Source organism: Kribbella lupini, from assembly GCF_039529595.1.
Lineage (GTDB): Bacteria > Actinomycetota > Actinomycetes > Propionibacteriales > Kribbellaceae > Kribbella > Kribbella lupini.
In genome coordinates this window covers 585,052-641,019 of the sequence record NZ_BAAANC010000003.1, presented here as the reverse complement: position 1 = coordinate 641,019, position 55,968 = coordinate 585,052, and the positions used below count along the sequence as shown (strand labels likewise).

Annotated in this window: 57 protein-coding genes (2 of these 57 cut by a window edge); 24 read left to right on the top strand and 33 right to left on the bottom strand. The window is 69.7% G+C overall.

Translation table 11 applies throughout. The features are described 5' to 3' along the window. Window positions 1–1,844, top strand: the 3' portion of a protein-coding gene (locus ABD235_RS29195; protein WP_344179917.1) for an AfsR/SARP family transcriptional regulator. It extends 901 nt beyond the left edge of the window; 1,844 of the gene's 2,745 nt are visible here — the last part of the coding sequence; its start codon lies off the left edge, out of view; its stop codon occupies window positions 1,842–1,844. A gap of 3 nt (window positions 1,845–1,847) precedes the next feature. On the opposite strand, the gene ABD235_RS29190 is transcribed toward ABD235_RS29195, so the two are convergent. Beyond that, window positions 1,848–2,867: an ArsR/SmtB family transcription factor gene (locus tag ABD235_RS29190; protein ID WP_344179916.1), complete on the bottom strand. Its 1,020-nt coding sequence runs from the start codon at window positions 2,865–2,867 to the stop codon at window positions 1,848–1,850. A 164-nt stretch (window positions 2,868–3,031) separates the two neighbouring features. Here ABD235_RS29190 and ABD235_RS29185 point away from each other — a divergent pair, with 164 nt between their 5' ends. After that, window positions 3,032–3,481: a GrpB family protein gene (locus ABD235_RS29185; RefSeq protein ID WP_344179913.1), complete on the top strand. Its 450-nt coding sequence runs from the start codon at window positions 3,032–3,034 to the stop codon at window positions 3,479–3,481. Between the two features lies 1 nt (window position 3,482). Here ABD235_RS29185 and ABD235_RS29180 read toward each other — a convergent pair whose 3' ends face one another. Beyond that, complete coding sequence (locus tag ABD235_RS29180) at window positions 3,483–4,592, bottom strand: magnesium and cobalt transport protein CorA (RefSeq protein WP_344179911.1); 1,110 nt, start codon at window positions 4,590–4,592, stop codon at window positions 3,483–3,485. A gap of 99 nt (window positions 4,593–4,691) precedes the next feature. Here ABD235_RS29180 and ABD235_RS29175 point away from each other — a divergent pair, with 99 nt between their 5' ends. Continuing rightward, complete coding sequence (locus ABD235_RS29175) at window positions 4,692–5,207, top strand: YflT domain-containing protein (protein WP_344179908.1); 516 nt, start codon at window positions 4,692–4,694, stop codon at window positions 5,205–5,207. Window positions 5,208–5,337: 130 nt separating this feature from the next. Continuing rightward, a complete protein-coding gene (locus ABD235_RS29170; protein ID WP_344179906.1) occupies window positions 5,338–5,841 on the top strand; it encodes a MaoC family dehydratase in 504 nt (167 codons plus the stop codon). Here ABD235_RS29170 and ABD235_RS29165 read toward each other — a convergent pair. From ABD235_RS29165 to ABD235_RS29140, 6 genes are all read right to left on the bottom strand, one after another. Then, window positions 5,838–7,649 (bottom strand): GH39 family glycosyl hydrolase, encoded by a 1,812-nt coding sequence (locus ABD235_RS29165; RefSeq protein ID WP_344179904.1) that lies wholly within the window; start codon window positions 7,647–7,649, stop codon window positions 5,838–5,840. The genes ABD235_RS29170 and ABD235_RS29165 overlap by 4 nt on opposite strands. A gap of 95 nt (window positions 7,650–7,744) precedes the next feature. Further along, a complete protein-coding gene (locus ABD235_RS29160; RefSeq protein ID WP_344179902.1) occupies window positions 7,745–9,328 on the bottom strand; it encodes a glucoamylase family protein in 1,584 nt (527 codons plus the stop codon). 13 nt (window positions 9,329–9,341) lie between these two features. Next, a complete protein-coding gene (locus ABD235_RS29155; protein WP_344179900.1) occupies window positions 9,342–10,154 on the bottom strand; it encodes a carbohydrate ABC transporter permease in 813 nt (270 codons plus the stop codon). Further along, on the bottom strand, window positions 10,154–11,032 hold the full coding sequence (locus ABD235_RS29150; protein ID WP_344179897.1) for a carbohydrate ABC transporter permease: 879 nt from the start codon (window positions 11,030–11,032) through the stop codon (window positions 10,154–10,156). Before ABD235_RS29150 ends, ABD235_RS29155 begins: the two co-directional genes overlap by 1 nt. 3 nt (window positions 11,033–11,035) lie before the next feature. Further along, complete coding sequence (locus ABD235_RS29145) at window positions 11,036–12,328, bottom strand: sugar ABC transporter substrate-binding protein (protein ID WP_344179894.1); 1,293 nt, start codon at window positions 12,326–12,328, stop codon at window positions 11,036–11,038. Window positions 12,329–12,338: 10 nt separating this feature from the next. After that, window positions 12,339–13,430 (bottom strand): LacI family DNA-binding transcriptional regulator, encoded by a 1,092-nt coding sequence (locus ABD235_RS29140; protein ID WP_344179891.1) that lies wholly within the window; start codon window positions 13,428–13,430, stop codon window positions 12,339–12,341. A gap of 117 nt (window positions 13,431–13,547) precedes the next feature. On the opposite strand from ABD235_RS29140, the gene ABD235_RS29135 reads away from it, so the two are divergent. Continuing rightward, entirely contained in the window at window positions 13,548–14,135 is a 588-nt protein-coding gene (locus tag ABD235_RS29135; protein ID WP_344179889.1) for a histidine phosphatase family protein, read from the top strand. Here ABD235_RS29135 and ABD235_RS29130 read toward each other — a convergent pair. Next, window positions 14,117–14,941, bottom strand: a complete 825-nt coding sequence (locus ABD235_RS29130; protein ID WP_344179888.1) for a GNAT family N-acetyltransferase — start codon at window positions 14,939–14,941, stop codon at window positions 14,117–14,119. The two genes, ABD235_RS29135 and ABD235_RS29130, sit on opposite strands and share 19 nt — an antisense overlap. Before the next feature lie 43 nt (window positions 14,942–14,984). Beyond that, complete coding sequence (locus ABD235_RS29125) at window positions 14,985–15,389, bottom strand: NUDIX hydrolase (protein WP_344179887.1); 405 nt, start codon at window positions 15,387–15,389, stop codon at window positions 14,985–14,987. Window positions 15,390–15,489: 100 nt separating this feature from the next. Here ABD235_RS29125 and ABD235_RS29120 point away from each other — a divergent pair, with 100 nt between their 5' ends. The 8 genes from ABD235_RS29120 (at window position 15,490) to ABD235_RS29085 (ending at window position 23,479) form a co-directional block, all read left to right on the top strand. Further along, window positions 15,490–16,371: a PHP domain-containing protein gene (locus ABD235_RS29120; protein ID WP_344179885.1), complete on the top strand. Its 882-nt coding sequence runs from the start codon at window positions 15,490–15,492 to the stop codon at window positions 16,369–16,371. Then, entirely contained in the window at window positions 16,368–16,985 is a 618-nt protein-coding gene (locus ABD235_RS29115; protein WP_344179882.1) for a MarC family protein, read from the top strand. Before ABD235_RS29120 ends, ABD235_RS29115 begins: the two co-directional genes overlap by 4 nt. A 314-nt stretch (window positions 16,986–17,299) precedes the next feature. Continuing rightward, a complete protein-coding gene (locus tag ABD235_RS29110) occupies window positions 17,300–17,926 on the top strand; it encodes a hypothetical protein (RefSeq protein ID WP_344179880.1) in 627 nt (208 codons plus the stop codon). Then, window positions 17,923–18,996 (top strand): 7-cyano-7-deazaguanine synthase, encoded by a 1,074-nt coding sequence (locus tag ABD235_RS29105; RefSeq protein WP_344179878.1) that lies wholly within the window; start codon window positions 17,923–17,925, stop codon window positions 18,994–18,996. Before ABD235_RS29110 ends, ABD235_RS29105 begins: the two co-directional genes overlap by 4 nt. A 283-nt stretch (window positions 18,997–19,279) precedes the next feature. After that, window positions 19,280–20,287: an alpha/beta hydrolase gene (locus tag ABD235_RS29100; protein ID WP_344179875.1), complete on the top strand. Its 1,008-nt coding sequence runs from the start codon at window positions 19,280–19,282 to the stop codon at window positions 20,285–20,287. Window positions 20,288–20,904: 617 nt separating this feature from the next. Then, a complete protein-coding gene (locus ABD235_RS29095; RefSeq protein ID WP_344179873.1) occupies window positions 20,905–21,696 on the top strand; it encodes an ABC transporter permease in 792 nt (263 codons plus the stop codon). Next, complete coding sequence (locus ABD235_RS29090) at window positions 21,689–22,525, top strand: ABC transporter permease (protein ID WP_344179871.1); 837 nt, start codon at window positions 21,689–21,691, stop codon at window positions 22,523–22,525. Before ABD235_RS29095 ends, ABD235_RS29090 begins: the two co-directional genes overlap by 8 nt. 6 nt (window positions 22,526–22,531) lie before the next feature. Further along, window positions 22,532–23,479, top strand: a complete 948-nt coding sequence (locus tag ABD235_RS29085; RefSeq protein WP_344179868.1) for an ABC transporter ATP-binding protein — start codon at window positions 22,532–22,534, stop codon at window positions 23,477–23,479. 46 nt (window positions 23,480–23,525) lie between these two features. Here ABD235_RS29085 and ABD235_RS29080 read toward each other — a convergent pair whose 3' ends face one another. From ABD235_RS29080 to ABD235_RS29050, 7 genes are all read right to left on the bottom strand, one after another. Then, window positions 23,526–23,843 (bottom strand): hypothetical protein, encoded by a 318-nt coding sequence (locus ABD235_RS29080; protein WP_344179865.1) that lies wholly within the window; start codon window positions 23,841–23,843, stop codon window positions 23,526–23,528. An 8-nt stretch (window positions 23,844–23,851) separates the two neighbouring features. After that, entirely contained in the window at window positions 23,852–24,166 is a 315-nt protein-coding gene (locus tag ABD235_RS29075; RefSeq protein ID WP_344179864.1) for a hypothetical protein, read from the bottom strand. A gap of 9 nt (window positions 24,167–24,175) precedes the next feature. Then, window positions 24,176–24,493 carry a hypothetical protein gene (locus tag ABD235_RS29070; RefSeq protein ID WP_344179863.1) on the bottom strand — a complete coding sequence of 106 codons (318 nt, stop codon included), beginning with the start codon at window positions 24,491–24,493 and terminating at the stop codon, window positions 24,176–24,178. After that, window positions 24,490–25,311 carry a hypothetical protein gene (locus ABD235_RS29065; RefSeq protein WP_344179862.1) on the bottom strand — a complete coding sequence of 274 codons (822 nt, stop codon included), beginning with the start codon at window positions 25,309–25,311 and terminating at the stop codon, window positions 24,490–24,492. The genes ABD235_RS29070 and ABD235_RS29065 overlap by 4 nt, the downstream gene beginning before the upstream one ends. A 722-nt stretch (window positions 25,312–26,033) precedes the next feature. After that, entirely contained in the window at window positions 26,034–27,584 is a 1,551-nt protein-coding gene (locus ABD235_RS29060; protein WP_344179860.1) for an HNH endonuclease signature motif containing protein, read from the bottom strand. 130 nt (window positions 27,585–27,714) lie between these two features. Further along, window positions 27,715–28,032, bottom strand: coding sequence for a hypothetical protein (locus ABD235_RS29055; RefSeq protein ID WP_344179858.1), 318 nt, complete (start codon window positions 28,030–28,032; stop codon window positions 27,715–27,717). After that, window positions 28,029–28,868 carry a hypothetical protein gene (locus ABD235_RS29050; RefSeq protein ID WP_344179856.1) on the bottom strand — a complete coding sequence of 280 codons (840 nt, stop codon included), beginning with the start codon at window positions 28,866–28,868 and terminating at the stop codon, window positions 28,029–28,031. Before ABD235_RS29050 ends, ABD235_RS29055 begins: the two co-directional genes overlap by 4 nt. A gap of 181 nt (window positions 28,869–29,049) precedes the next feature. Here ABD235_RS29050 and ABD235_RS29045 point away from each other — a divergent pair, with 181 nt between their 5' ends. Together ABD235_RS29045 and ABD235_RS29040 are read left to right on the top strand one after the other, a co-directional pair. Then, entirely contained in the window at window positions 29,050–29,565 is a 516-nt protein-coding gene (locus ABD235_RS29045) for an RNA polymerase sigma factor (RefSeq protein WP_344179855.1), read from the top strand. Beyond that, the gene (locus tag ABD235_RS29040) at window positions 29,562–30,650 is read left to right on the top strand and encodes a hypothetical protein (RefSeq protein ID WP_344179852.1); all 1,089 of its coding nucleotides are present in this window, start codon (window positions 29,562–29,564) and stop codon (window positions 30,648–30,650) included. Before ABD235_RS29045 ends, ABD235_RS29040 begins: the two co-directional genes overlap by 4 nt. Window positions 30,651–30,670: 20 nt before the next feature. On the opposite strand, the gene ABD235_RS29035 is transcribed toward ABD235_RS29040, so the two are convergent. Genes ABD235_RS29035 through ABD235_RS29025 form a run of 3 tightly spaced genes read right to left on the bottom strand, consistent with a single transcriptional unit; the run spans window position 30,671 to window position 34,028 of the window. Continuing rightward, entirely contained in the window at window positions 30,671–31,606 is a 936-nt protein-coding gene (locus ABD235_RS29035) for an acetoacetate decarboxylase family protein (protein WP_344179850.1), read from the bottom strand. Window positions 31,607–31,656: 50 nt separating this feature from the next. Beyond that, window positions 31,657–32,517 (bottom strand): alpha/beta fold hydrolase, encoded by an 861-nt coding sequence (locus tag ABD235_RS29030; RefSeq protein ID WP_344179848.1) that lies wholly within the window; start codon window positions 32,515–32,517, stop codon window positions 31,657–31,659. Continuing rightward, entirely contained in the window at window positions 32,514–34,028 is a 1,515-nt protein-coding gene (locus ABD235_RS29025) for an MFS transporter (protein ID WP_344179846.1), read from the bottom strand. The genes ABD235_RS29030 and ABD235_RS29025 overlap by 4 nt, the downstream gene beginning before the upstream one ends. 78 nt (window positions 34,029–34,106) lie before the next feature. Between ABD235_RS29025 and ABD235_RS29020 the strand changes: the two genes are divergently transcribed. Then, window positions 34,107–34,865: a ParA family protein gene (locus ABD235_RS29020; protein ID WP_344179844.1), complete on the top strand. Its 759-nt coding sequence runs from the start codon at window positions 34,107–34,109 to the stop codon at window positions 34,863–34,865. Here ABD235_RS29020 and ABD235_RS29015 read toward each other — a convergent pair. Together ABD235_RS29015 and ABD235_RS29010 are read right to left on the bottom strand one after the other, a co-directional pair. Further along, window positions 34,862–35,770, bottom strand: coding sequence for a DUF4349 domain-containing protein (locus tag ABD235_RS29015; protein ID WP_344179842.1), 909 nt, complete (start codon window positions 35,768–35,770; stop codon window positions 34,862–34,864). The genes ABD235_RS29020 and ABD235_RS29015 overlap by 4 nt on opposite strands. Before the next feature lie 139 nt (window positions 35,771–35,909). After that, window positions 35,910–38,087 carry a DEAD/DEAH box helicase gene (locus ABD235_RS29010; RefSeq protein WP_344179840.1) on the bottom strand — a complete coding sequence of 726 codons (2,178 nt, stop codon included), beginning with the start codon at window positions 38,085–38,087 and terminating at the stop codon, window positions 35,910–35,912. Window positions 38,088–38,423: 336 nt separating this feature from the next. Between ABD235_RS29010 and ABD235_RS29005 the strand changes: the two genes are divergently transcribed. Next, window positions 38,424–39,107, top strand: coding sequence for a ferritin-like fold-containing protein (locus ABD235_RS29005; protein WP_344179838.1), 684 nt, complete (start codon window positions 38,424–38,426; stop codon window positions 39,105–39,107). 109 nt (window positions 39,108–39,216) lie between these two features. Here ABD235_RS29005 and ABD235_RS29000 read toward each other — a convergent pair whose 3' ends face one another. The 5 genes from ABD235_RS29000 to ligD form a co-directional block, all read right to left on the bottom strand. Beyond that, window positions 39,217–39,495 carry a GlsB/YeaQ/YmgE family stress response membrane protein gene (locus ABD235_RS29000; RefSeq protein ID WP_344179836.1) on the bottom strand — a complete coding sequence of 93 codons (279 nt, stop codon included), beginning with the start codon at window positions 39,493–39,495 and terminating at the stop codon, window positions 39,217–39,219. Between the two features lie 185 nt (window positions 39,496–39,680). Further along, entirely contained in the window at window positions 39,681–39,908 is a 228-nt protein-coding gene (locus ABD235_RS28995) for a DUF3107 domain-containing protein (RefSeq protein ID WP_344179834.1), read from the bottom strand. Window positions 39,909–40,192: 284 nt separating this feature from the next. Then, window positions 40,193–40,822, bottom strand: a complete 630-nt coding sequence (locus ABD235_RS28990) for a TetR family transcriptional regulator (RefSeq protein ID WP_184797122.1) — start codon at window positions 40,820–40,822, stop codon at window positions 40,193–40,195. A gap of 69 nt (window positions 40,823–40,891) precedes the next feature. Beyond that, on the bottom strand, window positions 40,892–41,074 hold the full coding sequence (locus ABD235_RS28985; protein ID WP_344179830.1) for a hypothetical protein: 183 nt from the start codon (window positions 41,072–41,074) through the stop codon (window positions 40,892–40,894). A gap of 24 nt (window positions 41,075–41,098) precedes the next feature. Continuing rightward, entirely contained in the window at window positions 41,099–42,025 is a 927-nt protein-coding gene (gene ligD / locus ABD235_RS28980) for a non-homologous end-joining DNA ligase (protein ID WP_344179828.1), read from the bottom strand. Between the two features lie 42 nt (window positions 42,026–42,067). On the opposite strand from ligD, the gene ABD235_RS28975 reads away from it, so the two are divergent. From ABD235_RS28975 to moeZ, 4 genes are all read left to right on the top strand, one after another. Continuing rightward, window positions 42,068–42,988 (top strand): alpha/beta fold hydrolase, encoded by a 921-nt coding sequence (locus ABD235_RS28975; RefSeq protein ID WP_344179826.1) that lies wholly within the window; start codon window positions 42,068–42,070, stop codon window positions 42,986–42,988. A gap of 88 nt (window positions 42,989–43,076) precedes the next feature. Further along, entirely contained in the window at window positions 43,077–45,833 is a 2,757-nt protein-coding gene (locus tag ABD235_RS28970; RefSeq protein WP_344179824.1) for a Calx-beta domain-containing protein, read from the top strand. 183 nt (window positions 45,834–46,016) lie between these two features. Further along, window positions 46,017–48,689, top strand: coding sequence for a Calx-beta domain-containing protein (locus ABD235_RS28965; RefSeq protein ID WP_344179821.1), 2,673 nt, complete (start codon window positions 46,017–46,019; stop codon window positions 48,687–48,689). 162 nt (window positions 48,690–48,851) lie between these two features. Beyond that, the gene (moeZ, locus tag ABD235_RS28960) at window positions 48,852–50,042 is read left to right on the top strand and encodes an adenylyltransferase/sulfurtransferase MoeZ (protein WP_344179819.1); all 1,191 of its coding nucleotides are present in this window, start codon (window positions 48,852–48,854) and stop codon (window positions 50,040–50,042) included. Between the two features lie 54 nt (window positions 50,043–50,096). On the opposite strand, the gene ABD235_RS28955 is transcribed toward moeZ, so the two are convergent. Genes ABD235_RS28955 through ABD235_RS28935 form a run of 5 tightly spaced genes read right to left on the bottom strand, consistent with a single transcriptional unit; the run spans window position 50,097 to window position 53,176 of the window. Continuing rightward, complete coding sequence (locus ABD235_RS28955) at window positions 50,097–50,897, bottom strand: maleylpyruvate isomerase family mycothiol-dependent enzyme (protein ID WP_344179817.1); 801 nt, start codon at window positions 50,895–50,897, stop codon at window positions 50,097–50,099. Window positions 50,898–50,899: 2 nt separating this feature from the next. Continuing rightward, window positions 50,900–51,538 (bottom strand): TetR/AcrR family transcriptional regulator, encoded by a 639-nt coding sequence (locus ABD235_RS28950; RefSeq protein ID WP_344179815.1) that lies wholly within the window; start codon window positions 51,536–51,538, stop codon window positions 50,900–50,902. Between the two features lie 23 nt (window positions 51,539–51,561). Next, window positions 51,562–52,047, bottom strand: coding sequence for a GNAT family N-acetyltransferase (locus tag ABD235_RS28945; RefSeq protein ID WP_344179813.1), 486 nt, complete (start codon window positions 52,045–52,047; stop codon window positions 51,562–51,564). A gap of 41 nt (window positions 52,048–52,088) precedes the next feature. After that, window positions 52,089–52,454 (bottom strand): hypothetical protein, encoded by a 366-nt coding sequence (locus tag ABD235_RS28940; protein ID WP_344179811.1) that lies wholly within the window; start codon window positions 52,452–52,454, stop codon window positions 52,089–52,091. Window positions 52,455–52,480: 26 nt separating this feature from the next. Beyond that, entirely contained in the window at window positions 52,481–53,176 is a 696-nt protein-coding gene (locus ABD235_RS28935) for a hypothetical protein (protein WP_344179809.1), read from the bottom strand. 57 nt (window positions 53,177–53,233) lie between these two features. Between ABD235_RS28935 and ABD235_RS28930 the strand changes: the two genes are divergently transcribed. The 3 genes from ABD235_RS28930 (at window position 53,234) to ABD235_RS28920 (ending at window position 54,742) form a co-directional block, all read left to right on the top strand. Continuing rightward, the gene (locus ABD235_RS28930; RefSeq protein WP_344179806.1) at window positions 53,234–53,500 is read left to right on the top strand and encodes a DUF2277 domain-containing protein; all 267 of its coding nucleotides are present in this window, start codon (window positions 53,234–53,236) and stop codon (window positions 53,498–53,500) included. A 72-nt stretch (window positions 53,501–53,572) separates the two neighbouring features. Continuing rightward, entirely contained in the window at window positions 53,573–54,412 is an 840-nt protein-coding gene (locus ABD235_RS28925; protein WP_344179804.1) for a TIGR03560 family F420-dependent LLM class oxidoreductase, read from the top strand. 33 nt (window positions 54,413–54,445) lie between these two features. Continuing rightward, window positions 54,446–54,742, top strand: coding sequence for an MGMT family protein (locus ABD235_RS28920; RefSeq protein ID WP_344179801.1), 297 nt, complete (start codon window positions 54,446–54,448; stop codon window positions 54,740–54,742). A gap of 872 nt (window positions 54,743–55,614) precedes the next feature. On the opposite strand, the gene dpdD is transcribed toward ABD235_RS28920, so the two are convergent. Then, window positions 55,615–55,968, bottom strand: partial view of a protein DpdD gene (gene dpdD, locus ABD235_RS28915; RefSeq protein ID WP_344179798.1) — the end only. It continues 1,806 nt past the right edge of the window; the window shows 354 of its 2,160 coding nt (coding positions 1,807–2,160); its start codon lies off the right edge, out of view — the gene reads right to left on this strand; its stop codon occupies window positions 55,615–55,617.

Below are 55,968 nucleotides of genomic sequence, written 5' to 3'. Positions count from 1 at the left end.
TGGCGGTGCACTGGAGTCATCTGGTCGCTGAGCAGTTCCCGGACGGGCAGCTGTTCGTGGACCTGGGCGGGTACGGGCCGGGCGCACCCGTGGATCCCTCGGTGGCGCTGGGCTATCTGCTGCACGCTCTCGGCGTACCGGCTTCGCAGATTCCGGCGGAGGTCGGCGGGCGGAGTGCGTTGCTGCGGTCGACGCTCGCCGGCCAGCGCGTCTTGCTGGTGCTCGACAACGCGCTCAACGCCGAGCAGGTCAGGCCGCTGCTGCCAGGCATGGGTGCAGTCGTGCTGATCACCAGTCGGAGCAGGCTGCGTGGCCTGGTCGCGCGGGAAGGCGCTCGGCAGGTTGCGATCGACCAGCTGTCGACGGCGGATGCCAGGAGCCTACTGACCGGTCGGATCGGGCTGCCTGACTCTGGGAGCGTGCAACTGCTCGACCAGCTGGCGGATCGCTGCAACCACCTGCCGCTGGCGCTGGTGATCGCGGCCGAGCAGATCGCCAGGCGGTCGGGCTCGGCACTGGCCGAGCTGGTCGGTGAGCTGACCGAGCACCAGCTGGACGCGTTCGATGCGAGCGACGATCCGGCGACCGACCTGCGGGCGGTGTTCTCCTGGTCGTACCGGACGCTCGACCCGGAGGCGGCGCGGTTCTTCCGGATGCTGAGCATCTACCCGGGCCGGCGTTTCGCACCGCAGGCAGCGGCAGCGCTGACCGGGCACGACGCCAGGACGGCCGGCAAGCTCCTGCGACGGCTAGCCGATCTGCACCTCGCCGTGGAGACCAGCGCCAACAGGTTCCAGCTGCACGACCTGCTGCGCGCCTACGGCGCAGAGGAACTGGCGAAGGCGACCGACGACGTCGACGCGGCCTGGGAGCGGCTGCTGGACTGGGCGGTGCAGTCCGCCGTCGCTGCGAGGGTGGTGCTCGGAGAGCCGCGCAAGCTGCGGTACGTCGACGAGCCGCTGCCCGACACGGTCCCGCTGACGTTCGCCGACCAGCCGGCTGCTCGGGCGTGGTTCGACCTCGAGCTGCGTGGGCTGATGGCCATGGTGGTCGGTGGAGCCGCGCGCGGGATGCACGCCCAGGCCGCACGGCTCGGACTGCTGCTGTGGAACGCGTTGGCGCGGCTGGTGAGCCCCGACGAGGCGCTGGCGATCCAGCAGGTCGCAGCGGAGTCAGCACGCCAGGTCGGCCACCCGATGCTGGCAGCCCTGGCGACGAACCAGCTGGCCACCAGCCACGGCGCCCGTGGTGACCTGGTGCAGGCCGAGGCGGAGCTGTTCCGCGCGCTGGACATGTTCACCGAGATCGGCAACCCCGCGGGCATCGCGCTGGTGCGCGGCAACCTCGGCTTCCTGAGGCAGCTCGAAGGCAAGTACGACGAAGCCGTCGAGCACCAGCGGGCAGCCCTGGACATCACCCGGGCCCAGGGCGACGACCACGCGACGGCCGGCCTGCTGAACAACCTGGCGATGACCTACAACGAGTCCGGCCGGTACGCCGAGGCGCGGCTGACCGCGCTGGAGTGTGTGCGGATCTGTGAGGACCTCACCGATCTGCGGCCGCTGTGCTTCGTCAACGACACCCTCGGCCAGGCGTACGTCGGGCTCGGCGAGGTCGAGCTGGCGACCGAGCGCTTCGCGGCCGCGGTGACTCTGAACCTGCGGATCGGCAGCCCGGCCGCCGCGGTCGGTGCGCAGGTCCGGCTCGGCCGCGCGTGGCAGGGTACCGACGACGCCGCGGCCAAGCAGGCGTGGATCTCCGCGCTCGAGCTGATCGACGACCACGGCCACGGCCTGCTGGACAACCTGCGCGCCGAGGTCGAGCGGCTGCTGGGTGACCTGTAGGAGCTACGACGTGACCGCCGGGCGCTTGTCGTGCCGCAGACCGCCGGAGCCGTAGCCGGACAGCAGCCAGATGCCCAGCTGGGTGACCTCGTGCTTGACCGACGCACCCGCCCGGCGGGTGGTGATCAGTCCGGCCTCGCGCAGCACGGTCGCCTGGTGGCTGGCCGCCGCCGGGGAGATGTTGCAGCGCTTGGCCAGCTCGGTCGTCGTACAGCCTTCGACTGAGGCCTCCAGCGCTGCCGCGCGAGTGGAGCCGAGCAGGGAGCCGAGCGCGTCCGACGGCCGGTGGGAGTCGGAGGACTGTCGCAGGATGCCGGGCGCGTGCTGGATCGGGTAGACCAGGATGGGCTTCAGCCCCGGGTCACGTAGCTTGGTCGGCACCTGCCAGCAGAACGCGGACGGCTGCAGCTCGATGCCGCGACCGTCCAGGTAGAAGTCGCGGTCGTTCATGTCGAGCACCTGCAGCACCGGCGCCACCCAGCGGACCCGTGGGTGCAGCGAGGACAGCAGCCGGTCCACACCGTGCCGGGCGAGCGCGTCACCGCGGTGCGCCTGGTCCGCCGCCACGTGCGTCCCGATCGACTTCCAGTACGGCGCGATGGCGGCGTCGTGGTAGGTCCGGATCGCGTGGCCCAGCTTGCGCATCGCCGAGCGGTCACCCTGGGCCAGCTCCCGGGTCCACGGCGACACCGGCCGGTACTTGCTGAGCAGGTCGAGCTCGGACCGGACCTGCTGCTGCGGAGTCGACAGGGCCTTCTCCAGCGCGCTGTCGAAGTCCGCCGGGCAGTCGGCCGGGGTCAGGAAGTCGGGGGAGTAGCCGCGGGCCGGCGTCAGCTCGAGCAGCAGCCGCATCTGGTCCGGCGCGACCTTGGTGCGGACGTGCTTGCGCCAGTCGTCGAACACCAGCCGCCCGTCGGAGTGCTGCAGCATGTGCAGGCTGAGCAGGATCTCCCACAGCGGCGCGGGCTGGGTCGAGATCGTCACCCGGGCCAGGTCGCGCGGGGTGAAGTGGATGCGGAGCACGGGCCCTCCCGGCAGCCGGTGGTAGCAGATCGTGGCGGACTGCTGACCGAACGCAATGGTGGCATTGAAGCAGGTGCTCGCGAACGCCCACAACCGCTTGGGTCACCCCAGCGCGGCCAGTGGTGGCCATTGGCACCAGGTTGCCAAGCTGCTTGGCTGAGCAGATGATCTGGTCCGACGAGATCACCGCCCAGGCGTCCGCGATCCACGCGCTCGTACGCCGTACGCTCGAAGCCGCCGGCGTGCCCGGTGACCTGGAGTGGACGGGAGCGGCGAGCGTGCCCGGCACGCTCACGAAGGGCGACGTCGATCTGCACCTGCGTGTCGCTCCGGAGCTCTTCGCGCCCGCGGTCGCGCTGCTGAAGGAACTCCTCCCGGTCGCCGTCCCGTCCGCCTGGGCGCCGACGCTGGCAGTGTTCGACGTACCGGACCAGGAACTGCCGACCGGGCTGGCGGTGACACCGGTCGGGTCCGAGCACGACGTCCGCTTCACGCAGGCCTGGCGGCGGATCGCCGCGGAGCCGGAAGCGCACCGGCGCTACAACGAGCTGAAGCGCCGGCCCGGCCACGAGGAGCAGAAGTCCGCCTTCTTCTCCGAGCTGACCGGCACCTGACTCACAGCCAGCGGTTCTTCTTGAACAGCCGGTAGAGCACGGTGCAGGCGACCAGCATCACGCCGAGCACGACGTAGTACCCGTACTTCGTGGTCAGGATCGGCATGTTCTCGAAGTTCATCCCGTAGACCCCGGCGATCAGCGTCGGGACGGCGATGATCGCGACCCAGGCCGAGATCCGCCGCATGTCCTCGTTCTCCGAGACCTGCACCTGGGCCAGGCCCGCCTGCAGGATCGAGCTGAGCAGCTCGTCGAACGAGATCACCTGCTCCTTGACCCGCAGCAGGTGGTCGTCGACGTCGCGGAAGTAGTCCCGGGTCTCGTCGGCGATCATCGGGTGCCGCAGGGTGGCCAGCGCGCGCATCGGCCCGGTCAGCGGCGCGACCGCCCGCTTCAGCTCCAGCACCTCGCGCTTGAGCTGGTACACCCGGTCGATGTTGCGCCAGCCGCGCGGGCTGAACATCTCGATCTCGATCAGGTCGATGTCGGCCTGGACGGCGGCCGCGACCGCCAGGTAGCTGTCGACCACGTGGTCGGCGATCGCGTGGAGCACGGCGCCCGGACCGGCGGCCAGCCGCTTCGGCTCCTTCTCCAGCACCTGCCGCAGCCCGGTCAGCTCGCCGTGGTCCCCGTGCCGCACGGTGATCACGAAGCCCGGCCCGCAGAACACCATCACCTCACCGGACTCGACCACTTCGCTGGTGGCGGTCAGGTCGTCGTGCGGCACGTACCGCACGGTCTTCAGTACGGCGAACAGCGTGTCGCCGTACCGCTCGAGCTTGGGGCGCTGGTGCGCCTCGGTCGCGTCCTCCAGCGCCAGCGGGTGCAGACCGAACTGCTGCCCGATCACGGCCAGCTGGTGCTCGTTCGGCTCGAACAGGCCGATCCACACGTAGCCCTCGCCCCGCCGGGCCCGCTGCAGCGCGTCGACGTAGTCACCGTCGTGGGTGTCGCGCCGGCCGTCGCGGTAGTAGGCCCAGTCGACCAGTGCGCCGTCCAGCTTGCCGCTGCCGACCAGGTCGAACGCCGGGACCTCGGGAACGGCCGGCCGACGGGCGAACACCCGCCCGACGCGCCGGGAGGCGCCCATGTCCCACCTTCGACCGGTCATCGACGCGAGGCTATCAACGCCCCGCCGGTGTGGCTGCCACGCTGCCGTTACCAAGCGTCGGCAATGATGGGATGGAAGCAACAGCGGAGAGGAACGACGATGACCACCCAGGGCATGCCCTCGATGGACCCCCGCCCGACGGGGCTGACGATCGGCACGTACGACACCTACCTGCAGGCGCAGCGAGCGGTCGACTACCTCTCGGACGAGAAGTTCCCGGTGGAGCACACCACGATCGTCGGCAACAACCTGCGCCAGGTGGAGAAGATCACCGGCCGGCTGACCTGGGCGCGCGCGCTCACCGCCGGTCTGGCCAGCGGCGCGTGGTTCGGCCTGTTCGTCGGCGTGCTGCTCGGCCTGTTCACCACCAACGGCGGCTGGCTGGCCGCGCTGCTCACCGGTGTCGTGCTCGGCGCGATCTTCGGCATGGCGTTCGGCGCGATCGGCTACGCCCAGCTGGGCGGCCGCCGCGACTTCACCTCGCGGACCGCGGTGGTGGCGACGACGTACGACGTGCTGTGCGACTTCAAGTACGCCGAGGAGGCCCGCAACCACCTGGCCAAGCTGGCGCTGAAGGGCGAGGTCACGCCGCGCCTGCCGGAGCAGTCCAACTAGCTCCGGCACCGCAGGGTGAGACCAAGGCCACGTGCGCTGCCAGCGGGCGTGAGAGCTACACCACTGGGCGTGGGGGCTGCGCCGCCGTACCGGGACCGGGCACCATGATCCGGAACCGGAAGGAGCACGGATGCAGTTCGGGCGTAGCTACGAGGAGTTCGAGGTCGGTGCGGTCTACAAGCACTGGCCCGGCAAGACGGTCACCGAGTACGACGACCACCTGTTCTGCCTGCTGACGATGAACCACCATCCGCTGCACCTGGACACCAACTACGCCGAAACGACCACCCAGTTCGGCCAGAACGTTGTGGTTGGCAACTACATCTACTCGATCCTGCTCGGTATGTCGGTGCCCGACGTCAGCGGCAAGGCGATCGCGAACCTGGAGATCGAGTCGCTGCGGCACGTCGCGCCGACCTTCCACGGCGACACGATCTACGGCGAGACCGTCGTCCTGGACAAGTGGGAGTCGAAGTCCAAGGACGACCGCGGCGTCGTGTACGTCGAGACCAAGGGCTACAAGCAGGACGGCACCGTCGTCTGCCTGTTCAAGCGCAAGGTGATGGTCCCGAAGAACTCCTACCTCGAAGCGCGGGGCGGCGAACAGCCCGGCCGCCCCACGCCTCTGAGCTAGACCGGCCGGAACTCCACCAGTACGGCGGACGGCATCGGCAGGGTCAGGCTGACCCGCTCACCCTCCCGAGCCACCCGCTCGGTCTTCAGCACCGAGTGAGCGGCCAGCTGCGTCCACTGCTCGTCGGTGGGCCATTCGCCCACGCCCAAAGCGTTCGCAGCCGCGACCAGGTCTCCTGACCCCTCGGGCGTCAGGTAAGTCGCCGTGGCCGTCCAGCTGTCGTCGACACCCGGCACGGACAGCTCCACCGTGCGGGTGAGGTCCGCGTCGCCAGCTGCCTTCGTCTGGTCCAGCGTGAGGTTCCACAGCAGTACGGCGACCCGGTCGCGGTCCCGCGAGGCCCACGCCTCGACCAGACTGCCCGCACCATCTCCGTCGACGGCTACCGGCAGCTCCACGGGGCCCAGCCGGCTCAGCAGCGACATGGCGTGGAAGCGCGGCTTCGGCAGCCCACCGACGGTTTGCAGCCCGAACCCACCGTGCAGCAGCCGCGGCGGCCGGCCCAGCTCCTCGAAGTGGTCCGACGCGACCCAGTAGGCCAGCGCGTCCACCCGACCGGCGGCGGACTTCATCCCGCGCAGCAGGAACACCCCGGAGAAGACCGAGTCGTTGATCGGGTTGAAATGCGTCGGCGTGACGCCCCACTCCGTCCACAGGATCCGCGCGTTGCCGAACCCGTGCCGCTCCAGCGAAGCCCGTACGTCGAGCGGCGGGCTCCCGTAGGTGTGCGTCGTCACGAAGTCCACCGGCGACCCGACCGACGCGGCGTGCGCCAGCAGGTCGTCCACCCATCCGGCCGCGGCCGACGAGGGCCCACCGACGGCCAGCCGCTGGTCCACCGCCTTCACCGCGGCCGCGCTCACGTCGTACAGGCGCATCCACTCGGCCTTGGTGCCGGACCAGAAGACCTCCAGGTTGGCCTCGTTCCACACCTCGAAGTCCCAGCCGAGCACCTCGTCCAGCCCGTACCGGTCGACCATGTGCTGCACCAGCGCGGTCACCAGCGCGCCCCAGCGCTCGTACGAGTGCGGCGGCGAGATGATCGCGCCGTACTCGAAGACGGTCTTCGACGGGTCCGACGCCAGGTCACGCGGCATGAAGCCGAGCTCGACGACCGGCCGCAGCCCGAGGCCGAGCAGCTTGTCGTAGATCGCGTCGACCACGGAGAAGTCGTAGACCGGCTCCCCGTCGACCTCGGTGTAGACGCGGGTGTCGTCGTGGAAGATCGCGTGCGCCCGCACCGTGCGCACCCCGATGTCGTCGTGCATCCGCCGCAGCGCCTGCTCCAGCTCCGGCCCGATCTCCCGGCCGCCGCTCAGGTCGGTGCACAGCAACTGGCTGAGCCGCTCACTGCCCACCATCGGCACCCAGGGCTTCGGCAGCTCGACCCCCTCCGCGTGGGCGTCCACCGCTACCTGCAGCACGGGCACCGAGCCGTCCGCCACCAGCGGCACGGCCCCGACCATCTCACTGGCCCGTCCGGCGACCGTCACCTCCGGCACGCTAGCCACGGCGTACCTGTACGGCGTACCGGGTGTGCAGGTGGTGTCCACGTACGGCGGCAGCGGCACCGACAGCACGTCACCGCTGTGGTGGTCGACCGGCTCCAGCGGCCCATCCTCCGTGCCGCGCAGGATCAGGTACCCGACGGCGCCGGGAACCAGCGACCAGTCGACCGTCACCTGGCCGACGCCACCGACCGCGCTCACCTCCTTGGGCGGGTCCAGGTCCGGGAACTCGAACTCCCGGGCCTCGTCGCTGCGGACCGCGATCCGCGCGTCCCAGTCGGCCTTGGCGTCTGTATTCATCAAAACTCCCCGAGTCTCCTCTGTGCGTCCGAAGAACGAGCGTGCGTCCGAAGGACCGAGCTGGTCACAGTCGTTCGGACGTCACGGCCAGGTGGTCAGTCGAGCCCGGCGGTGAACTGCTCCATCGCGATCAGCGGCCTGACCCGCCGCTCGACCGCGCCGCGGCTGAAGTTGCGCCGGATCACGTCGTGGCCGAACACGTTGCCGATGGCACCCATCACCATGGCCTGGTCCAGCGACAGGTAGCGCCGGGCGATCGTCCCGGACTTCACCGCGACCGAGTCGTAGAACCCGCCGCCGGCGTACGCCTTCAGGCGGGACTCGATCCTGGCCAGGTTGTCGATCGCCTGCCGCGGCGCGTACTGCATCGCCAGGAACGCCGCGTGCGGGGTGACCACGCCGTCGCCGTACGCCGGCGTCGGGTTCACGCCGTCTCGACACCCCTCGAACCCGGCGTCGAAGTTGGTCGCCTCCAGGTCCGACGGGTAGCCGTTCGGGTCCATCCCGATCGCGTCCACGCCGTACACGCTGTAGCCGCCCTGGGGGTTGGAGGCCGGCGAGAAGCCCCAGTAGCCGTACTTCGCGTCGTCGAGCCCGTGCTCGATGTGCGCGCGGACCGTGAGCGGGTGGTTGATCGCCCAGCTGCGGGTGGCCCAGCGGCCCTCGGGCACGAACAGGTCGGGCATCAGCGACTCGAACATGTCGCCGCCCCACGACGGCACCAGCCGCATGCCGCGGTAGGAGTAGCTGCCCTCGAACACGTCGATTCCGAGGTACGTCCGGTGCACGCCGACCGGCCGCTGCTCGACCCACGACCAGTCGCACGAGTCCGGGAAGGTCCGGTACGTCGCGAAGTACTGCTCGGCCGGGACCTGACCGAGCGCGATCCCGATGTACGGCGCGATCCGGGCCTCGGTGTTGCAGGTGTCGTAGTGGAACTTGCGGTAGTACACGTCCGGCCCGGTGCCGGCGTGGTTGCCCTTGTCGGTCTCCTCGTCCGGCGGCGGGGTCTCGAAGAAGCCGCCACGCATCAGACCGGCGCCGACGCCCGGACGCGCGTCCGGGTTGTAGTAGTAGGCGAAGTTCATCTTGCCCAGCAGACCGTCGGCCAGCCCGCGGACGCGCGGCTCCGCGTTGCGGACCACCATCAGCGCGGCCGCGAACCAGCCGTTGTCGACGCTGGACACGAACGGCGTGATCTCGCGCGTACCGTCGGGGTCGACGTGCAGGACCTCGCCGGTCGCTTCGTCGTACCAGTTGAAGTACATGCCGCTGGGCTCGTGGTGGTCGACCTTCGACATCGTGGTGAGGGTCTGGGTGAGCCGGCGCAGCGACTCCTGCGGCGAGATGATCCCGAGCTCGCGGGCGACCACCGTGCTCCACAGGTAGCCGCCGATGTTGGTCGGGGAGGTGTACTTGCTGCGGACCGGGTCGGTGACCGAGGCGCCGATGTTGTCGGCGGGCAGGCCGGTCCTCTCGTCGGTCATCGCGACCAGGCTGCGCCAGGTGTCGCGCGCCCAGCGACCGACCAACGCGCGATCTTGACGGTTGGGCTTCCAGCCACCCTTGAGTTGGTCAGCTGGTGAGGTCGTTCCTCCGTACGCAGGAACTGCCGTGCCTACCAGAGCGGCCGTTCCGGTGGCTGCGAGTAGTGTGCGGCGACTGATGTTGGCGGTCATCTACGTCTCCTAGCTATTTGAGTCCAGTGATCGCTATGCCCTTGGTGACGTGCCGCTGGAAGACCAGGAACATCACCAGCACCGGTACGACGACCACGACCGCGCCGGCCATCAGCAGGCCGTAGTTCTGCGCGTTCTGCCCGGTCGAGTACAGCGCCAGGGCGACGGGAAGGGTGTACTTGTCCTCGGTCTGGGCGATCACCAGCGGCCAGAGGAAGTTGTTCCAGGAGCCGAGGAAGGTCAGGATGCCGAGCGTGGCCAGCGCGGGCCGGGTCAGCGGCAGCATGATCCGGGCGAAGATCCCCAGCTCGCTGGTGCCGTCCACCCGGCCGGCGTCCATCAGGTCGTCGGGCAGCCCGGAGAAGAACTGCCGCATCAGGAACACGCCGAACGGCGAGACCAGGAACGGCAGGATCAGCCCCGGGTAGCTGTTGGCCAGCCCGGCGTTGGTGACGAACACGAACAGCGGCACGAAGGTGACCATCCCGGGCACCATCAGCGTCGCCAGCACCAGCACGAACAGCGCGTTGCGGCCCTTGAACCGCAGCTTGGCCAGCGCGTACCCGATCATCGAGCAGAACGCCAGGTTGCCGGCCGTCACCGCCAGCGCCACCACGGTCGAGTTGAGGAAGTACCGCGGGAAGTTCGCCTTGTTGAACAGGTCGTCGTAGTTCTGCGTGGTCGGTGCCTGCGGCAACCAGGTCGGCGGTACCCGGAGCAGCTCGCCCTGGGTCTTGAAGCTGCCCAGCAGCATCCAGACGAACGGCGCCGCGACCGCGACCAGCCCGAGCAGGCCGATCAGGTAGATCCACCAGGTGCGGCGCATCACTTCTCCCTCAGCAGCCGGAACTGGATGAACGTGATGACGGCGATCACCACGAACAGGATGTAGGCCATCGACGTGGCCAGCCCGTAGTTGCCGAAGCCGAACTGCTGGTAGGTGTACATCGACACCGACAGCGTCGAGTTCAGCGGACCGCCCTGCGTCATCACCAGCGGCTCCTCGAAGAACTGCAGGTAGCCGATCCCGGTGGTGACGCTGGTGAACAGCACGGTCGGCCGCAGCAACGGCAGGATCAGGTACCGGAACCGTTGCCACGGGCCCGCACCGTCGATCTGCCCGGCCTCCTCGACCGTGGCCGGGATGCCCTGCAGGCCGGCCAGGAAGATGATCATCGCCGAGCCGAAGTTGCGCCAGACCGCCATCGCGATCAGCGACGGCATCGCCCAGGTCTTCGACGCCAGCCAGTTCGGCCCGTCGATCCCGAACCAGCCGAGCACCGTGTTCAGCAGGCCGGCGTCCGGCGCCAGCACGAACCGCCAGATCACCGCGATCGCGACGATCGAGGTCACCACGGGCAGGTAGTAGGCGACCTTGAACAGCGCCTGGAACCGCTTGATGCCCCGGTCCAGCAGCACCGCCGCGGCCAGCGCGACCGCCAGCGTCAGCGGCACGCCGACCACCACGAAGTACGCCGTGTTGAACGCGGCCTTGCGGAACGTCTCGTCGGACAGGGCCTTCACGTAGTTGTCGAGACCGACCCCCTCGACCGCGAACGGCGTCCGCAGGTCACGCTGCTTGATGTCGGTGAAGCTCATCCCGAACGAGCCCAGCACCGGCCCGGCCGTGAAGGCCAGGAACAGCACCACGAACGGCAGGACAAGGATCCACGCGGCCGTGGTCTCTCGCCTGAGCGATCGCATCGGTCAGCTACCGGTACCGATCGACGCGGCCTTGGTCTGGATCGCCTTCGCGGTCTCCTCCGGCGACTGGTTGGCCTTGACCATCTTCTCCACCTCGGTGTCGAACGCGGTCGCGACCTGCTCCCAGTTCACGATCGCCGGCGGCGCCTTGGCGGTCTCCAGCTGCTTGCCGAACACCGGCAGCAGCGGGTCGTTCGCGATGCTCGGGTCCTTCCACGCGGCCTGGACCGCGGGCAGGTCGGTCGACAGCTTGAACCACTCGGCCTGCGTCTTGGCGTCGGACAGCCACTTGACCAGCTTCCAGGCGCTGTCCTTGTTCTTGCTGGTCTTGAACACGACGAAGTTGCTGCCGCCGACGAACGACGTCGAGGTCTTGTTCTTCGGCAGCTCGAAGACGCCGATGTTCGGCTTGATCTTGTCGCCGCCCAGCTTGGCGATCGAGCCCGCCATCCAGGGGCCGGAGATGAACATCGGGGCCTGGCCGCTGACGAACTGCGCCTCGGTCTGGTTCGGCGGCAGGTCGGTCCCGGCGATCTTGTCGGTGAAGAAGGACTGGTAGTACTTCAGCCCCTCCTGCATCTCCGGCGTGTCCAGCGTGAACTGCTTGTCGTCGTCGGAGGTGATGCTCGCCCCGGCCGACCACGAGAACGGCATCACCGTCTGCCAGGAGCCCTGACCGCCCGGCTGCAGGTTGATCCCGTACTTCGCACCGGCCTTGTCCTGCATCGCCTTGGCCATCGCCTTCAGCCCGTCCCAGTCGGTCGGGGGAGTGGTGATGCCGGCCTTGGCGGCCAGGTCCTTGCGGTAGTAGACGACGCGCGTCTCGACGTACCAGGGCACGCCGTAGCTGACGTCGCCGACCTTGGTGGTGTCCAGCGCACCGGGGTAGAAGCTGCCGGTGTCGATCCCCGACGGGGTCGGGTCGAGCGCGTCGAGGTCGGCGAACTCACCCATCCAGGTGGTGCCGACCATCGCGGCGTCCGGCAGCGACTGCGCCGTGATCGCGGTGGTGAACTTGTTGTGCGCGGAGTCCCAGGGGATCGGCGTCACCGTCACCTTGGTCCCGGGGTTGGCGGCCTCGAACTCCTTGGTCAGCTTGGGCAGGTTCTCGCCCTCGGTGCCCATCGCCCAGACGGTCAGGTTGCCGGTGGCCGGGTCGCTGCCGATGCTGGTGGTCGCCTGCGGGGCCGACTCGGGGGAGTCCTCGGACCGGCCGCAGCCGGCCAGGGCCAGCGCCGTGGCGGTGAGTACGGCGCCGCCGGTCACCAGCCGGCGACGGGTGCTCTGGGTGATCATGCTCGTCTCCTCAGTCGTTGACTGCTGGGTTGTTACCGTCCCCCGGTGCTGTACCGCAGCTCTGCCGCAGTACGACTTCCGTCGGTAGTACGTCGTTGCGCGCCCGGGTGCGTTCCCCGGACACGCGTTCGTGCAGTCGTTGGGCCGCCAGCCGGCCGAGCTCGGCCATCGGCTGGCGGACGGTCGTCAGCCCCGGCGACACGTACCGGGCCGCCATCACGTCGTCCCATCCGGTCACGACGATGTCCTCCGGTACGGCGACACCGCCGTCCCGCAGCGTCTGGACGGCGGCCAGCGCGAGCTCGTCGTTGGCGCAGACCAGTCCGTCCGGGCGTCGGGCAGAACCCACCCGATCCGGTCCACCCGATCCCGTCCGCCGGCCCGCTGCGGTTGCCGCGAGCAACTGCTCGGCGAAGGCGGCACCGGCTGCCTCGGTCAACGGGACACGTTCCGGCTCCGGCACCTTCAGCCCTCGCGCGCCGAGTGCCTTCGCGAACCCGGCGTAGCGCTGCGACACGTCGTACGAGCTGGCCGGATCGCCGACGAACAGCAGCTCCTGCCGCCCGTGGTCGAGCAACCGTGTGGTCAGCTGCTCGGCGCTCGCCGCGCTCTCGGTCCGGACCGAGTCGCACCCGGTCACCGGCGGATGCGCGACCACGACCACCGGCACGTTCGCCCGGCGCAGGTCCTGGATCACGCCCAGCCCGAGAGCGTTGCCGTGGACAACGATCCCGTCGACCCGGCTCGCCAGGTCCCGCACGGTCTTGGCCGGGTGGGGATTCCCGTGCGTGACGGTCAGGACGACGCTCTGCCCGTGCTCGCCGGCCCACCGTTCGTACCCCATCAGCAGGTCGCCGTAGAACGGGCCGGCCAGGTCGGGCAGCACGAGCCCGTGCGCCTCGTGACGTTGCACCGCGAGGCTTCGGGCGGCCCGCAGCGGGACGTAGTTGAGCTGCTGCGCCGCTTGGTCGACGCGCTCGCGAGCCTTGGCCGACACGGGTCCGGTGCCCTGCAGCACCCGCGAGACCGTCGCGATCGACAACTGCGCCAGCGCGGCGACGTCGTAGATCGTCGCCGGCTTGCCGGTCGGTCCGGAGGGCATCGCGGGAGCTCCTGGGAATCAGAATGGAAGCGCTTACAGTTTTCGACCCTGCCCTGTTCCGGGGTGGTTGGTCAAGGGTTCGGCGCTGCTGGATCCGTGGTCTGAGACGATGGCCGGGTGACTACTCACGCTGCGTCAGGAGAACGGAAGGACCGGCTCTGGCTGGTCCGCCACGGCGAGACCGAGTGGAGCAAGTCGGGCAAGCACACGTCGACGACCGACCTGCCGCTGACCGCGGAAGGTGAGCGGATCGCGGGGGAGTTGCGCGACCGCCTGCAAGGCCACGACTTCGACCTGGTGCTGACCAGCCCGCGACAACGCGCCCGGCGGACGGCCGAACTGGCGGGCTTCGCGGACGCCGAGGTCGACGACGACCTGGTCGAGTGGGACTACGGCGACTACGAAGGCATCACCACCGCGCAGATCCGCGAGACCGTGCCCGGCTGGACGGTCTGGGCGAATCCGGTACCCAACGGCGAAACGCCCGCTCAGGTCGCCGCGCGCCTCGACCGCGTCAACGCGCGGATCGCGGCGGTCGACGGCGACGTGCTGGTGTTCGGGCACTCGCACGCGCTGCGCGCCCTCACCGCCCGCTGGCTCGAGCTGGACGTCACGGAGGGTCGCCACTTCGTGCTCAACACCGCGACGGTCTCGATCCTCGGCTGGGAACGCGGCTCACCGGCGATTCACCAGTGGAACGCGTAGAGCTCGATCCCGCCGAGCGCTACGAACCCCAGCCGCTCGTACACCGGCTGTCCGGCCGACGAGGCTCCCAGGACCGCGTAGCGGGCGGCGCTTCTCCCTGCCCGCGGCGACTCGGCTTCGCCGGCCGCGGGTAGGGACTCGGCTTCGCCGGCCGCGCGCACGGCGTACTGCGTGATCGCGCCGCCGATGCCTTTCCTGCGGGCTTCGGGCACCGTCATCACGAAGTACACCCCGGCAACGTCCTCGGTCAGGAAGATCGTTGCCGTCGCCACCGGTTTGCCGTCCAGCCTCGCCAGGTAGTGCCGCCAGGGATCGTCGTACCCCTCCCGGCGGAAGATCTCGGCGACCCATGCAGCCTCGGGCGGCCCCTCCCCGAACCCGCGGCCGAGCGTCTCCTCCCAGACCGCCATTTCCTCGTCCGTGCTCACCCGGGCGATCTCGAGCTCCGGCGGGCCAAGCTCCGCCCTGGAGAGCTTGCCGATCTCCACGGCCATGGCCGGCTCGCGTCCGTCGTACGCGAAACCACCAGCGACCAATCGCTCCCGCAGATCACCCGGCCGCATCGACGGACCGACGTGCCAGGTGCCCGGCACTCCCTGCGCCTTCATCAGGGCGAGCGACTCGGCGATCACCTCGTCGGCCTCCTCGGCCGACAGGTCCGCCGCGACCACCGCGTTGTGGTAGTCGAGCGGCGACCCGCCGATCGTCCACTGCGCCTTCGCGTCGTTGCGCCGTACGCCGCCGCCCGCTGTCCCCATCCGCAGCAGCAGTTCGGCGGTGTTGGCCTCGATCGCCTGGATCCGCATCTGTCCAGTATCAGCAGGTCGCGGCTCTCCGGTCGCGCGGTTTTCAGCCCGGGAGGGCGTTCCACTGGGCCAGCGTGGACGCCAGCAGCGTGGCCGTGGGCAGGTTCTCGAACTCGTCGCGACTGACGAAACGCGCGTCGTCGGCGTCGTCGCCGGCCTTCAGCGTGCCGCCGACCGGCTCGGCCTGGTAGTCGCGGATCACGTACAGCCGCTGGCCGGGCGCGTCCCGCTCGACCTCGCCGACCAGGTCGCCGACGACGACCTGGAGACCGGTTTCCTCGGCGACCTCGCGGGCCACGGCGGTCGGGTCGTCCTCGCCCGGCTCGACCCGGCCGCCCGGCAACGACCACAGCCCGCGGCCGGGCTCGTTGGCCCGCTGGACGAGCAGCAGACGGTGCTGGTCGTCGTACACGAGGGCCCCGACGCAGTCGATCCGGTCACGCTCCATGTGGATAACAGTAAGGATGAGGGCGCGGTCCGGATAGCATCAGCGTCGAGACTTGTCCAGAACTGGTGTCTCTTGTCGAGAGAAGGGATCCCGATCGCTCGTGCGCATCGACCTGCACACCCACTCCAACCGCTCGGACGGCACCGACCCGGTCGACGTCCTGATCGCGCACGCGAAGCGGGACGGCCTGGACGTGATCGCGCTCACCGATCACGACACGGCCGACGGGTGGGCCGAGGGCCGGCGCGCGGCGGAGGACCTCGGGATCGGCTTCGTGCCCGGGATCGAGATCTCCTGCAAGCTGCACGGGATCGCGGTCCACCTGCTCGCGTACCTGCCCGACCCGTCGTACCAGCCGCTGGCCGAGGAGTTGCGCGTCGTCCGCGACGGCCGGACCGACCGGATCCCGTCGATCGTCGCCCGGCTGAACGGCATGGGTGTCCCGCTCACCGTCGACGAGGTGCTCGCCCAGGCCACCGGTACGCCGTCGGTCGGGCGCCCGCACGTCGCCGACGCGCTGGTCGCCAACGGCACGGTCGCGAACCGCGGCGAGGCGTTCGACCGGTTCCTCGCCGACGGACGGCCGGGCCACGTCTCGCACTACGCGATCGACCCGGGCCGGGCGATCGACATGGTCCGCGCCGCCGGCGGCGTACCGGTGATCGCGCACCCGTGGGGCCGCTCGAGCTACAAGGTCATGACCGCGGAGACGATCGCCCAGCTGGTCACCGAGCACGGGCTGGCCGGGATCGAGGTCGACCACCAGGACCACTCGCCGGAGTCGCGGGAGACGCTGCGCGGGATCGCCGAGGACCTCGGCATCATCTGGACCGGTTCGAGCGACCACCACGGGCTCGGCAAGATCAACCACGAGCTCGGGGTGAACTCGACCGACCCGGAGCAGTTCCAGCGCCTGCTCGAGGTCGCCAAGGCGAACGCCGCCGGCAGCGGCGCCCAGGTGCCCGAGGCATACCTGCCGTGAACTCCGTCATCAACTTCGGCCTGCTCAGCGAGGTCTTCGTCACGCTGTTCGTGATCATGGACCCGCCGGGCACGGTGCCCGTGTTCATCTCGCTGACCGCCGGCCAGTCCCGCGCGGTCCGCAAGAAGGCCGCCTGGCAGGCGGTCCTGGTCGCCTTCGGCGTGATCGTCGTGTTCGCCGCGTTCGGTCAGCAGATCCTGCACAACCTCGGCATCACGCTCCCCGCCCTCCAGGCCGCCGGCGGCCTGCTGCTCCTGCTGATCGCGCTGCAGCTGCTGACCGACACCGCCGAGGACCCGGTCCAGACCAAGAACGTCAACATCGCCTTCGTCCCCCTCGGCACCCCCCTCCTGGCCGGCCCCGGCGCCATCGTCGCCACCATGGTCTTCGTCCAGCGCGCCGACGGCTCGCTGCCCGAGGTCGTCGCCATCTCGGTCGGCATCGTGCTGATCCACCTGGTCATGTGGCTCACCCTCCGCTTCTCCGGCCTGATCATGCGCATCCTCGGAGAGAACGGCGTCCTCCTGGTCACCCGCATCGCCGGCCTCCTCCTCAGCGCCATCGCCGTCCAACTCGTCGCCGACGCCGTCTCGGACTTCATCAAGGCCGGCTGAGCAGCGAACACCTAATGGCGTGAGGACACGCCACACGGAGTAGCGAGAATCCCCAGATCTTCTACGCTCGGTGAGAGCGCATGTAGTTCCTTCTGAGCGGGGGGACCTTGGGGACTTCGACGAAGTGGCCGGCACCACGCCACGGGAACTGGTCGACGGCGGCCCGCAAGGTCACCCGAACCCTGCAGAAGATCACGGATGACGGGCCCTCCGGCGGCGGCTCAGGCGACGTCGCTGGTCCTGGAGCAGGCGACTCTGACCCTCCGGCCTCGTCGGAACGACCCCAGCAGCTGACGACTGCACAAACGGCCGAGTTGGCCGACGCGTATCACCATGCGTTGGTAGCTCAGTTGGCCGACGACCGAAACAGCTTCGATCTCCGGCGCACCGCCACGGATCAAGCGCAGCGACTCGTCGATTTGATGAGCGAGCTGCTGAGTACGTCGTGGCGGGAGCACCGGCTGTACAGGTCAATCGAGAGCGACGCTGACGCCGATCGCCTCTTGCTGGAGTTCACAGCCAGGATCGCAGGCCCACCCGGATCGATCGCGTCCGCGCAGTCCAAGCCGGCTGCCGTACGAATCGCCGACTTGTTGGTCGAGCGAGCTCGACGCGATTCATCAGGTGGGCCGAGCTGGAAGCTGATGGACGACGAACTGTTCTGCGAGTTGTACCGGCTGTTCTTCGCCGACGCCATCACTGGGTTTCTCGCAGGGGTGATCGCGGCGAAGATGTCCGTCCTCCTTCCTGGGCTGGCGCTGATCGATCCGGCAGGCCAACTCACGCGCTACCTGGCCGAGAAGATCGCCGAGGCGATGCCGACTCCGTGCGAGGAGAAGGCAGCGGAGCGTCCTGACGATCCTCTCGTTGACGTCGCGCACGATCTGGTCACCCAGACGTTCGACCGTTGGCTGGACCGAGCCCTCCAGGACGCGGCATGACGGGTGCCGACCGATACGACTTCGCAACCGACGGAAGCCGCCCCGACGAGGACTGGCTTTATCTCGGTGACGACGACTACCGGAGTGTCCTGAAGCGAATCAAAGAAGCTGTCGCCTTGGTGACGAGTACGCCGGTCTGGGCCGAAGACTTCCTCCGGGTCGTCCGGGCTGCTCATCTCCTCGATCGGTGGGTTTCGCGGGACAGCGCCGACGACAACTGGTCACGGACCATTGTGCTGCGGATCCAGGTCGCCGACGCTCCTCGGTGGACGGCTGCGGGACCAGTTCTTCAGCAACTGCTGGGAGCGCTGACCTCGGACACGTGGCAGCTGACGTTCAGGCCAGGTGCTCCAGTGATCGACGCGGACGAGCGATTGTTCGGCTTCTGGCAGGCAGATGCCGTAGCGCTCTACTCCGGCGGGCTCGACTCTTCGGCCTACGCCGCCCATCATGTGACGACCTGGCCCGCTCAGAAGCTGATGCTGGTCTCGCACGATCAAGCACAAGCGGGCGTACCGCAGAAGGCCGTCCTCGAACACCTCAAGCAACTTGCCGCCGACCGCAACCTGATCCACTACGCGCCGACAGGCAGCGAAGCCCGAGCCCGCGGCCGGAAGCTCGAAAGCAGCACCCGGTCCCGAGGCCTCAGCTTCCTCGCAAGCGCCGTGTTCGCCGCGGCCGCCCACGGAGTCCACCAGGTTGTCGTGCCGGAGAACGGGCAGTTGGCGATCAACCCGCCGCTGACGGCGGCCCGTCGAGGTGCTTGTTCGACGCGCTCGGTCCACCCGCTGGTGCTGTCGCTGATCAATCAACTCATCCAGCTGATCGGCGGGGACGTCGAGGTCGTGAACCCGTTCCTGGAGCGGACGAAAGGTGAGGTCTGCCGCCTGGCGGTAGAGGCCGGGTTGTCGGCCGAGGCGCTTGCACTCACCGTGAGCTGCGGCTCGCACCCCATTCATCGCCGCGACGGTCAGTGCGGTTCGTGCTTTCCGTGCTTGGTGCGGCGATCCGGTCTGCAGTTCGCGCTCGGGGAGGACCCGACCAGTACGAGCGGGATCTGCGTACTCTGACGACCGGGCACCAACGTCAGCATCTCGAGGATCTGAAGACCTGGCTCAGTACCGACTTCACGATCAGGGACCTGGCCGCGGATGTCGCGTTGCCTTCGACCGAGCTGATCGTCCCGGTGATGGACGTGATCACCCGCGGGCGGGCTGAACTTCGTCAGTTGGTGGATCGGGCCGCCTCCGGTTGATCGCCCTTGAGCCTGGCGCGCCGCCGTACCAGCGCCGTGTGCGTGTGGTGCCAGCGGGCGGCGGGACAGTGGGGTCACCGAACGACAGAGGGGTGACCATGACCACGAAGACCGTGAACAAGCTGCCGGTCCCCGGCGCGACCCTGCACTACGAGGTCACCGGCAGCGGCCCGGTCCTGCTGCTGATCCCCGGCGGCTTCACCGACGGCGCCATCTTCGACTCGATCGTCGGCCAACTGGCCGCCGACTACACCGTGATCACCTACGACCCCCGCGGCAACTCCCGCAGCCCGTACGACGCTGAGCTCGTCGGCCGGGGCCCGCTTACCCGCCCTGGTCACGTCGCCCACCCGTACGACGCTGAGCTCGTCGGCCGGGGCCCGCTTACCCGCCCTGGTCACGTCGCCCACCCGTACGACGCTGAGCTCGTCGGCCGGGGCCCGGTCACCCGCCCTGGTCACGTCGCCCACCCGTACGACGAGCGGATCGACCAGTCCGCCGAGGACGCCCTCGCGCTCATCGACGCCGTCGCCGGCAGCGAACCGGCGTACGTGTTCGGCAGCTCGTCCGGAGCGATCACCGGCCTTGAGCTCATCACCCGCCACCCCGACCGCGTCCGCATGCTCATCGCCCACGAACCGCCCGCCGTCGACGTACTCCCCGACGCCACCACCGCGCACGCGTTCTTCGAGGACGTCCACACCACCTACACCACCGACGGCCCGGTCCCCGCGCTGCACCTGTTCGCCGTCGGCCTCGGACTCGACGAGGACGACCAGCCGGCGCCGGAGGACCTCCGGCCGGAGTACCGGCACGCCATGGAGCGAATGCTGGGCAACACCAACACCTTCTTCGCCCACAAGCTGTTGCCGTTCACCCGCTACCGCCCCGACCTCGACGCGCTCCGCGAGGTCGCGGCCAAGATCGTTCCCGCCTCCGGCACCGACTCCGCCGAGCATCTGCCGGCCCGCCCGATCGCCGTCATCGCCGACGAGATCGGCTGGCCGGTAGTCACCTTCCCCGGCGGCCACACCGGCTACGCCTCCCACCCGGTCCAGTTCGCCACCCTACTCAGCCGCCTCCTGGAGTCCGACCAGGCCAGCTGACCCGCCGCCGGCGCCGGCGTGCCGCCACGATGCCTGCCTGCCCCAGGGCCGGCGCGCCCTCCGCAGCGCGGGCCCGCCCGCCACGGCGAACGATCCAGGCCGGCTGACCCGCCGCCGGCGCCGGCGCGCCCGCCGCTGGCGCCTGCCTGCCCACCAGGTCGGCCTGCCGACCAGTGCTCGGCCTCCCCACCACGGCCCGGCCCGCCCACCGCAGCGCGGGCCCGCCCGCCACGGCGAACGATCCAGGCCGGTTGACCCGCGGCCGACGTCGGCGCGCCCGCTACGGTGCCTGCCCCACCAGGGCCCGGCCTGCCCACCAGCGCCCGGCCCGCCCACCAGCGCCCGGCGCGCCCACCACGGGCCGGCCCGCCCACCACGGCGCGGGCCCACCCGCGACAGCGCCGGATCGCCCGCCGCCGGCCCGGTTGCCGCTTGCTGCAATCCCGGTTGACGTCCCGCGGCGCCCCGGCGTACCGTCTCTCTCCTTCCCTTGACAACGGCGCGTTTCGGCGTGCCGCCACAGTGGTGTCCGAACCCCCGGGTCCTCAGGATCCGGGGCAGTTCAGCGTGCCGCTGTGCTTACGGACACCACCTTCGGCTGACGAAAGGAGGTTGCCGTGGGCGTCTACTGGGCGATCGCGGTCCGGTCGTTCCGCCGGTTCTCGACGTACCGGATCGCCACCCTGTCGGGCGCGTTCACCAACACCGTGTTCGGGTTCATCTTCTGCGGTGTCTACCTGGCCCTGTGGGACCAGCGCCCGCACCTCGGCGGGTACGACGTCACCGACGCGCTCACCTTCGTCTGGCTGCAGCAGGGCCTGCTGGTGCCGATCGGGATCTTCGGCGCGCGCACCACCATCGAGCTCGGCGAGCGGGTGCGGACCGGCGAGATCGCCGTCGACCTGTACCGGCCGACCCACCTCATGCTGTGGTGGTTGTCGATGGACGCCGGGCGCGCCGCGTTCGAGCTGGTCGCCCGCGGCGGCGTCCCGCTGCTGGTCGGTTCTCTCGTGTTCGATCTGCGCTTTCCCTCGTCGCCCCTGCAGGGCCTCGCGGTCGGGGTCGCGCTGGCGTTCGGGATCCTGGTCAGCTTCGGCATCCGGTACCTGGTCGCGCTGTCCGGGTTCTGGATCACCGATTCGCGCGGGATGGAAAGTCTCGCGCTGGTGCTGTCGCTGTTCTTCTCCGGGACGGTCCTACCGCTGGTGGTGTTCCCGGGCTGGTTCGGCGACCTGGCGCGGGCGACGCCGTGGGCGGCCACCTTGCAGGTCCCGATCGACGTCTGGCTCGGGCAGAAGGCGCCCGCCCAGGCACTGGCGTTCCAGCTCGGCTGGCTCGTCGTCCTGCTGCTGATCGGCCGGCTCGCGACCGTGCTGGCGACCCGGAAGGTGGTGATCCAAGGTGGCTGACCAGGGAGCGATCGAAGGCTCGTTGCGCAGGGCAACGGCCTGGCCGGGCCAGTACTGGATGCTGGTGCAGATGTGGATCAGGTCCTCGCTGGCCTACCCGGCCTCGTTCGTGTTCCTGCTGATCGGGTCGGCGCTGGTCACCGTCGCCGACTTCGTCGCCGTCCTGCTGATGTTCAGCCACATCGAGAGCTTCGGCGGCTTCGACCTCGGCCAGATGGCACTGCTGTACGGGACCGCGTCGATGACGCTCGGCATCGCCGACCTCGTCACCGGCTCGATCGAACGCATCGGTCAGCGGATCCGCACCGGCGACCTGGACGTCTGGCTGGTCCGTCCGGTCCCGGCGTTCATCCAGGCCGTCGCGGACAACTTCGCGCTCCGGCGGCTCGGCCGGCCGCTGCAGGCCGGGCTGATCCTCGGGATCGGTGCCGTCGACATCGACTGGACCGGATTGAAGGTGCTGTTCCTGATCGTCTCGCTGCTCAGCGGCGCGGTCATCTTCGCCACGATCTTCGTGCTCGGCGGCGCGTTCCAGTTCGTCTCGATCGACTCGGCCGAGGTGGCCAACTCGTTCACGTACGGCGGCCAGCAGCTCACCCAGTACCCGGTGTCGATCTTCGGCCAGGACATCGTCCGCGCCGTCACGTTCGTCGTACCGCTTGCCTTCGTCAACTACTACCCGGTGCTCTACGTGCTGGGCAAACCGGCCCCTCTGGGCCTGCCGTCCTGGATCGGCCTGCTGGCCCCGGCCGTCGCGGTCGTGATGACCGCGGTCGCGTCGCTGGCCTGGCGAGGCGGTCTTCGTCGCTACCGCAGTACAGGGAGCTGATTCGTCGTGCCCGTCATCGAGCTTGACCAGGTGTCCCGCGCGTTCACCGTCACCAACCGCACCGGCCTGCGCCGGACCCGCCGCGAGGTCCGCGCCGTCGACGACCTGTCGTTCACGGTCGAACCCGGCGAGGTGATGGGCTACATCGGCCCGAACGGCGCCGGCAAGTCCACCACCATCAAGATGCTCACCGGCATCCTGGTCCCCACCAGCGGAACCATCCGCGTCGCCGGCGTCGACCCGTCCCGCCACCGCACCCGCCTGGCCCGGCGCATCGGCGTCGTCTTCGGCCAACGCACCACCCTGTGGTGGGACCTCCCGCTGAAGGACTCCTTCGCCGTCCTGCAGAAGATGTACGGCGTCCCGCCCGCCCGCCACCGCGAGAACCTGGACACCTTCGTCGAGCTCCTCGACCTCGGCGACCTCCTCGACGTCCCCGTCCGCGCACTGTCCCTGGGCCAACGCATGCGCGGCGATATCGCCGCCGCCCTGCTCCACGACCCCGAGATCGTCTACCTCGACGAACCCACCATCGGCCTCGACATCGTCAGCAAGACCCGCCTCCGCACGTTCCTCGCCGAACTCAACCGGGCCCGCGGCACCACCGTCATCCTCACCACCCACGACCTGGACGACATCGAAGCCCTCTGCTCCAGAGTCATGGTCATCGACCACGGCCACCAGGTCTACGACGGCACCCTCACCGGCCTCAGAGCCTCCCAGTCGGCCCCACGCACCCTCGTCGTCGACCTAGCCACCCCGCACCCACCCATCACCATCACCGGCGCCACCGTCACCCGCACCGACGGCCCCCGCCAGTGGCTCTCCTTTCCACCCACCACCTCAGCCGCCCCACTGGTCGCCGAGATCGCCGCCAACTACCCCCTGGTCGACCTCTCCGTGCAGGAGCCCCCGATCGAGTCCATCATCACCAAGCTGTACGCCGGGGCCTGAGGACCGTCGCCATCAGTTGCCCACGGCATCCGTACGCCGTACCAGCTCATCCGAGGTCGGCGGCCATGGAGGCGAAGACGATCTCGGGGTCCATGGGGGACGGATCATCGAGCCATTCCTGGACGGTGTCGGGGTCGGTAGCCGGGTCGAAGGTGCCCAGGCCGGTGGCGATGAGGCGTTTGGCCTCGGGGATCTCGATGGCGTCGTACGCGAGCTGCTGCAGGTAGAAGTAGTCCTGCCGCGCCGATACGTTGCGGTGGAACTTGCCCGTGTTGGCGACGTAGGTCCAGACATCGTCGTCGATGACTGCGGCCACCAGGCGCGGCTCGCCGGTTCTGTTCTTGATCAGGTAAAGCCTCGTCATGAGCCGGGTCAGCCGAGGTCGGCGATGAGGGAGGCGAAGACGACGTCGGGATCCATCGGGTGCTGGTCTGCTCGCCAGGCCCGGAGGGGGACGGCGCGGGTTTCCTCGTCCAGCAGGCCGACTCCGGCCTCGACGGCCCGGCGTGCTTCAGGCACGCCAACCTCCTCGTAGCTGAAGATCGTGCCGGCCAGGTAGTCGTCACGCAGAGCCTCGTTGCGGTGGAACTCGCCGGTGTTGGCGACGTAGGTCCACACGTCCCCGTCGATCAGCGCCATCACCCACACCAGACGCTCTTCGTCACGTGCCAGGAACAACCGTGTCATCAGCAGCCCTCACCCGAGGTCGGCGGCCATGGAGGCGAAGACGATCTCGGGGTCCATGGGGGACGGATCATCGAGCCATTCCTGGACGGTGTCGGGGTCGGTGGTGGCGTCGAAGGCGCCCAGGCCAGTGGCGATGAGGCGTTTCGCCTCGGGGATTTCGATCGGGTCGTAGGCGAGTTGCTGCAGGTAGAAGTAGTCCTCCTGCGCGGAGGAGTTGCGGTGGAACTTGCCGGTGTTGGCGACGTAGGTCCAGACGTCATCGTCGATGACCGCGGCCACCAGGCGCGGCTCCCCGGTCCTGTTCTTGATCAGAAACAGCCTCGTCATCGTCCGATCTCGTCCCGTCCGTGGTGGTTGCGGCGCCGGTGCGGTTCCTGCGGCCGGCCGTTGTCCTGTCCCGCTGCGTCGCCCTCGATCGTCCGGCGCGACCTGCCGGGTTTCCTACCGTAGCTTCTGACCTCGACCGCAACGCCGCCCAGGTGTGTCAGCGCGTCGATCCCGGCGGGCTGCGTCATCGGGTCCGAGTACTTGATGCACTTGTCCAGCGCCTCGTCCTTCTCGGCCTTCGACCGGTCGCGGTCCCGGAAGATCTCATACCACCCGGTCGTCGCTTCCTTCACGGCGATCGACTGGCGGGAGTGGACCTGCAGCTCGACCACCTGTCCATGGCCGCGGAGGAAGAAGTGCAGCCCTTTGTAGCGGCTACCCGGGTGGTAGGAGTGATGAGCCGAGGCCATCGACCATCCACGCGCCGTCATACGGTCGACCAGCCGACGGGCAGTCTGCACGACCTGATCCGGGTGGTCGACGCCTACGGTGTACCGCAGGATGTCCTCCGGTGGTGTGTACGGCGGACCGAGCCGATTCTCCTTCTTGAGCTTGCGAGCCAGGGACTGCGGCGACTTCAGCCGGTTCTTCAGGTGGTATGCGAAGCCGTCGTCGTCGATCGAGCTTTTGACATCGGCCGTGATCCGCGGTTCGACCCGAGCGGCCTCGACGAGCAGGGCGAGTGCGCCGTCGGCGGCGTCGGCGCCGTACATCGTGGCGATCTTCTGCCGGGTCGGCAGGTCTCCCCAGTCGAGTGGATGGTCTCGGCTGAGCTGAGCGTGCAGTTCCGCCGGTTCCGGTGGGCGGTCGTCCCGCATGTAGCCCCCAGTGGTCGTCGTCCTTCGACCGTAGTTACTGGCGGAGGTGCCGTGGGGTTGGAATCTGAATCTGTGGATAACTTGCCGGGGCTTCAGTTGCCCAGGGCACCGAGGGATTTGCCTGCTAACATGCGCCATCGCGGCCGGACACGAGCTCGGGCGCCAGCGAGCTTGGCTCACGGCGCTACGGCACGCCGGGGTTGGCTTCCAGCGTTTGGGTGGGCTCGTCCGAGTACTGCATCTGCAGGTACTGCGACTCGGCCGCGTCAGAGCAAGGTGGATACCCGGGGGACGCATCGCTCCACGTGCGCGGATCAGCCGCGCACACGGGCACGGTGTTTCCGACCTCGTAGATCCGCACCTGGTCGGTGTGGGTGATCGTGGCGATGCGCCGGCCGGCACCAGGCGCGGGACGCCGGGCCCCCGCGGGATGCCGGACAGCGCAGTCTCTCGCGATACGTCCCGGTGGACGCTCCGAGACGGGAACCGCGCGAGCGTGCGCTCGGTCGACGCCGGTGCCGTTGGTTTAGGTGGGGGTGGTAGATGCAGGCGCAGGACGCGCCGGGCTCGAGTAGGTCCGCCGGTGTGCGGTCGATCGGCTGGGGGAGTCGGAAGGTGCGGGCGGCGGGGTGGTGGTCGAAGAGCGCGGTGGAGCGATGCGTGCCGGGGTGGGCAGCTGAATGGGAACAGCGCCGGCGTGCGCTTGGGGCGGCGCTGTGCTGCTAGGTGAGGTGGGCGGTTGCGGGCGGGGGACGGGCTGGGGTTGAGCCGGTCGGCGGGTAGGCGGTCGACCGGCCGGGGGCAGTCGGAGTGCGTGGGATGGAGTGGGCATGGTCGTCTGAACGATGTGGGGTGATTCGGCCCGCGTCGCTCGGAGTGGAGGCAGGGTGAGCGTGGTCGTTCGAGGGATGCCGAGTGGATCTGCCGCTCTCGCTCGGAGGCGGAGGGGTGGATCGGCCGCTCTCGCTCGGAGGCGGCGGGGTGGATCGGCCCCAGTTGGTCGGGAAGCGTGGGGCGGATTGGTCCGGGTGGTTCGAAGAAGTGGGCGCGGGTCGGTCCGGGTGGTTTGGAGAGGTGGGCGCGGGTGGGGTCTGGGTTGGTGTCGGGTCTGGGGTGGTCCAGGGCGGCCGGGTGTGGTGTGGGCGGCCGTTCTTGAAGGTCAGGGGCCAGTGGCCTTGGTGGGCTTCGATGTGGTGGGTCTTGCAGAGGAGGGCCAGGTTGGTGAGGTTGGTGGGGCCGCCGTCGGCCCAGTGGGTGAGGTGGTGGGCTTCGCAGATGGCGGGTGGGGCGGTGCAGATGATGCAGCCTTGGTCGCGGACGTTCAGGGCGTGGCGGATGGCCGGGGTGACGAAGCGGTGTTCGGTGCCGAGGTCGAGGGGTTCGGAGTTGGTGCCGAGGATCATGGGGATGATGCCGGCGTCGCAGGCGATCCGGCGGACGGCGCTGGCGGAGAGGGTGGCGCCGGAGGACAGGGTGCCGGTTCCGGTGGCGGTGCGGAGGTTGTCGAGGTCGATGGTGACTGTGAGGTGGGGCTTGATGTCGCCGTGGGCGGGCGCGGCGGTGCCGGTGGCGGCGGCTGTGGTGAGGATGGTGGTGAGGGCGTCGGCTTGGCGTTTGCCGCGGGTGCGGGGGTCGCGGTGGCCGTCGGTGGTGAGGTGTGGGCGGGAGCCGGCGAAGATCAGGGTGTGGAGGAGTTCGGCGTGTTCGCCGGCGAGGTAGCCGCCGAACTCGGCGCCGTGGTCGCCACGCTTGAGCCACAGGGTTTCCGCGGCGAGTGCGCGGGCCTCGGGTGGCTCGATGCCGTCGGTGTCGAGTCTGTCGCGGACGCTTTTTCCGAGCTTTCGTAGGTCGCGGGGGCCGAGGATCTGTGCGGCTTTGACCATTTCCTCCTCGGCGACGCGGAGGTTGTCGGCCGGGACCATGGCGGTGGTGGGGATCCGCTCGAGCGCGGTGACGATGGCTTCGGCTTGCGCGGGGTGGAGGATCTCCGCCCCGGAGGTGAGGGCGGCGTCGACCTCGGGGTATTTGGGTAATGTGGCGGCCAGGCGTAGGTCGCGGCGTACGTCGACGCTGTCGAGGCGATGGCGCAGTGCGATGAGTTGAGCGGTGTCGCGGGCGCCGAGTTCCGCGGCATGACCATGAGCGTCCAGGGCAGCCAGCAGCCGCAGGCGGCGGGCTTGCAGGCGCGCGATCTCAGCCTGGGTCGCGTCGAGAGCGGACAGCATCTCGCTGCCGCTCATCGACCACACCGGTCGCTCGTCGCACTCTGCCATGTGTCCATGGTGCACGATGCCGACGACAGTTTTCGGCCGAAAAGCCCTTATCCACAAGGCGATCCACGATCTGGCCGAAACCGGTCAAGCAGATTCAGGGGTACGGTCGAACAGGACAGTGCGTGCCAGTTCAGCCGAGGTCGGCGATCGTGGCGGCGAAGACCGTGTCGGCGGGCAGGGCGTCGGGGTCCTGGTGCCAGGCGGTGGTGATGTCGGGGTACTTCGTCTCGTCGACCGCGCCGACTCCGGCGGCGATGAGCTGCTGGGCCTCGGCGACGCCGATGTCCTGGTACTCGAGTTCGTGGAGGAAGAAGTAGTCGTCGCGGGCGCCCTCGTTGCGGTGGAACTTGCCGGTGTTGGCGACGTAGGTCCAGACGTCCTCGTCGATCACCGCGGCGACCCACAGATCGCGGCCGTCGTTGCCCTTGACAAGAAACAGGTCGGTCATCGCCTCATCCCTTCGTCGTTCCCGCGCTCTGCGGCCGGACCCGAGTGTCTGGTCTGCCGTGCACCATCATCGAACCGGCGAGGACGTTTTGCCGAATCGGCCCGTCCGGTCGGTCGCTTGCCTCCGTAGCATCGCCGGTCCACCTTCACACCGCCGAGCACCTGCAGCTCGTCGATGCCGAGCGGCTGGGTCATCTCCGCGGACCAACGGACGCACTTCTCCCTGGCGGCGTCGCGGGCTTTCCTGGGCTGATCGCGATCCCGCTCGATCCCGTACTCGTGGGTCGTTCGCTCCTTCACCTCGACCGACTCGCGCGAGTGCACCTGGACCTCGATCGTCTGCCCGCGGTGGCGCAGGGCCAGGTGAAGGCCCTTGTACCGACTGCCCTCGACGTAGGAGTGATGTGCCGAGCTCATCGACCAGCCCCGCCCGAGCAGGCCGTCCGCCGTTCGCTCCGCTGCCGCGACCACCTGATCGGGCCGGTCGACCAGGACCGTGTACCGGAGCACGTCCGGGGGTGGCGGGGCGGTGTCCAGTTGGTACGCCGTCACTGTCCTGAGCTTGCGCGCCAGCGACTGCGGTGACTTCAACCGGTTCTCGAGGTGGTACGCCGAGAAGCCCTCGACCTCGATGGTGCTGACCACGTCGGCGGTGATGGCAGGCTCGACCCGCGCGGCGTGTCCGAGGAGCTCGAGGCTCCGCTCTGTGGCCTGCCGGCCGTACTGACTGATCAGCTGATCTGTCGACGGCAGATCACCCCAGTCGAGCTCGCGTTCGCTGCTCAGGAGCCGGTGCAGGTCCACCGGCTCCGGGAGCCCGTCGTCTCTGTCCCGCATCTGATCCCCCAGGTGGTTGTTGTTCTTCGAAGGTAGTGAGTTGAACCTCGGCTGTGGGGTGCGGATTTGGATCTGTGGATAACTGGTGAGGGGGACTCAGTTGTGACCTGGTGGGGGTGGGGTCGTTGGGGGTTTGGTGGAGGGACCCAACCGGACGTGGGGTGGAGAGGGTAGACAGGGTGTGGCTGCGACGATGATCGAGCGGGGTGGGGTGGTGGCGCCTCCGGTGGACGGGGCTGGGTTCGTGGCTTGGGTGCGGCCGCATCTGCCGGCGATGGCTCGGGTGGCGGCGCGGTTGGGGGTGGGGGCCGACCGGGACGACATCGTGCAGGAGGCGTTGACGCGGGCCTGGATGAAGCGTGGGCAGTACGACGCGGCGCGCGGGTCGGCGTCGGCGTGGTTGCTGGCGATCACGGCGGATCAGGCGCGGAAGGCGGCGCGGCGGGTTCGGCCGGTGGTGGAGCTGGCGGAGCACGACGCGGCGGTGGCGGGCGGGGACGTCGACGGCCGGGTGGACGTGGGGCAGGCGATGGAGAGCCTGTCGGTGCGGCAGCGGCTGGCGGTGGACTGCTTCTACTTCGCCGACCTGTCGGTGGCCGACACGGCGGCGGTGATGGGGTGCTCCGAGGGCACCGTGAAGTCAACTCTTTCCGACGCGCGGGCACGCCTGCGGTCCTTGCTGGAGGTCAGCGAATGACACCGACCGACGAGATCGACGAGCTGCTGCGGCAGGCGGGTTCTCGGTGGCGTGCCGAGCAGCCTTCACCGCCGGAGCCGGATGTGCAGCGGATCACCGGTACGCCGAAGAGGCGCTGGGCGGTTCGCGGGGTGGATCCGCGGCGCTGGGGTGTTCGCGGGCGGGGTCCGCGGCGTTGGGCGGTCCCGGCGTTGGCCGCCGCGGCGGTCGCGGTGATCGCGACGGCGGCGCTGGTCGTCCTGCCGAAGGACGACGCGCCGGTGGTTGCTCCGGGCAACGGCAAGACGCATCCGCTGGAGGTCCGGGACGGGGACCGGGTGGAGGTCAGCGGTCAGGTGGTCGCGGCGCCCGGCGTACCGGTGCGGTACTGCCTGCCGGTGCCGTCGCCGGCCATCGTCGCCCCCGAGGCGAAGGGTCCCGCTTGCGCGCCGGGTGCCGCGGTGGACCTGACCGGGGTGGACCTGACCAAGCTGGTCGACCTGAGCGTGATCAACGGCGTGAGGGCGGGCAACGCTCGGCTGGTCGGGACGTGGAAGGCCGGGACGATCGCGGTCGAGGAGCAGGGGCCTCCGGCAACGGTGCAGCCGGGCGATGCGGCGCCGACGGTTCCGTGTGCGGCGCCGGCTGGTGGATGGAAGGCGGACGATGCGAGTCAGTCGCTCACGCCGGCGCTCGAGAAGTACGTGAAGGCGCACGCGAACGAGCTGCAGAACCCGTGGATCGGCTGGCCGGAAGGCTTTCCGACGGAGACGACGCCGGGCGAGCCGCCGAACAAGCCGAGCGTGCTGATGATCGGGGTCGCCCACGGTGACCTGGCGGCGGTACGGCGGACTGTCGAGCCGCTGGTCGCGGGGAACCTGTGCGTGACGCAGGTGAAGGTGAGTCAGGCCGAGGCGGCGGAGCAGCAGAAGAAGCTCGATGCGCTGCCGCGCGCGGAGTACGGAATCATCTCGACGGGCATCGGGTTGGGCGACAAGCCGGTGCGGGTGGAGCTGAAGATCCTGGACGAGAAGACGCTGAACGCGTTGAAGCCGATCGGTGTGGACTCGCTGGATCTTCAGCCGTACATCAGGCCGGTTTCCTAGCCCGTACGACGCAGGCCCGACTAGCTCGTCGCGTCCGGCCCGGTCAGGATCTTCAGGTCGCGCACCGAGTACGACAGGCTGCCGCGAAACCCGATGCCCTTCCGGATGATCTTCAAGTCGGCCAGCTCCTCGCCCGGCGCGGGCAGGAAGCTCAGGTCGCTGGTACCGCCCCACGTGTTGGCGACCACTGGGTTCTCCAGGATCGACTGGGTCAGCTCGTGCACGGCCGGGTTGCTGAAGTTGCCGGCGGTCAGCCGCGGGAAGTGCCGCAGGTTGACGATCGGCCGGCCCAGCGCCGGGATCCCGGCGATCGGCTTGTCGAGGGTCACCCGGGCCTCGGCCAGGCGCCGCCCGGCCGACGACAGCGCGGCGGCGAACGTGCCGCCCGGGCCGACCGTGGGAGCGGCGTTGCTGGCGACCGGGAAGGCGCGGGTCTGCTTGATCGTGCCGAGCTTCTTCGGGAAGCCCTGGAACCAGCCGCGGGCCAGCGCCGCGTCGTTGTCGACGTAGATGTACGGGCACCACGCGACCGGCGCGCCCTTGAACTGCGCGTCGAGCAGGACCAGGAACTCGGAGTACAGGCTGCGGTCCGGGTCGAGGTACTCCTGGTGCTCGCCGGAGAACTGCCAGTCGATGAACAGCGCGTACCCGTGGCCTGCGCTCGCCGGGTCCAGAGTGAGGCCGGCCGGCAGCGCCGCCTGGGCGGCGTCGGAGCTGGTCCAGAACTCGGCGCCGATCAGGTCGCCGACGTAGTGCCACGGCGGGGCGCCGACGATGTTGGCCGTACCGCGTGCGCTCAGCGGCAGGCTGTAGCCCTTGAGCTCGCCGGGCGGCAGGTCAGCGGTGGCGGCCGAGGCAAAGGAAGTGGAAGACGCCGCGACGGTCGCCGCGATGCCGCCGCCGATCAGGCTGCGGCGACCGATCGAGCCGGAGCGGTCTGTGTTTTCGGTTGTCATGCCGGCCACGCTAGGCAGCTCCGATAGACAACCGATCTACAGCAACGAACTCAGTGGTGGTCGTGGAAGAAGTCGACCAGGATCCGCGCGGTCGCGGCCGGCTGCTCGATCGCGGGGGAGTGGCCGGCGTCGGCGATCACCTGCGGCTTCACGCCGAGGATCTCGGCCATCCGGTCCTGCACCGCGAGCGGCCAGCCGTCGTCGGTCTCGCCGTACGCGACCTGAGCCCGTACGCCGGACCTCGCCAGCTGATCGGTCCGGTCCTCGGCGTCGATCAGCCGCTTGGTGATCTCGGCCAGGCTCGCCGGCACGTTCCCTGTGAACCGCTTGCGCAGGAACGCCGCGATCTCGATCGCCGGTGCGACGTACCGCGGGTCCTTGCTGTCGTGCTCGAGCTTCAGGTCGTACACCTGCTCGATCGGCAGGTTGTCGAGGCCGAAGGCAAGCATCTGCAGCCCCTGCACCTTCGCCTCGTCGCTGAAGCCGCCCGGACCCGAGCAGAGCAGCGTGATGGTCGAGAACACCGACGGATCGGCCAGCACCGCCTCCCGCGCCACCAGCCCGCCGAACGAGTGCCCGACCAGCTGGCTGTAGCCGCCCAGCTCCTTGCTCATCGCGACCACGTCGAGCGCGAGCTCCTTCAGCGTGTACGCCGAGGGGTCGGCCGGGCCGGGCGTCTCGTACTGGCCCCGCTGGTCGACAGCGACCGTCCGCCAACCGAAGCGGGCCAGGTGGTCCACCAGCGGAGTGAAGTCCTCCTTGCTGCCGGTCCAGCCAGGCACCAGCAGCGCCGTACCGAGCGGCGTACCGACGTCCGGTACAGCCTGCAGGGTGGCGAAGCTGCCTCGCTCGGTCTCGAGGGTGACGGGACGAACTCCGTCGGGCAGGGTCAGCGTGCGCGGCGTACTCACGACTCCACGGTATCCCGCTGCCTGGTCCGCAGGAGGGTGGCGGTCGCCACAGCGAGTACGACGACGATGCCCAGGCTGACCAGCGCCGCGAGCTGCACGCCGTCCGTGTACGCCGCTCTGGTGAGCTCCAGGACCTCCCTGGCCAGCGGGCCAGGCAGGTGGTCGGCTACCGCGACTGCGCTGCCCAGCGTGTCGCGTGCCTCGCTGGAGACCCCAGCGGGCAAGGTCTGCTCGGTCACCTGGCTGCGGTAGACCGCCGTGACCAGGCTGCCTGCGACAGCAACACCCAGTGCCATGCCGAGCTCGGTACCGGTCTCGCCCATGCCTGAGGCGACTCCGGCGCGCTCCGGCGGCGCACTGCCGACCACCAGGTCGTAGGTGAGGGCCAGGACGAGCTGGATGCCGAAGTTGGCGATCACCAGGCCGACGACGATCGCCGTACGGCCGGACAGGGCCATCAGGGCCAGACCGGGGACGGCGATGAGGAAGCCCAGCGTCATCGAGGTACGGGCACTGAGCCGGCGGACGATCACGGGTCCGCCCAGCGTGCCGAGGATCCCGGAGACCGCCGACGGCATCATCCACAGGCCGGCCTCCAGCGGGGACAGGCCGAGCACCAGCTGGAAGTACTGCACCGCCAGGAACCCAGTCGCGGCCAGCACGAACAGGCCGAAGGTCTGAGCGCCCAGCGAAACGCTGAACGACGGCAGGTGGAACAGGCGCAGGTCCAGGAGCGGCTCGGTCAGCGTCAGCTGGCGTCGTACGAAGGTGTAGCCGGCCAGCAGGCCTGCAGCCAGTACGACGAGGCTGATCAGGTGTACGCCGTCCTTGGCTGTCTCCTTCAGGGCGTAGACGACCGCGATGATCGCACCGGTGGACAGGGCCACGCTGGCCAGGTCGATCCGACCCGCACCGGGGTTGCGGAACTCCGGCAGCAGCGGCCGGGCCAGCACCAGCAGGAGCAGCAGCGGCGGGATGCCGATCAGGAACACCGAGCCCCAGTGGAAGTTCTGCAGCAGTACGCCGCCGACCAGCGGCCCGGCGATCCCACCGACCATGAAGTTGGTCATCCAGATCGCGATCGCCAGCTGCCGCTGGCGCGGATCGCGGAACATGTTGCTGATCAGCGACAGCGTCGACGGCATCAGCGTCGCGCCGGCCAGACCGAGCAGCGCCCGCGCGCCGATCAGCATCGCGGCGCTGGTCGCGAACGCGGCGATCAGCGAGGCGACGGCGAACCCGGCCGCGCCGATCATCAGCAGCCGGCGCCGGCCGATCCGGTCGCCGACCGTGCCCATCGTGATCAGCAGCCCGGCGACGACGAAGCCGTACACGTCGATGATCCACAGCAGCTCCGAGCTGCTCGGGCCGAGATCGGCGGTCAGCATCGGGGCGGCCAGGTGCAGGACGGTCATGTCCAGGCCGATCAGGATGGTCGGCAGGGCCAGCACGGCCAGGCCGAGCCACTCGCGCCGGCCTGCTCGGGTCGTCGGTTCCACGGTCGTCGTCATGCCGATCATCCTGAAACTTCAACAATGCTTTAAGTCAACAGGTGCCCCGGCAGGCGGCCTGTTCCACGGTGCGGCACAATGGGCCGAGTGCCGCGGACGCTGGCAGTCGCCAATCAGAAGGGCGGGGTGGCGAAGACCACCACCGTCGCCTCGCTCGGTGCTGCCCTGACCGAGCTCGGGCAGCGCGTGCTGCTCGTCGATCTCGACCCGCAGGCCTGTCTGACGTTCTCGCTCGGCGTCGATCCCGAAGATCTCGACGTCTCGCTGCACCACGTGCTGCTCGGTGGGTCCAAGGCGCGCGACATCCTGATCACGCTCGACGAGGGCCCGGATCTGATCCCGGCGACGATCGAGCTGGCGACGGCCGAGGTCCGGTTGTCGCGCGACAGCGGTGCCGAGCAGTCGCTACGGACCGCGCTGCGGCCGCTGGCGTCGTCGTACGACTGGATCTTGATCGACTGCCCGCCGACGCTCGGGCTGCTGACCGTGAACGGCCTGTCGGCCGCGTCCGAGGTGCTGATCCCGTTGCAGTGCGAGACGCTCGCGCACCGCGGGGTCGGCCAGCTGCTGGACACCATTCACGACGTCCAGCAGTTGACCAACCCGGGCCTCGAGATCCTCGGCGTCCTTCCGACCCTGTACGACGGCCGCACGACCCACGCGCGGACCGTGCTGGAGACGATCGCCGGCACCTACGAACTGCCGGTCCTGCAGCCGCCCATCCCCAAGTCGATCCGCTTCGCCGAGGCGCCGGCGATCGGCCAGACGATCCTGACCACCGCGCCGGCGACGCCCGGCGCGGCGGCGTACAGGGAACTGGCCAAGTCGTTGCTCTAAGGCTGTTCGGGCGTGGTGACCGGCGTACGGCGGATGCGGTGGCGGAAGCGCCACAGCGGGATGCCGATCAGGGCCAGGGCAACCAGGAACGGGAGCAGCGCGCCGAGCACCGTGGTCAGGGCGAAAAACGTTGTGGTGAAGGCGTTCCAGCCGCCCTTCAGGCCGGTGAGGAAGCCTCGGTCGTCCTTGACCGTCACCGGCGCCTTGCCCGGCTCGGCGATGACCAGCGAGAGCGTCGCCAGCTCGGTCTGGCCGGACAACGCCTTCTGCTTGGCCAGCAGGGCTTCGAGGTCGGCCTCGCGGCGGGTCAGCTCGGACTCCACCGAGACGATCTCGGCGATCGTGGTCGCCTTCGCCAGCAGGGCGCGCATCCGTTCCAGGCTGGCGCGCTGGGAGGCGATCCGGCTGTCGACGTCGACGACCTGCTCGGTGACGTCGCTGGACTCCTGGTGGATCGCGGTCCGCGTCCCGAGCTCGGACAGCCGCTGGATCGCGGTCTCGTACGACGGCGTCGGCACCTTGAGCACCAGGTTCGCGCGGGTGATCCGGCCGTCGTTGTCGCTGCCGGTGTCCTCGGACGCGACCTGGCCGCGCAGGCTCGTCACCACGCTGATCGCGGCCTGACGCTGCTTGTCGACGTCCGCGTGCTCGACGGTCAGTGAACCGGTCTTGACGATCGCCCGCGTCAGGTTCGGCTGCGCGGGCGCGCCGGCCTTCTCCTTCGCCTCGCCGGCACCGCCGGCCGTGTCGGCCTGCGGCGCGGCCTTGTCCTGCGGCCCGCTGTACTCCGGCGCCGCGGCATCGCTCGAGGCCGCGTCGTTGCCGCCGTCACCACTGCAGCCGGCCAGTGCCACGGCCGCCAGCACAACCCCTGCCGCCACGGCGGTCCACCGGGTCTTCACCATCGCCCACACCAACTTTCCCCTCGACGATCTGTCCGGCTAGGACGGTCGGAGCGGGGTACGGCGTTGCGGCGTTCGGTCACGGTCGGGCAACAGAAAACCCCGCCCAGAAACTGGACGGGGTCGCCTGTGACGTTCGGTGCTACTCGGGTGCGGTGAAGGTCGGCACGGTCGGCGCGGCCTTCTTGCGGGCCCGCTTGACCGGCTTCTCCTCGACGGTCTCCTCGGCAGCAGGCTTGGCTGCTGCCTTCTTGGCGACGGCCTTCTTCGCCGCAGCCTTCTTGGCCGGAGCCTTCTTCGCCGGAGCCTTCTTGGCGACCGGAGCCGCCTCGACCACCGGAGCCTCCTCGGCAACCGGCGCCGCGACGGCCTTCTTCCGCGTCCGCTTCGGCTTCTCCTCGACCGGGGCTTCCGCTACGGGAGCAGCAGCAGCGGCCTTCCGCGTCCGCGTCCGCTTGGGCTTGTCCTCAGCCGGCGCGTCAACGGCTTCAGCCACCGTCGCCTCGGCAGGAGCGGCCGTCTTGCGAGTCCGCGTACGCCGGGCAGGCTTCTCCTCGGCCGGTGCGTCAACAGCCTCGGCCACGGTCGCCTCGGCCGCAACCTCGCCGGCGGCAGCGGTCTTGCGAGTCCGCGTACGCCGAGCAGGCTTCTCCGCCGGAGCTTCCGCCTCGGCAGCAACCGGAGCCTCGACAACCGGAGCAGTCTCGGCAACCGGAGCAGCCTCGACAACCGGAGCAGCGGTCTGCTCGGCCGTAGCCTCGGCCGACCGCTCGCTGCGCCTGCGGGTCCGCGTCCGGCGGGGCTTGTCGGTGGCTTCTCCGTCAGCAGCCTCCGCAACCACCGGCTCCGCCGCAGCAGGCTCGACAGCGGCCGCCTGCGAGGTCACCGACTCCGTGCTCTCGCCACCATCGCCACCACGACGACGGCGGTTGCGCTGACGCGGCTTGCGCTCGCCGCGCTCGACCGTCCCGTGCTCGGCGGCCTCGGTGGAGGTCGCCGCCGTCGGCGGGACCAGCGTCTTCGCGGTCACGTCGGCGTCGGTCTTCTGCTCGACGCCTTCCACAGCCTGGCCGCTGCGGGTCCGGCGACGGTTGCGGTTCCGCTTGCGGCCCGGGCGGTCGCCCGAAGCCGGCGCCGAGCCCGACTCGCCCTCGCTGCGACGCGGCGGCCGGTCGCGCTCCGGCTTGTCCTCGCGGGCGGCCTTGATCCGGCCCTTGGCGTCGGTCGGGATGCCGAGGTCGTGGTACAGCTCCGGCGACGTGGAGTAGATCTCCTGCGGCTCGTCGTACGGCAGGTCGAGTGCCTTGTTGATCGTCTTCCAGCGGACCAGGTCCGCCCAGTCGACGAAGGTCACCGCGATGCCGCTCGCACCGGCGCGGCCGGTCCGGCCGATCCGGTGGATGTAGGCCTTCTCGTCCTCGGGGCAGGTGTTGTTGATGACGTGCGTGACGCCCTCGACGTCGATGCCACGCGCCGCGACGTCGGTACAGATCAGCACGTCGACCTTGTCACCGCGGAACCGGGTCAGCGCCCGCTCGCGGGCCTGCTGGTTCAGGTCGCCGTGGATCGCGGCGGCCTTGAAGCCGCGGTCGGTCAGCTCGTCGGTCAGCCGGCCGGCCTCGCGCTTGGTCCGGCAGAAGATCATCACCCGGCCGCGGTCCTCGGCCTGCAGGATGCGGGCGACGACCTCGGGCTTGTCCAGATCGTGCGCCCGGTAGACGAACTGGGCCGTGGTCGGCACCATCTGGGTGTCCTCGTGCGACTCCGCGCGAATGTTCAGCGGGTGCCGCATGTGGGTCCGGGCCAGGCCGATGACCGCCGACGGCATGGTTGCCGAGAACAACATTGTCTGGCGCAGCTCGGGCGTCTTGCGCAGGATCCGCTCGACGTCGGGAAGGAACCCGAGGTCCAGCATCTCGTCGGCCTCGTCCAGCACCAGCACCTTGATGTGCGACAGGTCGAGCACACCGCGGTTGGCCAGGTCGAGCAGCCGGCCCGGCGTACCGACGACGACGTCGACGCCCGCCTTCAGGGTGTCCAGCTGCGGCTCGTACGCGACGCCGCCGTAGATCGTCATCACCCGGACCGTGCGGACGGTCGAGGCGGTGGTCAGGTCCTTGGCGACCTGGATGGTCAGCTCACGCGTCGGGGTGACGACCAGGGCCTGCGGCTTGCCCGGGGCAGCCAGCTCCTCGTAGTCGGGCTCGCCCGGCGAGATGGTGCGCTGCAGCAGCGGGATGCCGAACCCGAGGGTCTTGCCGGTCCCGGTCCGGGCCTGACCGATCAGGTCGGTGCCCATCAGTGCGACGGGGAGCGTCATCTCCTGGATCGGAAACGGCTCCACGATGCCGACGCGGTCGAGCGCGTCACAGATCTCGGGCAGAACCCCGAGCTCTCGGAAGGTGGTCAGGCTGATCGCCTCTCACATGCTTGTACGGACAGAATGCACAGGGCCGGCGCCAGGGTCCGGTGTCCTTGGGTCGGACACCCGGGACCCTTCATCGTGAGGCGCGGGACACTGTGCAAGCGGCTCGCACCAGCTGCCCATCTGGGCGCGTCACCGGCGAAACACCGTCCAGTGTAACCGCAAACGACGTCAGCGCCGCCCAGCACGGTTTTCACCGCCAGGTACGCCGGGGCCGATATGGTGCGGAGCATGACCGAGACGACGGCCTTCGACGATCCCGCCTACCGGGCCGCGGCGGTGGATCTGCTGGGCGTGCTGGCCTACGGCGAGCTCACCGCGTTCGAGCGGATCGCCGAGGACGCCAAGCTGGCCCCGACCCTGAACGACAAGGCCCAGCTGGCCCAGCTGGCCACGACCGAATTCGGGCACTTCGTGCAGTTGCGGGACCGGCTGGTCGCGCTCGGGGTGGACCCGATGGACGCGATGCAGCCGTTCGTGACGCCGCTGGAGGCCTTCCACGACCACACCGCGCCGTCGGACTGGCTCGAGGGCCTGGTCAAGGCGTACGTCGGGGACGGGCTGGCCAACGACTTCTACCGCGAGATCGCGTCGTTCGTGGACGGCGAGACGCGGGCGCTGGTGCTCGAGGTGTTCGCCGACTCCGGGCAGGCCGAGTTCGTGGTGGACCGGGTGCGCGCGGCGATCGACGAGGACCCGAAGCTCGGTGGGCGGCTCGCGCTGTGGGGCCGCCGGCTGGTCGGTGAGGCGCTGAGCCAGGCGCAGCGGATCGCGGCCGACCGTGACTCGCTGGCGGCGCTGCTGGCCGGGTCCGTGGATCGCCCGGGGCTCGACCTGGCGGCGATCGGGCGAATGTTCACCCGGCTGACCGAGGCGCACACCGCGCGGATGACGGCGCTCGGCCTGCAGCCGTAGGACGGCGCTCGGACTGCACTCGCCGTACGGCGCTGACATGTTCTGACCTGAAACGCAGAGCGGCCGCCCGCCCCCGAGGTGGGGGTGGCGGCCGCCGGTGAAGCTGCGGTCAGACCCTGGCTCGCCCGCTGTTGCGCGACGAGATGATCGCGACCACGATCGCGGCACAGATGATCTGGATCAGGTACTGGATCCAGTCCGGGCCGGAGGTGTCCTTGACACCGAGGAAGTAGGCGATCAGGCCGCCGAGGAAGGCGCCGATGCCGCCGCCCAGGATGGTCCAACCGAGGCTGATGTTCTGCTTGCCCGGAAGCACCAGTCGGGCCAGTGGCCCGAAGATGACTCCGGCGATGAGACTGACGATGATCATCCAGACCCAGAATCCCACGGTTCCTCCTCGAGAATGACTACCTGCGCCTGTCCAGTGCCCGAGGTCAAACGGGTACGTCGTCAGACCACCTGAACGCAGGTCTCATCCCTCATCGTGCCCCGATCGCGGCACTCCGCAACCGGGACACGCGGTCGAGTCCGGACCGATCCCAGACCGTGGCCGTGCGGTGTCTGGGCGGTGGGTCAGACCGCGCCGAAACCGACCTTGCGGATCTCGGACTCGCCGATCTCGACGTAGGCCAGCTTCTCGGCCGGGACGATCACCCGGCGGCCCTTCTCGTCCACGAGCGTCAACAGCCCGGTCTTGCCGGTCAGCGCCTCGGCGACGGCCGACTGGACCTCCTCCGGGGTCTGCTCGCTCTCCAGCACCAACTCACGATTGGCGTGCTGCACGCCGATCTTGACCTCCACGGAACCCTCCCGGGCACGTTCCGACCGGCGCGTCTCGCCGGTACGCCGACGAGCCTATCCGCTGCCGCCCCCCAGCTCTCACCAGTCCGCCAACAGCAGAACTTGGGTGAGTTTCTGCGGAGCTGGTACGTCGGGCAGTCGCTTCCGAAGCTCCTCCGCGGGTGGCTGAGGCAGCCGGCGACGCGGCCGGGAAGGCCGCACGGGGCGAGGTCGCGTCGGCCTGCGGCGCCGGGCTCGCGGTGGCAATCTGCCAGGCCTACCCCACCGGCCGCCCGGCGTACCGCTCAGCCCTCGGTGCGGGGGAAGCCTCGGATGCCTCGCCAGGCGAGGCTGGCGACCAGGTCGGCGGCTTGTTCCTGGGCGAGGGTGGGGTTGTCGGAGGCGAGCCAGTAGCGGGCGCTGACCTGGGCCATGCCGACCAGGCTGACGGCGAGCACCATCGACTGTTCCTTGTTCAGGCCGGCGTCGGCGCTGATCACCTCGGAGCAGGCCTCGGCGCATGCCTGGGTGACGCGGTCGACGCGCTCGCGGACGGCCGGCTCGTTGGTCAGGTCGGACTCGAAGACCAGGCGGAACGCGCCCTGGGCGTTGGCGACGTACTCGTAGAAGGCGTGGATGGTCGCCGCGACCCGCTGCTTGTTGTCCTCGGTGGACTTCAGCGCGTCCCGGACCGACGCGACGATCGCCTCGCAGGAGCTGTCCAGCAGCGCCAGGTACAGCTCGAGCTTGCCGGGGAAGTGCTGGTACAGGACCGGCTTCGAGACGCCGGCCCGGTCGGCGATGTCGTCCATCGCGGCGGCGTGGTAGCCGTTGGCGACGAAAACCTCCTGGGCGGCCTCGAGCAGCTGCGCGCGGCGAGCCAGCCGGGGCAGGCGACTGCCACGCTTCGGTGCGGTCTCCGGTGTCGTCGACACATCGGCTCCTTACGGTGGTGCGGCACCGGACGACGACCCCGCCCCCGGTGTATACCGTCCGAATCCTACCTAGCGGTAGTCGTCCTCGCCGCCGTCCCCGACGGATCGGCGCTGCTCTTCGACATCCGCCGCGTCGGCTTCGGGCGGCAGGGAGCCCGGCGGTTCCTCCTCGGCGTCCAGACCAGCGGGCGACTGGTATTGCTCCAGTACGTCGGCCTCCGGCGCGTCGCCGGGGACTTCGGGTTCCGACATCGTCGTGCTCCTCTCAGACGGCAATCAGGACGGCAGCGGCTGCGGGTCGTCGTACAGGCCCTCCAGGACGTCGCCGTACTCCTCGACGCGGGCCAGCACCTCGTGCGGGAGGAAGGTCAGTTCCTCCTGTGAGGTGGCCGCGGCGACCTCGTCCCAGTCGATCGGGGTGGAGACGCGCGGCTCATCGGCACCGCGCAGCGAGTACGGCGCGAGCGTGGTCTTGGCGCTGGCGTTCTGGCTCCAGTCGATGAAGACCTTGCCAGGCCGCAGCGCCTTGGTCATCGTGGCGGTGACGTTCTCCGGGAGCGCTTCGGCCAGCTGCTCCGCGAGCTGCTTGGCGAACGCGCTGGCGGTCCGGGACGACGTCGGAACGATGGGGACGTACAGGTGCATCCCCTTGTTTCCGGACGTTTTCGGCCACCCCTCCAGCCCGTAGTGCCCGAGCAGCTCGCGCAGGGCGAGGGCGACGTCGCAGCACTCGACGATGCTCGCGCCGGGCCCCGGGTCGAGGTCGAAGACGACCAGGTCGGCCTGCGGGTCCTTGCCGCCGTCGGACAGCCCGATCCGCCACTGCGGGACGTGCAGCTCGAGCGCGGCCAGGTTGGCCAGCCAGACGACGGTCTGCACGTCGTCAGCCACGACGAACGAAGCCTCGTCGCGGCCGGTCGAGCTGCCCGGCGTCGGCAGGGTCTCGGTGCGCACCCAGTCCGGCGTACCGCGCGGTGCGTTCTTCTCGAAGAAGTACGACGCGCCGGTGCCGTCCGGCCAGCGCTTGCGGGTCAGCGGCCGGTCGGACAGGTGGGGGAGCAGCAGGGTGGCGATCTGGTGGTAGTACTCGATCACCTCCGCCTTGGTGAACCCTGTCTGCGGGTACAGCACCTTGCCGAGGTTGGTGAGCTTCATCGTCTGCCCGTCGACCTCGGTGGTCAGTTGGGTCTGTCCGGCCGCCATGGCTCCCAGTGTCCAGCCTCGGAGGGGTTCTAACATGGCTCTGTGGACAGTTACGGGGCAGTAACCGGCGAGTCGGTGCCGTTGGGGACACAGCAGTGGCCGGCCCGGACGGTGCCGGTCGCGGGCGTGGACGTGCTGGTCAGGGACACCCCCAGTACGTCGCCGGACCTGCCGCCGGCCGTGTTCGTCCACGGTCTCGGCGGCTCGTCGCTGAACTGGACCACGCTCGGCCTGCTGCTCGGCGACACCGTCCGGGGCATCGCTCCCGACCTCCCGGGCTTCGGTGGGACACCGCCGGCCGCCCACGGCAGGATCGACGACCACGCCGATGTGGTCGCGGAGCTGTGGGACGCCGAGTTCGGCGACGAGCCGGTCCATCTGTTCGGCAACTCGATGGGCGGCTCGATCGCGGTCCGGCTGGCGGCCCGCCGTCCGGAGCGGGTCGCGTCGCTGACGCTGATCTCCCCGGCGCTGCCGCATCCGCGGGCGTCCGCGACCGCGCTCTGGTTCGCGGCCCTGGCCACTCCCCGGCTCGGCGCGGCGGTGCTGGAGCGGAGCAAGCGGCTGCCGTTCGAGCAACGGCTGCAGGCGGGCTACACGATGATCTTCGGCGACCCGAAGGCGCTCCCGCCCGAGGTTCGGCAGGCGTACAAGGACGAGTTGCGGATGCGGGACGAGCAGTCGTGGGGCCCGCAGGCGACGCTGGACGGGGCCCGCAGCATCCTGCTGTCGTACCTGGCCCCGCGGAGCCGCTCGCTGTGGATGGACGCGGCGAAGGTCACCTGTCCGGTCCTGCTCGTGTACGGCGGCCGCGACCGGCTGGTGAACGCGGGGATCCGGACCAAGGCGCAGAGCGCCTTTCCGGACGCGCGGCTGCTCTACCTGCCCCGAACCGGCCACGTCGCCCAGATGGAACACCCGCAGGAAGTCGCGCGGGCCTTCCGGCAGCTAGCTGCGAAGTGACGACTCCGTGCAACGTTTTGCCCCCGTTGGCGTCTAGGTAAGGGGAGGGGGCCGCACGCCCGCGGCCCACGGCGTCGAGGGGGCAGTTGTGCGGTTGTTCGCGAGGCTGGGGGTGGTGCCGGTGCTCGCGCTGGCGCTGCTGGTCCCGGCAGGCCAGAGCCAAGCAGTACCGACGAGGACGACCGCCGGGCAGGCGGAGCCGACCGAGAACAAGGACTGGTCGATCAAGCCGGTCGCCGCCGGGTACGAGGTCACGCTGCGGCTGGCCACTCCGGTACCGATGCGTGCGGCCCTGCCGCTGCTGGCTGTCGACGGCCGAGTCGTCGGTACGGCGAAGGAGTCGGCCGACCGTCGTACGCTCACCGTCGTCACCCAGGACGGGTCGGTCCGCAGCGGCAAGCAGGTCACGCTCGTCTGGTCGACCGAGCTGGGCAGAGGGAAGGCCGGGCGCTCCACCACCGACCCGACCCTGCTCAACGAGTGGCAGCAGCTGCCACCAGGCCCGGCGAACGCGGTGGACCCTGCTGCACTCGGCCAGTACGGCGTCGGCCTGTCGGAGTACAACCTCGGCGCCGAGGCGATCGACCTGCCGGACCTGGGCCACAAAGCCGAGCTGCAGGGCCGGGTCTACACCCCTGTCGGCGCTACCGGGCCGAGGCCGCTGGTCGTGTTCCTGCACGGCCGGCACCAGGTCTGCTTCGGCGGCGACGGCCTGATGGAGAAGCCCTGGCCGTGCACCGGCGGTGCGAAGCCTGTCCCCAGCTTCCGTGGCTACGACAGCCCTGCCTGGGCACTGGCCAGCCACGGCTACCAGGTCGTCTCGATCAGCGCGAACGCGATCAACGCCTGGGACAGCGGTACGTACGACGGCGGTGCGATGGCCCGCGCGCAGCTGATCCTGGCTCACCTCGACCTGTGGAAGCAGTGGTCGACCACCGGCGGCGGCCCGTACGGCAAGCAGTACGTCGGCAAGGTCGACCTCGGCACCGTCGGTATGATGGGTCACTCGCGCGGCGGTGAGGGCGTTGCCCGCGCCGCGCTGCTCAACGCGCAGCTCGGTGGCAAGTACGGCATCCGCGCCGTACTGCCGCTCGCACCGGTCGACTTCTCCCGGCCGACGCTGCCCGGCGTCGCGATGAGCGTGCTGCTGCCGTACTGCGACGGTGACGTCGTCGACCTGCAGGGCCAGAAGTTCTACGACGACAGCCGGTACGCCGCGACGCCGGACCAGGCGCGCCGGTCGACCCTGCTGGTGCTCGGGACCAACCACAACTTCTTCAACCGCGAGTGGACGCCCGGCCAGTCGGTCGCGCCCTCGTTCGACGACGGCTACGACGACGGTACGGCGACCAGTCCGTGCTCGGTCCGGGGCGGGATGCGGCTGACCGCGGTGCAGCAGCAGGCCGTCGGCCGGGCGTACATCGCGGGCTTCTTCCGGCTGGAGCTCGGCCGCGAGCAGGCGCTCCTGCCGCTGTTCGACGGGTCCAACACCCGGGCGGCCTCGGTGGGCAAGGCCGTCGTCCGCGTGGTGTCGCAGGCGCCCAGCGCCCAGCGCCGCGACGTGAACCGGCTGGACGCCGCGCTACCGGCCGGCGCTGTCAGCGGCGCCGCGAAGGCGGAGGTCTGCGCCGGGCTGCCGTCGCCGACCGTGCCTGCTCCGGACCTGCCGCCGTGCTGGACGTCGTACGACGGCTGGAAGATGCCGCACTGGAACCAGTCGGCGATCGCCAGGACGGCGCCCACGACCGCCGTCACCAGGCTGCGCTGGACCGGGACGAGCGGCTCGGTGCGGTTCGACCTGCCCGCCGGGCAGCGCGACGTCACCAAGTACACCGCGCTGAGCTTCCGCGCGTCGCCCGAGCCGACCGGCGTGGCCAGGCCCGATCTCTCGCTGCGGGTCACCGACGGGCGCGGCCAGTTCGTCAACGTGCCGGTGTCCGCGATCAGCGACGCGCTGCTCCGGCTGCCCGGTGCGAACGACTACGTGCTGCCGAAGACGCTGCTGCGGACGGTCCGGCTGCCGCTGTGGTGGCTGGGCAAGCTGGACCGGAAGGACATCCGCTCGGTAGAGCTCCGCACCGACCGGACCGCGGCAGGCACGATCTACCTGTCCGACCTGGCCTTCTCCGGCGCCGGTCTGGGCACGTCGGCACCGATCAAGCTGCCGAGTGTGTCCGTGGCCGACGCCAAGGCGACCGAGGGCAACACCGGGACCACGTCGCTGGACTACTGGGTGTCGCTGTCGCGGCCGTCCGCCGTACCGGTCACTGTGTGGGCCGAGACCAGCACCGGTGATCCGTGGCAGGCCGGACCGGAGGACGTGAGCCGGCGGCTGGTGTTCAAGCCCGGGCAGACCAAGCAGAAGGTCAGCGTGGTGGTGAAGGCGAACACCGTGGACGACTACGACCTGCAAGGCACGCTGCAGCTGTCGCTGCCGACGCAGGCGATCGTCGGGGACGCGCAGGCCGACGGAGTGGTGCTGGACGACGACCCGGCGCCGGTGCTCACGATCGGCAATGCGGTCGGCCACGAGGCGTCCGGGAAGGTGCGGTTCCCGGTCCGGCTGTCCGCGGTGACCGCGAAGGAGATCATCTTCGAGGGCCAGCTGATCAGCGGGACGGCCAAGCTCGGGTCCGATCTGCAGGGGTACGCCCCGGGCATCAACAGGGCCTTCGGTCAGGTGCCGGCGGGCCGTCGGGTCGGCTGGATCCAGGTCGACGTGCTGAACGACAAGGTCGCCGAGCCGGCCGAGTCGTTCTCGATACGGGTCGACAAGGTCGAGGGCGTCGAGTTCGCCGGGCCGGTGACGCGGTCCGGGCTGATCGTGGACGACGACCAGGGGTGACCACACCCGGGTGTTTGCCGCGTCAGACTGTGGCATGAGATCGGATCGGACCGTGGCATGATCTTCGTCCCGATCCGTTGACCACGACAACCAATTCGCCGCCGCGGGGGTCTGACGGACGACCTGTTCGTCGACGAAGGGAACCTCGTGCGGTTGATCGGCAGCAAAACACTGTCGCTGGGGATGGTCGCACTCCTGGGCTGGGGACTGGTGCCGTCGGCATCGGCGGCACCACCCCCACCCACCAATACTGTTGCTAAGGGCAATGACTGGCGGATCGAGCCGGTGGCCGGTGGCTACCGGGTCACGCTCGACCTGGATCGCCGGGTGCCGCTGCGGGACGCCCTCCCGATGCTGGCGGTCGACGGCCGCGCGATCGGCGTGGCCAAGGAGTCGGCCGATCGCCGCAGCGTGTCGCTGATCAGCAAGGACCCGACCGTGCTGAAGGCCAGGGACGTCAAGCTCACCTGGTCCGGCGATCCCGACGGTCAGCGGTCCAAGGCCGCGGCCGGCCCGACCGACGCGGAGTGGCTGAAGGCGAAGATGGGACCGGCGCTGGCCGACGATCCCGGCGCCAAGGGCCGGTACGCGGTCGAGACCGCGGAGTACAACCTCGGCGACGAGGCGATCTACCTGCCTGGCCTCAAGCAGAAGTCGGAGCTGCGCGGCAAGGTCTACTCGCCGCGCGGTGCGACCGGCGCCCGCCCGCTGATCGTCTTCCTCCACGGCCGCCACCAGGTCTGCTACGGCGGCGACGAGAACGGCCCGTTCCCGGAGAAGCCCTGGCCGTGCACCGGTGTCTGGAAGTCGATCCCGAGCTACCGCGGGTACGACGGCCCGGCCGAGGCGCTGGCCAGCCACGGCTACCAGGTCGTCTCGATCAGCGCCAACGCGGTCAACGCCTGGGACAGCGACGCGTACGACGCCGGCGCGCAGGCCCGGGCCGAGCTGGTGCTCGACCATCTCGACCTGTGGAAGAAGTGGTCGACCGTCGGCGGTGGTCCGTTCGGCACGAAGTTCGTCGGCAAGGTCGACCTGCGGAACATCGGCCTGATGGGCCACTCGCGCGGTGGTGAGGGCGTGGCGCGCGCCGCCGTGCTCAACGCCGATCGCGGTGGCCGGTACGGGATCCGTGCGGTGCTGCCGCTCGCGCCGACCGACTTCGCGCGGGCGACCGTGCCCGGGGTCGCGATGAGCGTCGTCCTGCCGTACTGCGACGGCGACGTCTCCGACCTGCAGGGCCAGAAGTTCTACGACGACACGCGCTACTCCGTCACCGGCGACAACGCGCCGCGCTCGACCGTCACGGTACTGGGCGCCAACCACAACTTCTTCAACACCGAGTGGACCCCTGGCCAGTCGGTCGCCCCCTCCAACGACGACTGGTACGAGGAGGGCAGCGAGTCGCCCTGTGGGGCCAAGTACGTGGGCCGGCTGACCGCCAAGCAGCAGCAGGCCGTCGGTACGGCGTACGTGGCAGGCTTCTTCCGGCTGCAGCTCGGCCACGAGAAGCAACTGCTGCCGCTGCTCGACGGCTCCAACGGGCGGGCCGTCTCGGCGGGCAAGGCCGTCGTACGGGTGGTTGCGCAGGCTCCTGCGGCCGACCGGCGCGACCTGTCCCGGCTGGACCAGCCGCTGCCGGCCGGAGCGGTTTCCGGGAAGGCCAAGACGGCGGTCTGCTCGTCGGGCTGTGTGCAGATCGAGGACCAGAGCCAGCTGCCGCACTGGGGCCCGTCGTGGTTCGCCGAGAAGACGCCGACGCTGGCCGTCACCAAGCTGAGCTGGACCGGCAAGGACGGCGTACTGCGAGTGCCGGTCGCAGCTGGGCAGCGTGACGTTCGTCAGTACGCCGCTCTGACCTTCCGCGCGGCGCCCGACGCTGCCGGAGCACCGCGGACCGACCTGAGCATCCGGGTGGTGGACGGCCACGGCCGGGCCGCGTCGGTGCCGGCCTCGACCCTCGGCGACGCGCTGGTGCGGATGCCCGGTTCGGGTGACGTCACGCCGAAGAACCTGCTCCGGACCGTGCGCGTGCCGATCGCGTCGCTGAAGGGGATCGACCTGCGCGACGTACGCGCGGTCGAGCTACGGACCGACCGGGTGGCGAGCGGCTCGGTGTTCCTGAGCGATGTGTCGTTCTCGCGGCCCGGTGTCGGCACGTCGGCTCCGGCGGTGCTGCTGCCGAAGCTGTCCGCGTCGAGCGTGAAGGTGCAGGAGGGCAACACCGGGACCAAGAACGTCGACTTCTTCGTGACGCTCTCGCGGCCGAGCATCCGCCCGGTCAGCGTGTACGCCGAGACGAACGGCGACCTCGGCCAGTCGGTCGGCCAGGTGGCGCGCAAGGTGGTGTTCACGCCCGGTCAGACCCGGCAGAAGATCACCGTGCCGGTCACGGGCAACACCCGCGACAGCGACGACCTGGCGTTCAGCCTGGTCCTGTCCGCCCCGCACGACGGGCTGCTGGACGAGCCGTTCGGGCACGGCCTGGTGGTCGACGACGACCCGACGCCGACGCTGAAGATCGGTCCGGCGACGGCCAGCGAGAACGCCGGGGTGCTGAAGTTCCCGATGACGCTGTCGGCGCCCAGCGACCGGTACGTGTCGGTCCAGGGTGACCTGAAGGACGGCACCGCCGTACTCGGCAAGGACTTCAAGGCCTTCGACGAGGAGCCGCCGTCGCGGTCGTTCTACGCGTACATCGAGCCGGGCCAGGCCAAGGGCGTGCTCGAGGTCAGGCTCGTCGACGACAAGGTGAAGGAGCCGGCCGAGACCTTCACCGCCTCCGTCACCGAGGTCGATGCGGCGCAGCTGAAGGTGCCGCTCGGCCTGATCGGGACGATCACCGACAACGACTGATCCCCGGGGCGGCGCCGCTGACCGGCGGCGCCGCCCACGGTGAGACGGACGTACCGGAATGCGGACTCCTGACCGGTCGCTTGGGCCGGTGCGGGAACATGGGGGAGGGAAGGACGGTTGAACCCGGAATCCCCCCGATATTCCCGCTGACGAGGAGCGCCCGTGTCACTGCCACCGCTGGTCGAACCGGCCGACGAGCTGACCATCGACGAGGTCCGCCGGTACTCGCGGCACCTGATCATCCCCGAGGTCGGGATGGCCGGTCAGAAGCGGCTGAAGAACTCCAAGGTGCTGGTGATCGGCGCCGGCGGGCTCGGCAGTCCCGCGCTGCTGTACCTGGCCGCGGCCGGGGTCGGCACGCTCGGCATCGTCGAGTTCGACACCGTCGACGAGTCCAACCTGCAGCGCCAGATCATCCACGGCCAGTCCGACGTCGGCAAGTCCAAGGCCCAGTCGGCCAAGGAGTCGATCCTCGAGGCCAACCCGTACACGAACGTCGTCCTGCACGAGACCCGGCTGGACAACGACAACGTGTTCGAGATCTTCGAGCAGTACGACCTGATCGTCGACGGCACCGACAACTTCGCCACCCGGTACCTGGTCAACGACGCCGCGGTCCTGCTCGGCAAGCCGTACGTGTGGGGCTCGATCTACCGCTTCGACGGTCAGGTCAGCGTGTTCTGGGCCGAGAACGGTCCCTGCTACCGCTGCCTCTACCCCGAGCCCCCGCCGCCGGGCATGGTCCCGTCCTGCGCCGAGGGTGGCGTGCTGGGCGTGCTCTGCGCGTCGGTCGGCGCCGCCCAGGTGACCGAGGCGATCAAGCTGCTCACCGGCATCGGCGACCCGTCGCTGGGCCGGCTGAACATCTACGAGGCCCTCGACCTGAACTGGCGCGCCCTGAAGGTCCGCAAGGACCCGAACTGCGCGATCTGCGGTGAGAACCCGACCGTCACCGGGCTGATCGACTACGACAGCTTCTGCGGCGCGATCACCGAGGAGGCGGCCGACGCCGCCGCCGGCGCGACCATCTCGGTCAAGCAGCTGAGCGAGTGGATCAAGCTCAAGGACAACGGCGAGAAGGACTTCGTCCTGGTCGACGTCCGGGAGCCGAACGAGTACGAGATCAACAAGATCCCCGGCTCGGTGCTGATCCCGAAGGACCAGTTCCTGACCGGTGTCGCGCTGGAGAAGCTCCCGCAGGACAAGCAGCTGGTCTTCCACTGCAAGTCCGGCGTCCGCTCGGCCGAGGTCCTGGCGATCGCCAAGGGCGCCGGCTTCTCCGACGCCGTGCACGTCGGCGGCGGCGTGGTCGCGTGGGTCGACCAGATCGACCCGTCGCAGCCGTCGTACTAGATCACTGAGCCCGGCGCCCGTCGTACTTCGGTACGGCGGGCGCCAGCGCTTTCCCTAGAACGGCATCCGGCAGGTCGCCACGGCCTCGACGCCGCCCTGGTCGCCGTCGACCAGCTCGACCACCGGGTGGTCGTCCCGGCCGGAGACCGTGCGCATGTAGCCGACCGCGTCGGTGCGGACCGTGGCCACCGGCTCCCCGGCACCCAGCTGGTAGACGCCCCCGCCCGGCCCGGTGAGCTCGAGGACGACCGTCGGCCGGTCGCGCCAGAACGGGTACTCGACCAGGTCGAGCACGACCTGCGCGATCAGCTCACCGGCGTACGGACCGGCGTCGAACGGCCGGCCGAGCGCCTGGCAGACGTCGTCGCGGTGCATCCACAGGTCCCGGGCGAGCAGGATGTCCTGGATGTAGCCGAACGCGATCGACTCGAAGCCCGGCATGCCCTCGATCGGCAGCGCGATCCGGCGGAACAGGGCCGGGTTGCGGCTGATCGTGCGGGTCGCCTTCGACCACAAACGGCCGAAGCGTGCGCGCAGTTCGTCGGGCGGCGTACCGCGGTGGGCGTCGGCCTGGATCATCATGTGGGCGTCGATCCGGACCACGTCGGGGTACACGCGCTTGGCCTTGGCGTAGCGGAGCGGGAACGACCACGGGCGGATCACGTCCTCCGCCTGGCCGCACAGGTGCCCGACGATGTCGGCGACGTCCCACTCGTCACAGACCGTCCGCCGGTGCCAGTCGTCGCCGTCGAGCGTGGTCAGGAACTCCCTCCAGGTCCCGACCTCGCTGTCGCGGTGCAGCCGGCTGCGTTGCCGGTCCGCCCGCGTGATCCCCTGTGCCTGTACTGCGATCATGACTACCCCCTGGGTGGTGCGTACCGTTGCTCGAACATGTCCAGCACGGTCGGAAGCAGCCGGGTGTAGCGGCCGTCGTCGAAGGACGCGTCCGGCTCGTTGGCCAGCTGCTGGGACAGGACGCCCGAGGTGACGGACGTGTAGAGCGCGATTCCCTCGTCCGAGGCGGCGTCCGGATGCAGCAGGCCCGCGTCCACGGCGGCCAGCAGAGTGCGTCGCAGCTCCTCGATGGTCTCCTGCGCCGGCGCGTAGGCCTCCGGGCTCGGCTCGAAGCCGGGCACCGTCCGCCAGAACAGCAGCTGCGAGTGGATCTGGTGCTCCATGCACCAGCGGCCGAACGCGAGCGTCGAGATCCGCGCGAGCTCCAGCGGGTCCGCTGCCGTCGCGGTCCGGACCGTCTGCCGGCGGACGTCGAGGAACGCCTCGGCCCCGCGCCGGAACAGCGCGTCGTAGATCGCCATCTTGGACGGGAAGTACTGGTACACCGACGGCGGCCGCATCCCGACCTCGCGCGCCACTGCCGACAGGCTGAGCCCGGCGACCCCCTCGGCCTCCATCAGCCGCAACGCCGCCGCCAGGATCTCGTCGATGGTCTGCTCCCGCCGGCGAGCCCGCCGGTCGAACGACGCCGCAGTGCTCATGTGTTGAGGAAAACCTAACGGCATTAGGTTGTCAAGATCTCGAGGCTCCAGTCGTCGGAGACGCGGAGGGTGCGCAGGCCGACCGACTCGTACAGGCCGAGCGCCGGGGTCGGGTTGTTGCTGTCGACGTCGAGCATCGTCCCGGCCAGGCCGGCCGCCGCGTCGGTGGCGAACGTGTGCTGCAGGAGGAAGCGGCCCAGCCCTCGGCCGCGGGCTTCGGGGAGGACGGCGAGGCGGCCTACGTAGCCGCAGTGCTCTGTCTCGGCGTAGGTGTCCTCGGTGACGATCGCAGCGACCGGGTTGCCGTCGAGGGCCGCCAGCGCGACCCGGGACCGGTCGGCGGTCCACTCGTCGTACGGCGGCATCGCGTCCGCCTGCTGATCGGCGAAGCCGTCGGCCAGTACGGCGTACGCCTCGCGGCGCGTCTCCTCGTCGTACAGGCCCTCGGTGAGCGTGACTCCGGCCGGCGGCTTCGGTACGGCGATCGGCCCGGTGTGATCGATGCGCATCTGGAAGTAGCTGGTGCCGCGGACGAATCCGCGGGCGGCAATCAGCTCGCGCAGCGGCTCGTTCTGGCGCAGGACGGCGATCTCCAGCGTGTCCCCGGCCCGACGCGGGCGATCGCCGTGTCGAGCAACCAGCCGGCTGCCGGGGAGTCGGGGCGGCAAATCATCAGGTCGGCGTGCTGACCGAGGACGACGGCTCCGAAGTTCACCGCGCGATCGGCCTCGTCGACGATCAGCCAGCCGTCGGTCTCGCGCTCGAAGCCCGGCGCGGCCAGTCCTGCGGCGACACCGTCGAGCGTGGCGTCGGGGGAGCCGGTCAGGCGGGTGTTGTAGTCCGCGAGCAGCTCGAAGATCGCTGGAGCGTCGGTCAGCCGCGGGGCGCGCGCGATGAGCCCGTCGGGGAGTCTCATCGGGTCAGTCTGCTGCCGCGGCAGGGTCAGCGCTTCCGGTCGATGGTGGGGTCCCGGCGGCCGCGGCCGGTCATGGCGATCGGCTCCAGGCGGAGGTGGATCTTGACCGCGCGGGCGCCGGCGATGTCCCAGAAGCCGAACCGGAACGGCTTGTCCGGGTCGTAGGGCTCCCAGGAGGCGAGCTGGTGACCGCCGTTCCTCGGGTAGTGCTTGGCCGGCTCGTCACCGGCGGCGATCCGGGCGGCGTCCTGGGCGCAGGCCGCGACCTTGCGGGTGCCGCCGTTCGACGGGGTCCAGACCACGTCGGTCGTCGACGGGCCGTGCTGGGCGTTGAAGTAGCACGGGACCCGGCGCTCCGGGATCGGCCGTCCGGCGACCCGTGCCTGGACGCAGGCGATCGCGTACCGCCCTTCGGCCAGCGCCGCGGTCACACCGCTGACCGCGTCGAGGTCGTCGAGCCGCGGGACCGCGCGCTTCGCCTGCTCGTACAGGTCGAGGGAGGTCTGGTAGTCCGCGCGCGTCGCGGCGTCCAGTTCGTGCCCGGCGAGTACGTCGCCGAGCCGGGCCAGTTGTTCGCCGTACTGCGTGACGTCCTCGTCGGCGATCCGCCGTACGTCGGACAGCTCGGCCGCCTGCCGGCGCTTGGCCATCCGTCGGGCCCACGCGTACCGCCCGGCCGCGGCGACCCCGCCGCCGCCCAGGACGAACAGCACCAGCTCCATCACAAAACTGTAGCCGCGGGACCGCCGGTTGTCCCCGGCTTCGCGTACCGTCGGAGCATGTGCAGAAACATCACTGTCCTGAGAGGCCTGGAGCCGTCCGCGACCTCCGAGGAGATCTACGCGGCGGCCCTCCAGTACGTCCGTAAGGTGACCGGTGTCGGTTCGCTCAGCGCCGCCACGCGCGAACCGATCGAGCGGGCCGCCGCCGAGGTCGCCCGCATCACTGAGGCCCTGCTCGAGGAGATGCCGGCCCGGCGGGTGCCGCCGCAGACGGTTCCGCCGTTGCGCCGCCCGGAGGTCAGGGCCCGCCTCGGTCTGGACTGATCGCTCCGCCTCGGCGGCCCGCGGGTGTAGGTTTCCTGATGGCGGCAAGCCCTTACCAAGTGGAGGCGTGCGATGCGGTTTGCGATCAAGACCCGGCCCGAACACACCACCTGGCAGCAGATGCGGGACGTGTGGGTGGCCGCGGACCAGTTCGAGATCTTCGAGTCGGCCTGGCACTGGGACCACTTCTACCCGCTGACCGGGGACATGGCCGGGCCCAACCTCGAGGGCTGGACGACGCTGGCCGCGCTGGCCCAGGCGACCAGCAGGATCCGCGTCGGCTGCCAGGTCACCGGCATGATCTACCGGCACCCCGCCGTCCTGGCGAACATGGCCGCGACCACGGACATCATCGCCGAGGGCCGTCTCGAGCTCGGCGTCGGCGCGGGCTGGAACGAGATGGAGACCGCGGCGTACGGCATCGACCTGCCGCCGTTGAAGGAGCGCTTCGACCGGTTCGACGAGGGCGTCGAGGCGATGATCGCGCTGCTCACCGAGAAGGTCGCGAACTACGACGGCCGCTACGTCAAGCTCACCGACGCGTACTGCGAGCCGAAGGCCGTGCAGACCCCGCACCCGCCGATCACGATCGGCGGCAAGGGCCCGAAGCGCACGCTGCGCGCGGTCGCCCGCTGGGCCCAGCAGTGGAACGTGATCGTGCAGAGCCCGGAGGAGTGGACCCCGCTCAAGCAGGTGCTGGTCGACCACTGCGACAAGCTCGGCCGCGACGTCAACGAGATCACCTGCTCGGTCAACGTCCGCATCGATCCGGACAAGGAGCTCGACGACGCCGTCGCGGCCGCCGCGGCGTACGGCGAAGCAGGCGTCGACCTGGTGGTCATGAACCTTCCGCTCGACGCGTCCCCCGCGGTGCTCGAGCCGCTGGCCAAGGCACTCGCCCCGCTGGCCTGAACCCTGTCGGTCCCGGGCGATAACGTGTCGCCCGTGGATCGGGAGGAGTACGTCGAGGCGGTGCTGCAAGCGGTCGAGTCGATCCCGCCGGGGCGCGTGGCGACGTACGGCGACATCGCGGTGTACGTCGGGCAGGGCGGCCCGCGGCAGGTCGGCGCGATCATGCGCGAGTACGGCGGCGGCGTGCCGTGGTGGCGCGTCATCCGCGCCAGCGGCGTACCGGCCGACGAGGTCGTCGACGACCAACTCCAGTTGCTGCGCGGCGACGGCGTCCGCGTCACCAACGGCAAGGTCGACCTGCGCCAGGTCCGCTGGGACCCGGAGGACTAAGCCGCGGCTTTGCGGGCTTTGGACTTCGCACGGGCCATCTTGAACAGGTACAGCGGCGTCGGCGGCACCCAGTGGAATTGGTCGGCCTAGTCGAGATGGTCACGGTTGCAGGCTGTATGGCCCGCCGTGGCCGTCGTTGAGGCAGGCCCGGCGACACGGTGCGCATTGGCAGAGCGGCAGGCACGATCGGCGGGTCCCTGTCCCGCTCGTGCGACTCACGATCGCGCGAGTGATCGGGACGGGTCGGCAACCTCGGCCGATGCTCTGCAAGCTCTGAGGACCGAGCCGGTCACCTTTGGCGACGGTCTGCTCGACTGGTCCATGCGCTGGCGCCCCACAGGCGTCAGTGCGTTCATCGACGTGCACGGTACGGATACGGTGCACGCGGCCCGCGAACTCGGATACCCAACGGGCGCATCACCACCATCGCGCCCAGGTCGACGAAAGCACACCGGCGATAGCGCCCACGCAGCCTGGGCGCCCTCGAGGAAATCGCTAGGCTGGTCGCGGCGGGGTCGGCTCCGGTGCCAACGACGGTAGGTCCGGTCACGATCCGCGCTGCAGTCGAACTCAGATGGGCGGCACGTACGTACACGGAGAAGGTCGCCATCAACCTCTCTCGGAACAGTCAAGAAATCGATTCTCGCCTTCCTTCTCAGATTCGCGGTTCGGCCGCCGTCTACTACAAGTCCTCATCTCTACCGTTGGACGATGGTGAGACGGCGGTTAAGTGCCCGTTGCTGGAGGAAGACGACCGCCTGCTACTCATCCAGGTCAAGATGCGCGGACGCGATCCGGATGCTGGTATCCATATGTGCTGCCGCCTTCGCTGACGTCTCCGCCGGAACCGCTAACATCCGTGAGATGGTGGCTTAAGCTTCCAAGCTGTTCTCAAGGGCCCGGAGAAAGCCTGTAACGCCGCGTTGTTGAGGCATTACCTGTCGTGACCTCGGGCGGACATCGTCGATCGCGTCGGTGGCCTGATGTGCCGCATGCCAGGTGTCTACCACCAGGTGGTCAGCGCGTTCCGCTAAATGGATGAGAGCGCGTGTCGCCGTGGTGTCCGTGTTGCCCACGATCTCTTTCGGGGTGCACAGCGCGAACAGTCGATTGCTGAACCGTGGCACAGCCTGTGACAAGAGTGAATACAGTCCGACGACAGTCCCATCGAGCTTGGACCAAACTGGCGTATCGGCGGCACTGGCCGCATCTTCTAGGCCCAAGGC

Coding starts and splice junctions, on each gene's coding strand:
- ABD235_RS29140 (WP_344179891.1), bottom strand. CDS start 13,430: ATGCCCTCCGGACCGACCGGCAAGCCGGCGACGATCTACGACGTCGCC.
- ABD235_RS29065 (WP_344179862.1), bottom strand. CDS start 25,311: ATGCGGGACGACCGCCCACCGGAACCGGCGGAACTGCACGCTCAGCTC.
- ABD235_RS28955 (WP_344179817.1), bottom strand. CDS start 50,897: ATGATCGCAGTACAGGCACAGGGGATCACGCGGGCGGACCGGCAACGC.
- ABD235_RS28950 (WP_344179815.1), bottom strand. CDS start 51,538: ATGAGCACTGCGGCGTCGTTCGACCGGCGGGCTCGCCGGCGGGAGCAG.
- ABD235_RS28925 (WP_344179804.1), top strand. CDS start 53,573: ATGCGGTTTGCGATCAAGACCCGGCCCGAACACACCACCTGGCAGCAG.
- ABD235_RS29125 (WP_344179887.1), bottom strand. CDS start 15,389: ATGGAGCGTGACCGGATCGACTGCGTCGGGGCCCTCGTGTACGACGAC.
- ABD235_RS29150 (WP_344179897.1), bottom strand. CDS start 11,032: ATGCGATCGCTCAGGCGAGAGACCACGGCCGCGTGGATCCTTGTCCTG.
- ABD235_RS29185 (WP_344179913.1), top strand. CDS start 3,032: ATGATCTGGTCCGACGAGATCACCGCCCAGGCGTCCGCGATCCACGCG.
- ABD235_RS28945 (WP_344179813.1), bottom strand. CDS start 52,047: ATGCGCATCGATCACACCGGGCCGATCGCCGTACCGAAGCCGCCGGCC.
- ABD235_RS29160 (WP_344179902.1), bottom strand. CDS start 9,328: ATGACCGCCAACATCAGTCGCCGCACACTACTCGCAGCCACCGGAACG.
- ABD235_RS29025 (WP_344179846.1), bottom strand. CDS start 34,028: ATGACGACGACCGTGGAACCGACGACCCGAGCAGGCCGGCGCGAGTGG.
- ABD235_RS29155 (WP_344179900.1), bottom strand. CDS start 10,154: ATGCGCCGCACCTGGTGGATCTACCTGATCGGCCTGCTCGGGCTGGTC.
- ABD235_RS29180 (WP_344179911.1), bottom strand. CDS start 4,592: ATGACCGGTCGAAGGTGGGACATGGGCGCCTCCCGGCGCGTCGGGCGG.
- ABD235_RS29145 (WP_344179894.1), bottom strand. CDS start 12,328: ATGATCACCCAGAGCACCCGTCGCCGGCTGGTGACCGGCGGCGCCGTA.
- ABD235_RS29050 (WP_344179856.1), bottom strand. CDS start 28,868: ATGCGGGACAGAGACGACGGGCTCCCGGAGCCGGTGGACCTGCACCGG.
- ABD235_RS29130 (WP_344179888.1), bottom strand. CDS start 14,941: ATGCGGATCCAGGCGATCGAGGCCAACACCGCCGAACTGCTGCTGCGG.
- ABD235_RS29175 (WP_344179908.1), top strand. CDS start 4,692: ATGACCACCCAGGGCATGCCCTCGATGGACCCCCGCCCGACGGGGCTG.
- ABD235_RS29105 (WP_344179878.1), top strand. CDS start 17,923: ATGACGGGTGCCGACCGATACGACTTCGCAACCGACGGAAGCCGCCCC.
- ABD235_RS29040 (WP_344179852.1), top strand. CDS start 29,562: ATGACACCGACCGACGAGATCGACGAGCTGCTGCGGCAGGCGGGTTCT.
- ABD235_RS29055 (WP_344179858.1), bottom strand. CDS start 28,032: ATGACCGACCTGTTTCTTGTCAAGGGCAACGACGGCCGCGATCTGTGG.
- ABD235_RS28930 (WP_344179806.1), top strand. CDS start 53,234: ATGTGCAGAAACATCACTGTCCTGAGAGGCCTGGAGCCGTCCGCGACC.
- ABD235_RS28935 (WP_344179809.1), bottom strand. CDS start 53,176: ATGGAGCTGGTGCTGTTCGTCCTGGGCGGCGGCGGGGTCGCCGCGGCC.
- ligD (WP_344179828.1), bottom strand. CDS start 42,025: ATGGCGGCCGGACAGACCCAACTGACCACCGAGGTCGACGGGCAGACG.
- ABD235_RS29015 (WP_344179842.1), bottom strand. CDS start 35,770: ATGGTGAAGACCCGGTGGACCGCCGTGGCGGCAGGGGTTGTGCTGGCG.
- ABD235_RS29020 (WP_344179844.1), top strand. CDS start 34,107: ATGGGCCGAGTGCCGCGGACGCTGGCAGTCGCCAATCAGAAGGGCGGG.
- ABD235_RS29060 (WP_344179860.1), bottom strand. CDS start 27,584: ATGGCAGAGTGCGACGAGCGACCGGTGTGGTCGATGAGCGGCAGCGAG.
- ABD235_RS28940 (WP_344179811.1), bottom strand. CDS start 52,454: ATGAGACTCCCCGACGGGCTCATCGCGCGCGCCCCGCGGCTGACCGAC.
- ABD235_RS29035 (WP_344179850.1), bottom strand. CDS start 31,606: ATGACAACCGAAAACACAGACCGCTCCGGCTCGATCGGTCGCCGCAGC.
- ABD235_RS29010 (WP_344179840.1), bottom strand. CDS start 38,087: ATGACGCTCCCCGTCGCACTGATGGGCACCGACCTGATCGGTCAGGCC.
- ABD235_RS29080 (WP_344179865.1), bottom strand. CDS start 23,843: ATGACGAGGCTTTACCTGATCAAGAACAGAACCGGCGAGCCGCGCCTG.
- ABD235_RS28965 (WP_344179821.1), top strand. CDS start 46,017: ATGGTCGCACTCCTGGGCTGGGGACTGGTGCCGTCGGCATCGGCGGCA.
- ABD235_RS29005 (WP_344179838.1), top strand. CDS start 38,424: ATGACCGAGACGACGGCCTTCGACGATCCCGCCTACCGGGCCGCGGCG.
- ABD235_RS29075 (WP_344179864.1), bottom strand. CDS start 24,166: ATGACACGGTTGTTCCTGGCACGTGACGAAGAGCGTCTGGTGTGGGTG.
- ABD235_RS29165 (WP_344179904.1), bottom strand. CDS start 7,649: ATGAATACAGACGCCAAGGCCGACTGGGACGCGCGGATCGCGGTCCGC.
- ABD235_RS29170 (WP_344179906.1), top strand. CDS start 5,338: ATGCAGTTCGGGCGTAGCTACGAGGAGTTCGAGGTCGGTGCGGTCTAC.
- ABD235_RS29100 (WP_344179875.1), top strand. CDS start 19,280: ATGACCACGAAGACCGTGAACAAGCTGCCGGTCCCCGGCGCGACCCTG.
- ABD235_RS29070 (WP_344179863.1), bottom strand. CDS start 24,493: ATGACGAGGCTGTTTCTGATCAAGAACAGGACCGGGGAGCCGCGCCTG.
- ABD235_RS28985 (WP_344179830.1), bottom strand. CDS start 41,074: ATGTCGGAACCCGAAGTCCCCGGCGACGCGCCGGAGGCCGACGTACTG.